49 protein-coding genes, 2 pseudogenes and 5 riboswitches (1 of these 56 running past the window's edge) are annotated in these 53,958 nt (G+C 68.9%); of the genes and pseudogenes, 28 read left to right on the top strand and 23 right to left on the bottom strand.

The features are described 5' to 3' along the window. Positions 1-1,282 carry the 5' portion of a precorrin-3B synthase gene (gene cobG / locus HMPREF2924_RS06065; protein ID WP_023094635.1) on the bottom strand. It extends 89 nt beyond the left edge of the window, so only the first 1,282 of its 1,371 coding nucleotides appear in the window; it begins with the start codon at positions 1,280-1,282; its stop codon lies off the left edge, out of view. An 89-nt stretch (positions 1,283-1,371) separates the two neighbouring features. Further along, a riboswitch (cobalamin riboswitch) is annotated at positions 1,372-1,623 on the bottom strand. Positions 1,624-1,708: 85 nt separating this feature from the next. Here cobG and cbiE point away from each other — a divergent pair. From cbiE to HMPREF2924_RS06050, 3 genes are read left to right on the top strand one after another with little or no spacing between them, the layout of a single operon-like run. Then, entirely contained in the window at positions 1,709-2,956 is a 1,248-nt protein-coding gene (gene cbiE, locus HMPREF2924_RS06060; RefSeq protein ID WP_004363319.1) for a precorrin-6y C5,15-methyltransferase (decarboxylating) subunit CbiE, read from the top strand. Beyond that, complete coding sequence (locus HMPREF2924_RS06055; protein WP_004363317.1) at positions 2,949-4,049, top strand: cobalt-precorrin-5B (C(1))-methyltransferase; 1,101 nt, start codon at positions 2,949-2,951, stop codon at positions 4,047-4,049. The genes cbiE and HMPREF2924_RS06055 overlap by 8 nt, the downstream gene beginning before the upstream one ends. Beyond that, the gene (locus HMPREF2924_RS06050) at positions 4,046-4,774 is read left to right on the top strand and encodes a cobalt-precorrin-6A reductase (protein ID WP_004363314.1); all 729 of its coding nucleotides are present in this window, start codon (positions 4,046-4,048) and stop codon (positions 4,772-4,774) included. The genes HMPREF2924_RS06055 and HMPREF2924_RS06050 overlap by 4 nt, the downstream gene beginning before the upstream one ends. 53 nt (positions 4,775-4,827) lie before the next feature. Here the strand turns inward: HMPREF2924_RS06050 and mntP are convergent, their stop codons facing one another. After that, positions 4,828-5,397 carry a manganese efflux pump MntP gene (mntP, locus tag HMPREF2924_RS06045; protein WP_003091017.1) on the bottom strand — a complete coding sequence of 190 codons (570 nt, stop codon included), beginning with the start codon at positions 5,395-5,397 and terminating at the stop codon, positions 4,828-4,830. A gap of 8 nt (positions 5,398-5,405) precedes the next feature. Further along, positions 5,406-5,572, bottom strand: a riboswitch (yybP-ykoY riboswitch). Between the two features lie 157 nt (positions 5,573-5,729). After that, a riboswitch (cobalamin riboswitch) is annotated at positions 5,730-5,935 on the top strand. A gap of 98 nt (positions 5,936-6,033) precedes the next feature. Between mntP and HMPREF2924_RS06040 the strand changes: the two genes are divergently transcribed. Genes HMPREF2924_RS06040 through HMPREF2924_RS06025 form a run of 4 tightly spaced genes read left to right on the top strand, consistent with a single transcriptional unit; the run spans position 6,034 to position 11,012 of the window. Next, the gene (locus HMPREF2924_RS06040) at positions 6,034-8,190 is read left to right on the top strand and encodes a TonB-dependent receptor (protein WP_004363311.1); all 2,157 of its coding nucleotides are present in this window, start codon (positions 6,034-6,036) and stop codon (positions 8,188-8,190) included. Between the two features lie 52 nt (positions 8,191-8,242). Then, positions 8,243-9,016, top strand: coding sequence for an ABC transporter ATP-binding protein (locus HMPREF2924_RS06035; RefSeq protein WP_003091019.1), 774 nt, complete (start codon positions 8,243-8,245; stop codon positions 9,014-9,016). Then, positions 9,013-9,984: an ABC transporter substrate-binding protein gene (locus HMPREF2924_RS06030; protein ID WP_003101423.1), complete on the top strand. Its 972-nt coding sequence runs from the start codon at positions 9,013-9,015 to the stop codon at positions 9,982-9,984. Before HMPREF2924_RS06035 ends, HMPREF2924_RS06030 begins: the two co-directional genes overlap by 4 nt. Then, on the top strand, positions 9,981-11,012 hold the full coding sequence (locus HMPREF2924_RS06025) for a FecCD family ABC transporter permease (protein WP_004363307.1): 1,032 nt from the start codon (positions 9,981-9,983) through the stop codon (positions 11,010-11,012). Before HMPREF2924_RS06030 ends, HMPREF2924_RS06025 begins: the two co-directional genes overlap by 4 nt. Here HMPREF2924_RS06025 and HMPREF2924_RS06020 read toward each other — a convergent pair whose 3' ends face one another. From HMPREF2924_RS06020 to HMPREF2924_RS06010, 3 genes are all read right to left on the bottom strand, one after another. Next, positions 11,013-11,879 (bottom strand): MBL fold metallo-hydrolase, encoded by an 867-nt coding sequence (locus HMPREF2924_RS06020; protein ID WP_003101427.1) that lies wholly within the window; start codon positions 11,877-11,879, stop codon positions 11,013-11,015. Positions 11,880-11,998: 119 nt separating this feature from the next. Beyond that, a complete protein-coding gene (locus HMPREF2924_RS06015) occupies positions 11,999-12,592 on the bottom strand; it encodes a LysE family translocator (RefSeq protein ID WP_003114018.1) in 594 nt (197 codons plus the stop codon). Between the two features lie 50 nt (positions 12,593-12,642). Then, a complete protein-coding gene (locus HMPREF2924_RS06010; RefSeq protein ID WP_004363294.1) occupies positions 12,643-13,479 on the bottom strand; it encodes an AraC family transcriptional regulator in 837 nt (278 codons plus the stop codon). Positions 13,480-13,689: 210 nt separating this feature from the next. Between HMPREF2924_RS06010 and HMPREF2924_RS06005 the strand changes: the two genes are divergently transcribed. Both HMPREF2924_RS06005 and HMPREF2924_RS06000 read left to right on the top strand, forming a co-directional pair. After that, positions 13,690-14,463 carry an SDR family oxidoreductase gene (locus tag HMPREF2924_RS06005; RefSeq protein WP_003130754.1) on the top strand — a complete coding sequence of 258 codons (774 nt, stop codon included), beginning with the start codon at positions 13,690-13,692 and terminating at the stop codon, positions 14,461-14,463. Between the two features lie 53 nt (positions 14,464-14,516). After that, the gene (locus HMPREF2924_RS06000; RefSeq protein ID WP_003091028.1) at positions 14,517-14,774 is read left to right on the top strand and encodes a hypothetical protein; all 258 of its coding nucleotides are present in this window, start codon (positions 14,517-14,519) and stop codon (positions 14,772-14,774) included. 11 nt (positions 14,775-14,785) lie between these two features. Here HMPREF2924_RS06000 and HMPREF2924_RS05995 read toward each other — a convergent pair whose 3' ends face one another. Together HMPREF2924_RS05995 and HMPREF2924_RS05990 are read right to left on the bottom strand one after the other, a co-directional pair. Next, positions 14,786-16,423, bottom strand: coding sequence for a methyl-accepting chemotaxis protein (locus HMPREF2924_RS05995; protein WP_003130752.1), 1,638 nt, complete (start codon positions 16,421-16,423; stop codon positions 14,786-14,788). Positions 16,424-16,507: 84 nt separating this feature from the next. Next, complete coding sequence (locus tag HMPREF2924_RS05990; protein ID WP_003130750.1) at positions 16,508-17,497, bottom strand: LysR family transcriptional regulator; 990 nt, start codon at positions 17,495-17,497, stop codon at positions 16,508-16,510. Between the two features lie 100 nt (positions 17,498-17,597). Between HMPREF2924_RS05990 and HMPREF2924_RS05985 the strand changes: the two genes are divergently transcribed. Genes HMPREF2924_RS05985 through HMPREF2924_RS05965 form a run of 5 tightly spaced genes read left to right on the top strand, consistent with a single transcriptional unit; the run spans position 17,598 to position 21,855 of the window. Continuing rightward, a complete protein-coding gene (locus tag HMPREF2924_RS05985) occupies positions 17,598-18,767 on the top strand; it encodes a M20 aminoacylase family protein (protein WP_003114014.1) in 1,170 nt (389 codons plus the stop codon). Between the two features lie 59 nt (positions 18,768-18,826). Beyond that, entirely contained in the window at positions 18,827-19,612 is a 786-nt protein-coding gene (locus HMPREF2924_RS05980) for an ABC transporter substrate-binding protein (RefSeq protein ID WP_003130747.1), read from the top strand. Positions 19,613-19,667: 55 nt separating this feature from the next. Further along, entirely contained in the window at positions 19,668-20,357 is a 690-nt protein-coding gene (locus tag HMPREF2924_RS05975) for an ABC transporter permease (RefSeq protein ID WP_003110298.1), read from the top strand. Beyond that, the gene (locus HMPREF2924_RS05970) at positions 20,354-21,067 is read left to right on the top strand and encodes an ABC transporter permease (RefSeq protein ID WP_003091035.1); all 714 of its coding nucleotides are present in this window, start codon (positions 20,354-20,356) and stop codon (positions 21,065-21,067) included. The genes HMPREF2924_RS05975 and HMPREF2924_RS05970 overlap by 4 nt, the downstream gene beginning before the upstream one ends. Positions 21,068-21,087: 20 nt before the next feature. Continuing rightward, the gene (locus tag HMPREF2924_RS05965; RefSeq protein WP_003091036.1) at positions 21,088-21,855 is read left to right on the top strand and encodes an ABC transporter ATP-binding protein; all 768 of its coding nucleotides are present in this window, start codon (positions 21,088-21,090) and stop codon (positions 21,853-21,855) included. A 9-nt stretch (positions 21,856-21,864) separates the two neighbouring features. Here the strand turns inward: HMPREF2924_RS05965 and HMPREF2924_RS05960 are convergent. After that, positions 21,865-22,077 (bottom strand): annotated as a pseudogene (locus HMPREF2924_RS05960) (GNAT family N-acetyltransferase); the annotation flags it as partial. Positions 22,078-22,176: 99 nt separating this feature from the next. On the opposite strand from HMPREF2924_RS05960, the gene HMPREF2924_RS05955 reads away from it, so the two are divergent. Then, entirely contained in the window at positions 22,177-23,508 is a 1,332-nt protein-coding gene (locus tag HMPREF2924_RS05955) for an esterase/lipase family protein (protein ID WP_003130745.1), read from the top strand. 50 nt (positions 23,509-23,558) lie between these two features. On the opposite strand, the gene HMPREF2924_RS05950 is transcribed toward HMPREF2924_RS05955, so the two are convergent. Both HMPREF2924_RS05950 and HMPREF2924_RS05945 read right to left on the bottom strand, forming a co-directional pair. Further along, the gene (locus tag HMPREF2924_RS05950; protein WP_023094634.1) at positions 23,559-25,067 is read right to left on the bottom strand and encodes a PA2928 family protein; all 1,509 of its coding nucleotides are present in this window, start codon (positions 25,065-25,067) and stop codon (positions 23,559-23,561) included. Between the two features lie 122 nt (positions 25,068-25,189). Beyond that, positions 25,190-25,804: a LysE family transporter gene (locus HMPREF2924_RS05945; protein ID WP_003091040.1), complete on the bottom strand. Its 615-nt coding sequence runs from the start codon at positions 25,802-25,804 to the stop codon at positions 25,190-25,192. 65 nt (positions 25,805-25,869) lie between these two features. On the opposite strand from HMPREF2924_RS05945, the gene HMPREF2924_RS05940 reads away from it, so the two are divergent. Next, positions 25,870-26,796, top strand: coding sequence for a LysR family transcriptional regulator (locus HMPREF2924_RS05940; protein ID WP_003110292.1), 927 nt, complete (start codon positions 25,870-25,872; stop codon positions 26,794-26,796). Positions 26,797-26,806: 10 nt separating this feature from the next. On the opposite strand, the gene HMPREF2924_RS05935 is transcribed toward HMPREF2924_RS05940, so the two are convergent. Then, a complete protein-coding gene (locus HMPREF2924_RS05935; protein ID WP_003091042.1) occupies positions 26,807-27,397 on the bottom strand; it encodes a TetR/AcrR family transcriptional regulator in 591 nt (196 codons plus the stop codon). A 125-nt stretch (positions 27,398-27,522) separates the two neighbouring features. On the opposite strand from HMPREF2924_RS05935, the gene HMPREF2924_RS05930 reads away from it, so the two are divergent. The 3 genes from HMPREF2924_RS05930 to cif all read left to right on the top strand — a co-directional run bounded on the left by HMPREF2924_RS05930 (position 27,523) and on the right by cif (position 30,857). After that, the gene (locus HMPREF2924_RS05930; protein ID WP_003130742.1) at positions 27,523-28,632 is read left to right on the top strand and encodes an alkene reductase; all 1,110 of its coding nucleotides are present in this window, start codon (positions 27,523-27,525) and stop codon (positions 28,630-28,632) included. 65 nt (positions 28,633-28,697) lie between these two features. Continuing rightward, positions 28,698-29,876, top strand: coding sequence for an MFS transporter (locus HMPREF2924_RS05925; RefSeq protein WP_003091044.1), 1,179 nt, complete (start codon positions 28,698-28,700; stop codon positions 29,874-29,876). Between the two features lie 21 nt (positions 29,877-29,897). Next, complete coding sequence (gene cif / locus HMPREF2924_RS05920; RefSeq protein ID WP_003110290.1) at positions 29,898-30,857, top strand: CFTR inhibitory factor Cif; 960 nt, start codon at positions 29,898-29,900, stop codon at positions 30,855-30,857. A 19-nt stretch (positions 30,858-30,876) separates the two neighbouring features. On the opposite strand, the gene HMPREF2924_RS36335 is transcribed toward cif, so the two are convergent. Then, positions 30,877-31,008 (bottom strand): hypothetical protein, encoded by a 132-nt coding sequence (locus tag HMPREF2924_RS36335; protein WP_003091046.1) that lies wholly within the window; start codon positions 31,006-31,008, stop codon positions 30,877-30,879. Positions 31,009-31,465: 457 nt separating this feature from the next. Here HMPREF2924_RS36335 and HMPREF2924_RS05910 point away from each other — a divergent pair, with 457 nt between their 5' ends. Both HMPREF2924_RS05910 and HMPREF2924_RS05905 read left to right on the top strand, forming a co-directional pair. Beyond that, positions 31,466-32,047 (top strand): cytochrome b, encoded by a 582-nt coding sequence (locus tag HMPREF2924_RS05910; RefSeq protein ID WP_003110288.1) that lies wholly within the window; start codon positions 31,466-31,468, stop codon positions 32,045-32,047. Between the two features lie 155 nt (positions 32,048-32,202). Next, positions 32,203-32,451 carry a hypothetical protein gene (locus tag HMPREF2924_RS05905; protein WP_003091048.1) on the top strand — a complete coding sequence of 83 codons (249 nt, stop codon included), beginning with the start codon at positions 32,203-32,205 and terminating at the stop codon, positions 32,449-32,451. Positions 32,452-32,506: 55 nt separating this feature from the next. Here HMPREF2924_RS05905 and HMPREF2924_RS05900 read toward each other — a convergent pair whose 3' ends face one another. Beyond that, the gene (locus HMPREF2924_RS05900; protein ID WP_009313844.1) at positions 32,507-34,036 is read right to left on the bottom strand and encodes a nucleobase:cation symporter-2 family protein; all 1,530 of its coding nucleotides are present in this window, start codon (positions 34,034-34,036) and stop codon (positions 32,507-32,509) included. 427 nt (positions 34,037-34,463) lie between these two features. On the opposite strand from HMPREF2924_RS05900, the gene paaP reads away from it, so the two are divergent. Continuing rightward, positions 34,464-36,074, top strand: coding sequence for an aminopeptidase PaaP (gene paaP, locus HMPREF2924_RS05895; RefSeq protein ID WP_003101464.1), 1,611 nt, complete (start codon positions 34,464-34,466; stop codon positions 36,072-36,074). 86 nt (positions 36,075-36,160) lie between these two features. On the opposite strand, the gene HMPREF2924_RS05890 is transcribed toward paaP, so the two are convergent. From HMPREF2924_RS05890 to HMPREF2924_RS05880, 3 genes are all read right to left on the bottom strand, one after another. Further along, positions 36,161-37,300, bottom strand: a complete 1,140-nt coding sequence (locus tag HMPREF2924_RS05890; protein ID WP_003110287.1) for a thiolase family protein — start codon at positions 37,298-37,300, stop codon at positions 36,161-36,163. Positions 37,301-37,421: 121 nt separating this feature from the next. Next, a complete protein-coding gene (locus tag HMPREF2924_RS05885) occupies positions 37,422-38,066 on the bottom strand; it encodes a vWA domain-containing protein (RefSeq protein WP_003130735.1) in 645 nt (214 codons plus the stop codon). A gap of 20 nt (positions 38,067-38,086) precedes the next feature. Then, entirely contained in the window at positions 38,087-39,100 is a 1,014-nt protein-coding gene (locus tag HMPREF2924_RS05880; RefSeq protein ID WP_003130733.1) for a magnesium chelatase ATPase subunit I, read from the bottom strand. Between the two features lie 570 nt (positions 39,101-39,670). Here HMPREF2924_RS05880 and HMPREF2924_RS05875 point away from each other — a divergent pair. After that, entirely contained in the window at positions 39,671-40,765 is a 1,095-nt protein-coding gene (locus tag HMPREF2924_RS05875; RefSeq protein ID WP_003091055.1) for a 3-deoxy-7-phosphoheptulonate synthase, read from the top strand. A gap of 28 nt (positions 40,766-40,793) precedes the next feature. Here HMPREF2924_RS05875 and cobN read toward each other — a convergent pair whose 3' ends face one another. Further along, positions 40,794-44,540, bottom strand: a complete 3,747-nt coding sequence (cobN, locus tag HMPREF2924_RS05870) for a cobaltochelatase subunit CobN (protein ID WP_003130731.1) — start codon at positions 44,538-44,540, stop codon at positions 40,794-40,796. A gap of 75 nt (positions 44,541-44,615) precedes the next feature. After that, on the bottom strand, positions 44,616-45,668 hold the full coding sequence (cobW, locus tag HMPREF2924_RS05865) for a cobalamin biosynthesis protein CobW (RefSeq protein ID WP_009313839.1): 1,053 nt from the start codon (positions 45,666-45,668) through the stop codon (positions 44,616-44,618). A gap of 120 nt (positions 45,669-45,788) precedes the next feature. Next, positions 45,789-45,980, bottom strand: a riboswitch (cobalamin riboswitch). A 58-nt stretch (positions 45,981-46,038) separates the two neighbouring features. Then, positions 46,039-46,189, top strand: a riboswitch (cobalamin riboswitch). A gap of 101 nt (positions 46,190-46,290) precedes the next feature. Between cobW and HMPREF2924_RS05860 the strand changes: the two genes are divergently transcribed. The 5 genes from HMPREF2924_RS05860 (at position 46,291) to HMPREF2924_RS05840 (ending at position 49,518) form a co-directional block, all read left to right on the top strand. Beyond that, positions 46,291-46,473, top strand: a complete 183-nt coding sequence (locus HMPREF2924_RS05860) for a CbtB domain-containing protein (protein ID WP_003091059.1) — start codon at positions 46,291-46,293, stop codon at positions 46,471-46,473. Positions 46,474-46,490: 17 nt separating this feature from the next. After that, entirely contained in the window at positions 46,491-47,192 is a 702-nt protein-coding gene (locus HMPREF2924_RS05855; protein WP_023094633.1) for a CbtA family protein, read from the top strand. A 72-nt stretch (positions 47,193-47,264) separates the two neighbouring features. After that, positions 47,265-47,693, top strand: a complete 429-nt coding sequence (locus tag HMPREF2924_RS05850; RefSeq protein ID WP_003091063.1) for a cobalamin biosynthesis protein — start codon at positions 47,265-47,267, stop codon at positions 47,691-47,693. Continuing rightward, positions 47,690-48,442: a precorrin-4 C(11)-methyltransferase gene (gene cobM, locus HMPREF2924_RS05845; RefSeq protein ID WP_003130725.1), complete on the top strand. Its 753-nt coding sequence runs from the start codon at positions 47,690-47,692 to the stop codon at positions 48,440-48,442. Before HMPREF2924_RS05850 ends, cobM begins: the two co-directional genes overlap by 4 nt. 128 nt (positions 48,443-48,570) lie before the next feature. After that, positions 48,571-49,518 (top strand): alpha/beta fold hydrolase, encoded by a 948-nt coding sequence (locus HMPREF2924_RS05840; RefSeq protein ID WP_003091085.1) that lies wholly within the window; start codon positions 48,571-48,573, stop codon positions 49,516-49,518. Between the two features lie 72 nt (positions 49,519-49,590). Here the strand turns inward: HMPREF2924_RS05840 and fabV are convergent, their stop codons facing one another. From fabV to HMPREF2924_RS35425, 5 genes and pseudogenes are all read right to left on the bottom strand, one after another. Next, positions 49,591-50,787 (bottom strand): enoyl-ACP reductase FabV, encoded by a 1,197-nt coding sequence (gene fabV / locus HMPREF2924_RS05835; protein WP_003102929.1) that lies wholly within the window; start codon positions 50,785-50,787, stop codon positions 49,591-49,593. Positions 50,788-51,204: 417 nt separating this feature from the next. Beyond that, positions 51,205-51,453, bottom strand: a complete 249-nt coding sequence (locus HMPREF2924_RS05830) for a DUF2274 domain-containing protein (RefSeq protein ID WP_003160610.1) — start codon at positions 51,451-51,453, stop codon at positions 51,205-51,207. Next, positions 51,450-52,730, bottom strand: coding sequence for a TraB/TrbI/VirB10 family type IV secretion system protein (locus HMPREF2924_RS05825; RefSeq protein WP_023124822.1), 1,281 nt, complete (start codon positions 52,728-52,730; stop codon positions 51,450-51,452). Before HMPREF2924_RS05825 ends, HMPREF2924_RS05830 begins: the two co-directional genes overlap by 4 nt. Positions 52,731-52,732: 2 nt before the next feature. Then, entirely contained in the window at positions 52,733-53,761 is a 1,029-nt protein-coding gene (gene trbG / locus HMPREF2924_RS05820; RefSeq protein WP_087920863.1) for a P-type conjugative transfer protein TrbG, read from the bottom strand. Between the two features lie 116 nt (positions 53,762-53,877). Next, a pseudogene (locus HMPREF2924_RS35425) lies at positions 53,878-53,958 on the bottom strand (conjugal transfer protein TrbF); the annotation flags it as partial.

The raw sequence follows: 53,958 nt of genomic DNA, 5'->3' as shown, positions 1-53,958 counted from the left end.
GGCCGAATCCGGGGTGGCATGGGTCGCGCCGGTACAGGTCGTAGAACCCGCCGCTGCGCGCCAGCAGGGTGAGCGGCGCGCGGTGGGCAGCGGCGCAGGACCGTTCGCAGCCGCACAGGTGCAGTTGCGGCAGGTCGCTGCGCGGGCCGAGGCGTTCGGCCAGGCGCAAGGCGTCGCCCTTGGTGTCGGCCAAGCCCCTGGCGCAGGCGCTGGAACCGCTGCAGGCGATCAGCCGCGCCAACGGCGCGTCGGGCTCGGTCAGCAGGCCGAGTCCGCGCAGGCCGAGCAGCGCCTGGTGGGCCTCGGCCTGCGCCAGGTTCGGCAGGAGCACGCCTTGCCAGGGGGTCAGGCGCAGGCTGCCGTCGCCATGGCGTTCGACCAGCTCGGCCAGGCCTTCCAGGCAAGCGCTGTCGAGCCGGCCGAGCGGCGCCGCCGCGCCGACCATCACCAGGCCCGGCTGGCGTTGCGGCTGGACGCCGAGATGACTCCACGCACGCCCCGGCGGACGCTGCCAGGCCGCCACCCGCTCGTCACGCCGCAGAGGGAAATCCAGGCGCGCCTGCAAGGCCTCCAGCAAGGGTTCTCCGGCCAGCTCCTGCAACAGGTGGCGCATCCGCGTCTGTTGCGGCTGGGCGCGTTCGAGGAACAGGTCGAGCAGCGCCAGCACCAGGGACTCGCCCCGCTCCGCCGGCAACGCCGCCAGGGGGCGGTCGCGGGCCGGGCAGCCGGCGAGTCCGAAGACCAGCGTCGCGGTCGGCGCCGCGGGCATCGGCGAGAGCCAGATGTCATGGGGATGTTCGAGCATCGCCAGGTCTTCGCCGCCGTCCAGCTGGATGGCGAACTTGGCCGACAGCGCGTGGTAGCGGCTGTCCGCCTGGAGCCGCAGCAGCAACCGCGCGGCCAGCGGGCGCACGTCCAGCGACAGGTGCGGATCGAGCCCGGCGGCCGGGCTGAGCATCAGGTTGCGCACGTCGTCGGCGCCGGCCAGGGCCCCATGCCGGGGACCGAGGCCGGCGTCCAGCAGGCGGCGGACGAGCCGCTCTTCCTCGCCGCGGCGGACGCCACGCAATTGCAGGTTGGAACGGTTGGTCGCCTCGATCACGCCGCTGGCGCAATCCCGCGCCGCGGCCGCCACGGCGCGTGCCTGGGCGGCGTCCAGGCGACCGGCATCGAGCTTGATGCGGCAGATGCCGCCGTCCAGCGCCTGGACGATACGCAGCAGGCCGGGACAGGGCGACGGACGTGGTACGGGCAGGGGCGCCGGGGTCTGGTCGTCGTTCAAAAACGCTACTCGAATCGGCGTCGCGGCGACCGCACCGCTGTCCCCCAGGGACAGACCACGGCATCGGTACACCCCGCCCGATGTTGGCACTCGCGACTGGTTTCGGCGGCAGGTCTCCTGGCTCGCAGCCCGGCGTTCCACCCGGGGGAGGAACCTCCGCTTCACGCCGCCTTCCCGGTAATCCAGTGGCGAATGGCGCGAATACAGACTGCATACAGTTGCGGGGGCAGCCACGGCTAGGCCCGGGCTTCGAAAAGACCGCAGCTCCGTGTTCCCTCTTCGGCCCTCGTTGGCCCCGCGCTAACGCGAAAGGGCCGGGCACCGACGAACGCGCTATTATGCCGCCCAGCCCGGGGCCGGGAAAACCCATTCCGTCCGGAAGCCGTCGCGGGCCCTTCACAGACGCATTTCAGGAGTATCGGAACCGTGTCATCGGCAGACTCGACGCCGCCCTGGCTGACCCTGGTGGGCATCGGCGAGGACGGTTATCCCGGCCTCGGCAAGCAGGCCCGGCGTGCCCTGCTGCAAGCCAGCCGGATCGTCGGCGCGGCGCGCCAGCTGGAACTGCTGCCGCCGTGCATCGGCGCCGCCCGCGAAACCTGGCCGACGCCGTTCTCCCTGGAACCATTGCTGGCCCGGCGCGGCCAGCCGACCTGCGTGCTGGCCAGCGGCGACCCGATGCTGTTCGGCGTCGGCGCCAGTCTCGCCCGGCAACTGCCGGCGACCGAACTGCGAGTCCTGCCGGCGCCCTCCTCCCTCTCGCTGGCCGCCGCCCGCCTCGGCTGGGCCCTGCAGGAAGTCGCCTGCCTGTCGCTGGTGGCGCGTCCGCTGGCGGCGCTGCAGGCACAGGTCCACGACGGCCGGCGCCTGCTGGTCCTCAGCAATGACGGCGACAGCCCGGCCGCCATCGCCCGCCTGTTGAACGCCCGTGGCTTCGGCGCCAGTCGCCTGAGCGTGCTGGAACACCTCGGCGGGCCGCTCGAGCGCCGTCTCGACGGCCTCGCCGGCGACTGGTCGCTGCCGCGCGCCGCCGATCTCAACCTGGTGGCGGTGGAATGCCGCGCCGGCGCCGGCGCCGTGCGCCTGCCGCTGACCCCGGGCCTGGCCGACGAGGCCTATCGCCACGACGGCCAGCTGACCAAGCGCGACGTCCGTGCCGTGACCCTGGCGCGCCTGGCGCCCTGCCCCGGCGAGCTGCTCTGGGACGTCGGCGCCGGTTGCGGCTCCATCGGCATCGAATGGATGCGCGCGCACCCCAGTTGCCGGGCGATCGCCATCGAAGCCAACGACGAGCGCCAGGAACATATCCGCCACAACCGCGACGCCCTCGGCGTACCGTCCCTGCACCTGGTCGCCGGCAGCGCCCCGGAGGCGCTGCTGGAACTGCCCGAGCCGGACGCCATCTTCATCGGCGGCGGGGTCACCGCCGAGGGCGTGCTGGAAACCTGCTGGGAGCGCCTGCGGCCCGGCGGCCGCCTGCTCGCCAACGCGGTCACCCTGCAGAGCGAACGGGTGCTGCTCGACTGGCAGCAACGCCTGGGGGGCGACCTCACCCGCCTCGGCGTCGCCCACGCGCGACCGCTGGGCGGTTTCGATACCTGGCGCCAGGCCTTGCCGATCACCCTGCTGGAATTGCGCAAACCCGCCGCCAGGAAGCCTCCCCGCGATGCGTGAGGAAACCCCCGAGCAGCCCGCGCCGTTGCGCAGCGGCTACACCACCGGCAGTTGCGCCACCGCCACCAGCCTGGCGGCGGCGCGCCTGCTGCTGGGCGGCACGACCAGCGACGCGGTGCAGATCGTCCTGCCCAAAGGCCAGCAGGTGCTGATGCGCCTGGAATTCTGCCGCGCCTGGGAAAACGGCGCGGAAGCCGGCACCCTCAAGGATGCCGGCGACGATCCCGACGTCACCCACGGCGCCCTGGTGTTCGCCCGGGTGCGCCTGGGCGCCGAGCCTGGCGTGCGCTTCCATGCCGGCCCCGGGGTCGGTACGGTGACCCGCCCGGGGCTGACCCTGGCGGTCGGCGAGCCGGCGATCAATCCGGTGCCGCGACAGATGATCGAACGCCACCTCGCCCAGCTCGCCGCCGAACGGGGCTACGCCGGCGGCTTCGAGGTCGCCATCGGCGTGGAGGGCGGCGCCGAGCTGGCGCTGAAGACCATGAACCCGCGCCTGGGCATCCTCGGCGGGCTGTCGATCCTCGGCACCAGCGGCATCGTCCGGCCGTTCTCCTGCTCGGCCTATATCGCCTCGATCCATCAGGGCATCGATGTCGCTCGCGCCAACGGCGTCCGCCACATCGCCGCCTGTACCGGCAACGCCAGCGAGGACGCCATGCGCCGGCGCTATGGGCTGCCGGAGATCGCCCTGATCGAGATGGGCGACTTCGCCGGCGCGGTGCTCAAGCACCTGCGCAAGGCACCGGTGGAAAAGCTCAGCCTGTGCGGCGGCTTCGGCAAGATCAGCAAGCTCGCCGGCGGCCACCTCGACCTGCACAGCCGCCACTCCAGCATCGACCTGCCGCAACTGGCCGGCTGGGCTGCCGCGCTCGGCGCCAGCGCCGCGCTACAGGACTGCATGCGCGCCGCCAACACCAGCCAGCAGGCGCTGGCCCAGGCACACGCCGAAGGCGTGGCCCTGGGCGATGCGGTCTGCGCCCACGCCCTGCGCTTCGCCCGCGGCATCGTGCCCACCGAGGTGGCGCTGGAAGTCTTCGCCATCGACCGCCAGGGCAACCTGGTCGGCCAGGCCTGCGAGGAGCGCCGATGAAACGCCTGTTGCTGCTCGGCGGGATCGGCGAGGCCCTGGCCCTCGCCCGCCGGCTCGGCCCGGCGCATCTCTACAGCCTCGCTGGGCTGGGCAAGGTGCCCGGCGACCTGGCCTGCCAGGTCCGGGTCGGCGGCTACGGCGGCGCCGAAGGGCTGGCGGCGTTCATCGACGAGCAGGGCTTCGACCTGCTGGTGGACGCCACCCACCCCTACGCCGCACGGATCAGCCGGAACGCCGTGCGCGCCGCGCGACTGGCCGGAGTGCCCTGCTGGGCGCTGCGCCGGCCCGGCTGGCAGGCCGGGCCCGGAGACGACTGGCGCGAGGTAGCCGACTGGCGCGAGCTGATCGCCGCCCTCGCACCCTTCCGCCGTCCGCTGTTCACCCTCGGCCGCGAACCGCTGGAGCATCTCGGCCAGGTCCCGCCGCACCAGCACTGGACCGTGCGCTGCCTGCAAGGCCAGCCGGCCGCGCCGCGCGCCGAGGTGATCGGCGCGCGCGGGCCGTTCAGCCTGGATGGCGAACGGGCGTTGTTCGAGCGCCTCGCCTGCGACGTGCTGGTGAGCAAGAACAGCGGTAGCCAGGCCACCGAGCCGAAGCTCCAGGTGGCGCGGGAAATGGGCCTGCCGGTGCTGGTCCTGGCACGTCCGGCGCTGCCGCCGGCGGACCGCGAGTTCGCCGACGGCGAGGCGCTGCTGGCGGCAATCCGCGATTGGGAAAGCGCCTGAAGCGAACGCCCACCCACTCGCCGCGACCTGTCCCGCCCCGTCTCCGGCGCCGCTCACGCCGCGCTGAGATGCTCGTAGAGAATGGTCGCGCCGACCAGGATCAGCACCACCCCGCCGACCATCTCCGCGCGCTTGCCGGTCACTGCGCCGAGCGCCCGGCCGAGCATGGTGCCGAGGGTGACCATGGTCATGGTGGCCAGGCCGATGGCGCCAGCGGCGAGGAAGATGTTGACGTCGACGAAGGCCAGGCCGACGCCCACCGCCAGCGCGTCGATGCTGGTGGCCAGCGCCGTCACCGCGAGAATCCAGAACGAATGCTGGCCGGGCTTTTCCTGTTCCGTCGCATGATCCGCGCGCAGGCCGTTGTGGATCATGTGCAGGCCGAGCAGCACCAGCAGGACGAAGGCGATCCAGTGGTCCCAGTCGGCGACGAACTGGCTGGCGGCCTGGCCAAGCAGCCAGCCGACCAGAGGGGTGATGGCCTCGATCACGCCGAAGATTATCCCGGTGCGCAGCGCCTCCGACAGGCGCGGCCGATCCAGGCTGGAGCCCTTGCCGATGGCCGCGGCGAAGGCATCGGTGGACATGGCGAAGGCGAGGAAGATCAGGGAAACGGGATTCACGCGGATACTCCAGCCGGGCATGAGTCAACGACATGACCCCGCGGCCCGGCTTCGGCGCAGGAATGTCGTTGGTCTCACCAATCCGGATGGATGCGCTGGCCATGGCGGGTTGCCAAGAATGTTGACCAGCGCGCCGTCAACGGGTGACGGCAGGCTACTCCCCAAGGAAGGCCGGCAGCATAGCAGGCCGGCGTGAAGAAAATGTGATGACCCGGGAAGCTGCGCCAGGGCGTGGGGTCCGGCGAAGAAAGACTGCACAAGCGAATTGTTATAGTATAACATTTTATTCAATCCAGATCGTTCAAGGCTTGACTGGAAACGGTGCGGATGTTCCCATCCGGCCCGTTCCAGGTGCCTCCTGCCGCCGCGCAGGAGGTGAAACGGGAAGCCGGTGCGTCACTTCGGTGATCAGTCCGGCGCTGCCCCCGCAACGGTAAGCGAGCGAAATCCTCTTCAGGCCACTGTGCTCCGGCATGGGAAGGCGAGGATTTCACGACCCTCGCAAGCCCGGAGACCGGCCTGCAACGCCCTGTTGGCACACCCGCGGTGGGCGGGAGCGAGCCGGTTGTTCGAGGCGCTGTCGCGCCTGCGATTTCCTGCGCGTTCCGTCCTGCCCGGTCATGAGATGGAACGCCCATGCCCCGCTTCAGCCGTTTGCGCACCGAGCCTTTCGCCCTCGGCCTATCCACCAGCCTGCTGCTGGTACCGCCCGCCCTCGCCGAAACCGAGGAAGCCGCCCTCGCCCTGCCCAGCCAGTTGGTCAGCGTTCGCCAGGACCCCGCCGAACTCGACCACATCGACCTCGCCACGCCGGTCAGTGCCGGTTCGCGCCTGGGCCTCAGCGCCCTGGACACCCCGGCGAGCACCAGCAGCATCAGCGGCGAGGAAGTTCGCCGGCGCAACAACCCCAGCGTCCAGGCCGCCGTCACCCGCAGCCCCGGCATCAGCTTCATCGGCACCCCAGGAGATGGCGGTACCGGCCTCTCGGCGCGCGGCTTCAGCGGCCACGCATCGGTGATGCAACTGTTCGACGGCACGCGCCTGTACACCGGCATGGGCACGGTGAACTTCCCCAGCGATCCGTGGATGGTCGAGCGCATCGACGTGATCCGCGGCCCGGCCTCGGTGCTGTACGGCGAAGGCGCCACCGGCGCGGTGATCAACGTGGTGCCGAAGAAGCCTTTCGCCGGCGAGATCCGCAACCACCTGCGCCTCGGCTACGGCTCCTACGACAACCGCCAGTTGGCCCTGGACAGCGGCGGCTCGCTGACCGACAGCCTCAGCTACCGGCTCAACCTGAACCAGCAGCAGAGCCACGGCTGGATCGACCGTGGCGACTCGCGCAACCTGGGCATCAGCGCGGCGCTGCGCTGGCAGGCCAGCGACGATCTGGCCTTCACCCTCGCCCACGACTATGGCGACCAGGAGCCGATGAACGACTTCGGCACCCCGCTGGTCGGCGGCAAGTACCACAAGCGCCTGCGCGAGAAGAACTACAACGTGCGCAACGACGTGCAGCGCTACAACGACCAGTGGACCCGCCTGACCAGCGACTGGAGCCTTTCCGACAGCGTCACCGCGAGCAACCAGCTGTACTACATCAAGGCCCGCCGTCACTGGCGCAACGCCGAAACCTACGAATGGGACGTCCCGCGCGAAGAGCTGTTGCGCAGGGACTACCTGCGCATCAGCCACGAGCAGGAGCAGATCGGCGACCGCCAGACCTTCGCCTTCCAGCACGCCCTGTTCGGCCTAGACAGCCGCACCCTGGTCGGCGCCGAGTACAACCGCATCCGCTTCCGCCTGACCAACAACTCGCCCTATACCGATGTCGGCGGCGACTACATCGACCCCTGGCACCCCGCGCCCGGCTACTTCGAAAGCCGCTCGCCCTACCGGCCGCACTCGCGCAGCCAGACCCGCACCTTCGCCCTGTTCGCCGAGAACCGCCTGCAACTCAACGAGCGCCTGTCGCTGGTGACCGGCGTGCGCCGCGACCAGAACCATATCGACCGCGACGACCTGCGCGCCGGCACCCGCAGCGACCGCAGCCTGCAGGGCGGCAACTGGCGCGCCGGGCTGGTCTTCGCGCTGACCCCGGAACTGTCGCTGTACGGCCAGTACTCCACCAGCGAAGACGGTGTGAGCAACCTGATCACCCTCAACGCGGCCCAGCAGCAAATGGACCTGACCCACTCGAAGCAGACCGAGGTCGGCCTCAAGCAACTGTTCCCGGACGGTCGCGGCGAATGGACCCTGGCCGCCTACCATATCGTCAAGAAGAAGCTGCTCAGCGCCAACCCGCTGCCGCCGCACGACGCGCAGCAGGTCGGCCAGCAGAGTTCGGACGGCCTGGAGGCCAGCCTGGAACTGAACCTGGCCCAGGACTGGCGGCTGTCAGCGAACGCCGCGCTGGTGCGTGCCGAATACGACGACTTCGACGAAACGATCGACAAGCAGACCTACTCGCGCAACGGCAACCGCCCCAGGAACGTGCCACGGCGCACCGCCAACCTCTGGCTGGACAAGTCCTTCGCCGAGACCCTGCGCGTCGGCGCCGGGCTGCGCTACGTCGACCGGCGCTACGCCGACGCCGCCAACCAGGCCAGCCTGCCCGGCTACACGGTGGTCGACGCCAACCTGGGCTGGCGGGTACGGCCGGACCTGACCCTCGGCCTTGAGCTGTACAACCTGTTCGACCGCCAGTACGCCCTGGCTGACAACAACAACGGCCAGCAATGGATCATGGGCCAGCCGCGCTCGTTCAACGTCACCGCCGACTTCAGTTTCTGAAGCCGGCACCGCGGCAATCGTCTCTGCTGAACCACCGGACCTGCGAGTAGCCATGTCGTCCCTTCACCTCGATGCCCTGCACTGGTCGCCCGACGCCTCCACCGAGTTGCTGCGCGGCGTGCACCTGGAAGTCCCGGCCGGCAGCTTCGTCGGCCTGATCGGCCCCAACGGCAGCGGCAAGACCAGCCTGCTGCGCTGCGCCTTCCGCTATGCGCGACCGCAGCGCGGCCGGGTGGTGCTCGACGGCGACGACCTCTGGCGCCAGCCGCCGCGCTGGGCCGCCCGGCGTATCGCGGTGGTGTTGCAGGAATTCCCCGAGGACTTCGGCCTCGCCGTCGAGGACGTGGTCGCCATGGGCCGCACGCCGCACAAGGGCCTGTTCGACGGCCACGGCGCGGACGACCGCCAGCGGGTCCGCCAGGCGCTGCTCCAGGTCGGTCTCGAAGGGCGTGCCGCGAGCCCCTTCGCCAGCCTCTCCGGTGGCGAGAAGCAGCGCGCCCTGCTGGCTCGCGCGCTGGTCCAGGAACCGCGCCTGCTGATCCTCGACGAACCGACCAACCACCTCGACCCGCGCTACCAGCTGGAGCTTCTGCGCCTGCTGCGCGGCCTCGGCCTGAGCACCCTGGCGAGCTTCCACGACCTCAACCTGGCGGCGGCCTTCTGCGACCGCCTCTACGTGCTCGACGGCGGGCGCATCGTCGCCCAGGGCACGCCGACCGAGGTGCTCGACGCCGACCTGCTGTGGCGGGTGTTCGGCGTCCGCGCCCTGGTCGACCGCCACCCCCTCGCCGACCACCCGCGCCTGACCTGGATTACCCAAGCATGAAGCACCCGATCCTGCACCACCTGCTGCTCGGCGCCCTGCTCGCCTGCGCCGATGCCGCGCTGGCCGAGCGCTACCCGCTCAGCGTGCGCAGTTGCGAGCGCGAAGTGACGTTCGAGCGCGCGCCGTCGCGCGCGGTCAGCCACGACATCAACCTCACCGAGATGATGGTCGCCCTCGGTCTGCAGACGCGCATGGTCGGCTATACCGGCATCAGCGGCTGGTGGAAGAATGCCGATCCCGGATTGATCGCCGCGCTCAAGCCGCTGCCCGAGCTGGTGGCGCGCTACCCCACGGCGGAAACCCTGCTCGATGTCGACGCCGACTTCTTCTTCGCCGGTTGGGGCTACGGCATGCGCGTCGGCGGCGACCTCACTCCGGCCAGCCTGGAGCCGCTGGGGGTGAAGGTCTACGAGCTGAGCGAATCCTGCGCGCAGATCGGCGAGCCGCGCCGCGCCAGCCTCGACGAGCTGTACCGCGACCTGCGCAACCTGGGACGGATCTTCGACGTCGAACCGCGCGCCGAGCGCCTGGTCGCCAGCCTCCAGGCACGCATCGAGCGCGCCCGCGCCGGCATCCCGGCGAACGCCGAGGCGCCGCGGGTGTTCCTCTACGACAGCGGCGAGGACCGCCCCTTCACCTCTGGCCGCCTGGGCATGCCGCAGGCGCTGATCGAGGCCGCCGGCGGTCGCAGCGTGACCGACGACGTGGCGGCCAGTTGGACCCAGGTCAACTGGGAAAGCGTGGTCGCCCGCGATCCGCAGGTCATCGTCATCGTCGACTACGGCGAGACCAGCGCCGCGCAGAAGCAACGCTTCCTCGAAGAGAACCCGGCGCTGCGCAGCCTGACCGCGATCCGCGAGCGACGCTTCATCGTCCTGCCCTATAACCAGGCCACGCCAGGCATCGGCAACGCCGCGGCGATAGAAACCCTGGTCGCCGGCCTCCACCCTCGGGCGCCACGTCCATGACCCTGTTCCGCAGCCCTCGCGCCTATTGCCTGTTGCTGGGCAGCCTGGTCCTGTTGCTCGGCCTGTCCTGCGTTCTCGCCCTCGGCTTCGGTCCGGCGCGACTGGACAGCGGCCTGGTCGGCCGCATCGTCCTCCAGCGCCTGTTCGGCGTGGCGGCGGAGCCCGGCGCCTGGAGCGCTGGCCAGGAGCACATCGTCTGGCTGATCCGCGCCCCGCGGGTACTGCTCGGCGCTTGCGTCGGCGCCGGCCTGGCGCTGGTGGGAGCGGCGCTGCAGGCGGTCACGCGCAATCCGCTGGCCGATCCGCACCTGCTCGGCGCCACCTCCGGCGCGACCCTCGGCGCGGTGCTGGTGGTGCTCTACATCGGCGAGGTGATCGGCCTGCTGACCCTGCCGCTGGCGGCCTTCCTCGGCGCCCTCGGCAGCATGCTGCTGGTGCTCGGCGTGGCCAGCCGCGGCGGCCGCCTGGGCAGCGACCGGCTGTTGCTGGCGGGGGTCGCGGTGTCCTTCGTGCTCCTGGCGCTGGCCAACCTGCTGCTGTTCCTCGGCGACCACCGCGCCGCCTCCTCGGTGCTGTTCTGGATGCTCGGCGGCCTCGGCCTGGCGCGCTGGTCGCTGATCTGGCTGCCGGCGCTGTGCGTGGCCGGCTGCCTGCTGGTACTGCTCGGGCTGGGCCGTGCGCTGAACGCGCTGATGGCCGGCGAACAGACCGCCGTGACCCTCGGCCTGGACGCCCGCCGCGTACGCCTGTGGGTCTTCATCTGCTGCTCGCTGCTGACCGGCGTGCTGGTCTCGGTGAGCGGCGCCATCGGCTTCGTCGGACTCATGCTGCCGCACGCCGCGCGCCTGCTGGTGGGCGCCGAGCACCGCCGGCTGCTGCCGGTGTGCGCCCTGCTCGGCGCGCTGTTCCTGGTCTGGATGGATGTCGCCGCGCGCACCCTGATCGCCCCCCAGGACCTGCCCATCGGCATCGCCACCGCGGCCATCGGCGGGCTGTTCTTCATTCTCCTGCTGCGTCGCCGCAGCTGATCAGAACAGATCCAGCGGGATCTTCAGGTAACGCACCCCGTTGCCTTCCACCGGCGGCAGGTTGCCGCCGCGCATGTTGACCTGGATCGCCGGCAGCATCAGGGTCGGCATGCCGAGGGTGGCATCGCGCTGCTGGCGCATGGCGACGAACGCCTCCTCGTCGACGCCTTCGCGGACGTGCACGTTGTGCCGGCGCTGCTCGCCGACGCTGGTTTCGCAGCGGTGCTCGTCGCGGCCGGGAGCCGTGTAGTCGTGGCACATGAACAGGCGGGTCGCGTCGGGTAGCGCGAACAGGCGCTGGATCGAGCGATACAGCTGGCGCGCGTCGCCGCCGGGGAAATCGCAGCGGGCGGTGCCGTAGTCGGGCATGAACAGGGTATCGCCGACGAAGGCGCTGTCGCCGACCAGGTAGGTCATGCACGCCGGGGTATGCCCCGGGGTATGCAGCGCGCGGCATTCCAGGGCGCCGATGCGGAACGACTCGCCGTCCTCGAACAGGTGCTCGAACTGGCGGCCGTCCACCGGGAACGCCTCGCCCAGGTTGAACAGGCCGGAGAATTTCGCCTGCACCTGGGTGATTCGTGCGCCGATGGCCAGGCACCCGCCCAGTTCGCGCTGCAGGAAGATGGCCGCCGACAGGTGGTCGGCGTGCACGTGGGTCTCCAGCAGCCATTCCACCTGCAGGTCGTGCTGGCGAACGTGGGCGATCAGGCGTTCGGCGCTGGCATGGCTGGTGCGCCCGGCGGCCGGGTCGTAGTCGAGCACCGGGTCGACGATGGCGCAGGCGCGGCTGGACGGGTCGCGCACCACATAGCTGTAGGTGGAGGTGGCCGGGTCGAAGAAGGCAGTGATGTCGGGTTTCAACATGGAGGTTCCTTGCGCGGCGTGCTGACGGCGACCGCACCATGGCTACGGATCGTCCCACCATAGCCAACCCGGGCCCGGCGTACCAACCCACAGGTTTGTCAGGAAGCTACCGGACCGCCTCAAAGCAGCAGGGCGGCCCAGGCCGAGGCCAGCAGCAACAGCGCCATGCCCTGGTTGAAGCGCTTCATCAGCGACGGCGAGCGCAGCAGCCGCGCGCTGCCGACGCCGAGCAAGGCCCAGCTGGCCAGGCACGGCAGCGAAACCAGGAAGAACAGCAACGCCAGCAGGCCGATCCGCCCGGCCTGTCCGGCGCCTTCCCCGGCGAACAGCGCCAGCGCGGCGAGGGCCATCATCCAGGCCTTGGGATTGACCAGTTGCAACGCCGCGCCGCCGAGCACGCCGAGGCGCCGCGGCGGCTCCGCGCCGTCGATGCCGCCCGCGCTGCGGAACAGGCTCCAGGCCAGGTAGCTGAGCCAGCCGACGCCAAGCCAGGCGAGCCCCTGCTGGAGCAACGGGTGGCGCCGCAGCAGCTCGCCCAGGCCGAGCCCGAGCAGCAGGATCAGCGCCGCCACCGCCGCGCAGGCGCCGAGCACGATCGGCCAGGCGGCGGCCAGGCCGTGGCGCTGGCTGTTGCTCAGGACCAGGATGTTGGTCGGTCCGGGGGTGATCGAGGCGACGACGGCGAACAGCAGGAAGGGCACGAGGGATTGCATGGACGGGCTCCTGTGGCGGGGGAGCCTTCATCCTGGCGGCGCACCGGGCCTCAGTCTGGAAGCTGGGTGCACTGCCTGCGGTAGGCCGCCGGAGTCATCCCGTAGGCGCGCCGGAACCAGCGGCCGAGATGGCTCTGGTCGGCGAAGCCGAGGGCGCTGGCGAGGTCCGCCGGTTGCCCGCCGACAGCGAGCATCTGCCGCGCCTTGGCCAGCCGCAACTGGACCAGGTAGGCGTAGGGTGGCAAGCCGTAGGCGGCCTTGAATGCACGGTTCAGGCGGAAGCGGTCGGTGCCGCAGGCGCTGGCCAGCTCGTCCAGGCCGATGTCCTGGTAGAAGTGCGCATGCAGGTAGTCGCGGGCTTTCTGCGCCACCAGCGGCAGGCGTGGATCGAATGGCTTCGCCTCGCGCCAGCCGAGGTGCACGCGCAGCCGCTCCAGCACCAGCTCCAGGGCGGTCTGCCGCAGCAGTCGCAGCTCGCGGCCATGCAGGACGCGGAAGGCCTGGGCGATGGCCAGGGTCAGGCGCGGGTCTTCGGTGAGGTTGGCGTGGAAGCCGGGGTCGCGGTCGCTGGGCGCATCGTCGAAGGTCGCCCGCAGTTCGCGCCGCAGCCAGTCCGGCTGCAGGTACAGCATCGAGTAGGTAAAGCCGCCGGCGATCGGCGCGCGACCGTCGTGGATCTCCCCCGGTTCGACCAGGAATACCTGGCCGGCGGTGCTGTCGTGTCGGCGTCGGCGGCAGTTGAATTGCTGCACGCCGATCTCGGTGTAGCCGATCAGGTAGCTGTCGTGCCAGTGCGGATCGTAGGCGTGGCCCTCGAAATGGGCGCGCAGGGTCTCGATCCCGGTCTCGGAGTCGCGGGCCAGGTCGATCCAGTCTCGGCTGCCCATCGTGCGTCAGGTCTTCCCACTCGTTGGTTTCGTCGCCGCGACTATAACGCGCCCGTCCCGGGGTTCTAGAAGATTCGTGCAGGCGGCTGCGCTCCTCCGGAGGCGGGAATTGATCGGCGTTTCTGGACAATCTATCCAGGCCGCCGCGATTACTCCGCAAGGCCGCCCTCCCTAGACTGGGTTCTCCACTCACCGCAGGAGAAACACCCCATGGTCGACCACTCCATCAAAGGCAAGACCGTCCTCATCACCGGCGGCGCCAAGAACCTGGGTGGGCTGATCGCCCGCGATCTCGCCGCCCACGGCGCGAAGGCCATCGCCATCCACTACAACAGCGCCGCGAGCAAGGCCGACGCCGACGCCACCGTCGCCGCGCTGCAGGCAGCCGGGGCCAAGGCGGTAGCGCTGCAGGGCGATCTCACCAGCGCCGCGGCCATGGAAAAGCTGTTCGCCGACGCCATCGCCGCGGTGGGCAAGCCGGACATCGCCATCAACACCGTCGGCAAGGTGTTGAAGAAGCCTTTCACCGAGATCAGCGAGGCCGAATACGACGAGATGAGCGCGGTCAATGCCAAGTCTGCGTTCTTCTTCCTGCGCGAAGCCGGCAAGCACGTCAACGACAACGGCAAGATCTGCACCCTGGTGACCTCCCTGCTTGGCGCCTATACCCCGTACTACGCCGCCTATGCCGGCACCAAGGCGCCGGTGGAGCACTTCACCCGCGCCGCCTCCAAGGAATTCGGCGCGCGCGGCATCTCGGTCACCGCGGTCGGCCCGGGTCCGATGGACACGCCCTTCTTCTATCCCGCCGAGGGCGCCGACGCGGTGGCCTACCACAAGACCGCAGCGGCGCTGTCGCCCTTCTCCAGGACCGGCCTGACCGACATCGAGGACGTGGTGCCGTTCATCCGCCACCTGGTCAGCGAAGGCTGGTGGATCACCGGCCAGACCATCCTCATCAACGGCGGCTACACCACCAAGTGACCCAGCGTCCCGGTCGCCGCCACGGCGACCGGCACCTGTCCGGGAAAGACCCCATGCACGTGACCCTGGTAATCGCCGGCGGGATCATCCTGCTCGGCCTGTTCCTGCTCTTCGGCGAACTCTGGGAGGCCGGGCCGGCGCCCGCTGCCGGCCTGTTCCTGCCGACCTGGCTGGCCGTCGCGCTGGTCAACCTGTGGGTCGGCGTCCAGCACGCCGGCTACGGCTTGCGCGAAGAACTGCCGATCCTGCTGCTGGTCTTCCTGGTCCCGGCGGCCCTGGCCGGCGTAGCGATCTGGCTGGCGCCGCGCTAGGCGGCGGCGCTTCAGACGCGGAAACGCCCGACCAGCCGCGCCAGTTCCGAGGACAGCTCGGACAGCCGGCGGCTGGCCCCGGTGCCCTGCTCCGAATGTTCCGCCGCCTGGGCGGAAAGCTCGCGCACCTCGCTGATGTTGCGGGCGATTTCGTCGATCACCCGGCTCTGCTCCTCGCAGGCCGAGGCGATCTGCGCGGCGAGGTCGTTGATCCGCCCCACCGCGTCGCCGGTGGCGGCCAGCACGCCGTCGACCCCGGCGGCGCGCTCGACGCTGTCGCGCGCCTTGAGACTGCCCGACTGCATGGCCCGCACGGCGTTCTGCACCCCGGCCTGGAGACGCTCGATGCGCGCCTGGATGTCCTTGGTCGACTCCTGGGTGCGCGCCGCCAGCGCCCGCACCTCGTCGGCCACCACGGCGAAACCTCGACCCTGCTCGCCGGCCCGCGCGGCTTCGATGGCGGCGTTGAGGGCGAGCAGGTTGGTCTGTTCGGCGATGCCCTTGATCACCGTCAGCACCGCGTCGATGCTGGCGGTTTCCTGGGCCAGTTGCTGGATGCTCTCGGAACTGCTCTCCACTTCCCGCGCCAACTGGCGGATCACCTCGATGGTCGCCTCCACCACGTTGGCGCCCTCGCGCGCCTGCCGGCGAGCGTCATCGGCCACCTGCGCGGCGCTCTGGGCGTTGCGCGCCACCTCGTGGACGGCACTGCTCATCTGCGTCGCGGCGGTGCTGACCTGGTCCACCGACGCGTGCTCGCTGTTGATCAGACGATCGTTGGCAGCGGTCATGCCGGCCAGCGAACCGGCTGAATCGGCGACCTCGCCGGTGACCCGGCCGACCTCGCGGATCAGCGGCTGCAACTTGTCGAGGAAGGCGTTGAAGGCGCTGCCGAGGCGGCCGGGCTCGTCACGCGAAGTGACTTCCAGGCGCACGCGCAAGTCGCCATCGCCGTTGGCGATCTCTTCCAGGCGTTGCAGCAGGCGCTGCAACGGACGGGTCACCAGGCCGGGGAACACCAGTACCAGCGACAGGCACACCAGCAGGCCGAACGCCACCAGCGCCACCTGCTGCCAGCGGTGGCGCTCGCCCAGCGCGGAGGACGCCTCGCCGTCGGCGGCCGCGGCCGCCTCTTCCATCTCGTCGAGCTGGTTGATCACCTCGCGCATCGCCCCGAACTGGCGATCGCTGTCACCGTAGCTGAGCTGCGCCGCGGCGCTCGGATCGCTGGCCGCCAGGCTCAGCACCCGCGCCGAGGTCGCGCTCCAGAGGGCATAGCCGCGCTCGAACTCGGCGACCTTGGCCAGTTCCGCCTCGCCCGGCTGCATCGCCGCGTACTGGCGCACCCGATCCAGGGCCTGCTGCAGGTTTTCCGCGTGATCGTTCCTCAGGCCGGCGATCTGCTCGGCGTTCAGGAGGCTATCGAGCAGGCTGCGCTCGGCGACGAAGGCCTGGTAGAGATCGCGGTCGGCGTTGAGCAGCAGGGCGATGCCGGGGAGAAAACGCTTGCCCAGGCGCTGGTTGGATTCGTTCTGCTGGGCGATGCCATGCACGCCGAGCGCGCCCACCAGCAGCAGAAGCACCGCGAGCAGGAGGATCGGCAGGGCGATTTTCCTGCGGAACGATAGGTTAGCGAACCATTGCAGCATGCCGGCATCCTCGCTCGTGGCTTTCCAGGCTATCGGTCGCAGCACGACCGATCTTGAGCGACCGTACGTCCGTGCCAGTAGGAATCAGACTAGCAGGCGCAGGGTTTCGAACAGGCGCCGGTCATCCTTCTTCGCCGAGCGGGCGTGGCGGCGGATCACCTGCAGCAGGCACTCGACGAAGCATTGCGCCGGATTGCTGAGGGCGCCGCCGCGCCGGGTGATGATGCCCAGCCGCCGTGGCTCGAAGGTTTCCCGCAGCGCCAGCGGCACCACCCGGCCGAGCAACGGCGGGGCGGCGCCGATGATCGCCGGCACCCAGGTACACATGTCGGCCTGCTCCACCAGGGTCTGCAGGATCGCCACGGAGTGCGCGCGAACGATGCGCCGCTCGTCGATCAAGGCGCCGTGGCGCCAGAACAGCTCGCGCATCAGGGTGTCGTGGCCGTCGCCGGTGTAGTTCAACGCCCAGTCCTGTTCCAGCAGTTCGTGGATCGAGCCGCAACCCGCCAGCGGATGCCCCTGGCGGACCAGCACCGCGGTGTCGTAGTCGAGCAGCTTCTCGCAGGCGAATTCCTGGGCCGCCTGGGCACCGTGCAGCGGGCCGATGGCGAAATCCATGCTGCCGTCGCGAAGCAATGGCTGGGCCACCGCCATCAGGCTTTCGAAAAGCTCCAGGCGCACCTCCGGCATGCGCTCGCGAAACGCCTGTACCGCCTCCGAGAGGAAGGTCAGCGCCACCCAAGGCGTCACCCCGATGCACAGCCGGCCGCTGGCCTGGCCACGCAGGTGGTCGAGTTCGACCTGCGCGTGCTCCAATTGCTTGAGCACCAGCCGGGCGTGGATCAGCAGCGCCTTGCCGTATTCGGTGAAGGTCAGGCCGCTGGGCGTGCGGACGAACAGCGGCAGATGCTGTTCGGTTTCCAGTTCGCGCAGCGCGCGGGTCACGGCCGCCTGGGAAATCCCCAGGGCGCGGGCGGCGGCGCGGATGCCGCCGGCGTCGGCACTGGCGACCAGGGCTTGCAACTGGTGGAGTTTCACGGGCTTACCGAGGTGACAACGAAAGGTTGTCATCATAGCCAAAGCGAGCCTCCCCGCCAGTCCCCCGCTTGCCTACCATCGGCTTCGACAACGCCCTGCCGCCCACCGGTCGGAGCCCTTGAGGAGAACAAGAAGAATGACCGAGCCTGCCGTCCTGCCCGCCATCGCGGCGCTGCGGGAAGAGATGGTTACCTTGCGCCGCCACATCCATGCCCACCCGGAGCTGGGTTTCGAGGAACGGCGAACCGCCGCGCTGGTCGCCGAATGCCTGGAGGCCTGGGGCTACCAGGTCAGCCGTGGGGTGGGTCGCACCGGCGTGGTCGGCACCCTGTGCCGCGGCGAGGGCCCCGCGCTGGGCCTGCGCGCCGACATGGACGCGCTGCCGATCCAGGAAGCCACCGGCCTGCCCTACGCCAGCCAGGTGGACGGCGTGATGCACGCCTGCGGCCACGACGGCCACACCGCGATGCTCCTCGCCGCGGCCAGGCACCTGGTCGAGTCGCCGCACTGGCGCGGCACCCTGCAACTGATCTTCCAGCCTGCCGAAGAGGGCCTCGGCGGTGCCCGCGCGATGCTCGACGACGGGCTGCTGGAGCGCTTCCCCTGCGACGCCATCTTCGCCATGCACAACGTCCCGGGATACCCCGTCGGCCACCTGGGCTTCCATCCCGGCCCCTTCATGGCCTCGGCCGACACCGTGGTCATCCGCGTGATCGGCAGCGGCGGCCACGGCGCGGTGCCGCAGCGCACCGTCGACCCGGTGGTGGTCTGCTCCGCCATCGTGCTGGCCTTGCAGAGCATCGTCTCGCGCAACGTCGATCCGCAGGACACCGCGATCGTCAGCGTCGGCGCAATCCATGCCGGGACGGTCTCCAACGTGATCCCGGCCAGCGCCGAAATGATCCTCAGCGTCCGCGCCCTGACCGCGGAAACCCGTGCCCTGCTGGAGCGCCGCATCGGCGAACTGGCCCGCGGCCAGGCCGCCAGCTTCGGCGCGCGGGCGGAGGTCGACTACCGGCATTGCCATCCGGTGCTGGTCAACCATCCCGGGCAGACCGCGTTCGCCCGCGAGGTGGCCCGCGACTGGCTGGGCGAGGAATGCCTGATCGACGGACTGCGGCCGTTCACCGCCAGCGAGGATTTCGCCTTCATCCTCGAACGCTGCCCCGGCAGCTACCTGGTGATCGGCAACGGCCAGGGCGAGAGCGGCTGCCAGTTGCACAACCCCGGCTACGACTTCAACGACGACTGCCTGGCCGTCGGCGCCAGCTACTGGGTGCGGCTGGCCGAGCGCTTCCTGGCCTGAGCCAGGGTTTTCAACGGGCGCGCGGCCTGGCGCGCGCGGATCGACAGAGGACAACCACAATGACAAGAACCCTCGGCAGCATCGCCCTCTCCCTCCTCCTCGCCGCACCGGCCGGCGCCGCCGACTGGACCGGCAAGGTCCTGCGCCTGGGCGTCGACCCGACCTACCCACCGCTCGAATACAAGCAGCCGGACGGCCGCCTGGCAGGCTTCGGCATCGAGATCGGCGAAGCCCTCTGCGCGGAGCTGCGAGCCCGCTGCGAATGGGTCGAAAGCAACTGGGACGGCATCATCCCGGCGCTGCTGTCGCGCAAGATCGACGCCATCGTCTCGTCGATGACCATCACGCCGAAACGCGCACAGCACATCGCCTTCACCGACCGCGTCTCCAACGCGCCGAGCCGCCTGGTGGTACGCCGTGGCTCGGCGCTCCTGCCCGACGCCGAGAGCCTGCGCGGCAAGCGCGTGGGGGTCGGCCAGGGCTCCAACCAGGAGGCCTACGCCAAGGCCGAATGGGCCGCCAAGGGGGTGCGGGTCGTCTCCTACCAGAACCAGGACCAGGTCTACGCCGACCTCGTCATGGGCCGCCTCGACGCCTCGCTGCAAGGCGCGGTGCAGGCCAGCTACGGCTTCCTCGGCAAGCCGGTCGGCAAGGATTTCGAACTGGCCGGAGCGGTGCTGGACGACCCTCGCTACTTCGGGGTCGGCGACGGCATCGGCCTGCGCAAGGAGGACGTGGCGCTGCGCGAGGACCTGAACAAGGCGCTGGCGACGATCCGCGCCAACGGGACCTACGCGCGAATCAATGCCCGCTACTTCGATTTCGACCTCTACGGCGCGCCCTGAACGGCGTCCGGCCGCTTTTCACCTCGACCGACAACAACAAGCAATGGAGAGTGAAATGTTCCTCGACGGCTTCGGCCCGCAGATACTCGCCGGCACCCTGGTGACCCTGAAGCTGGCGCTGGGCTCCCTGCTCGGCGCCGTGCTCATCGGCCTCCTCGGCGCCAGCGCCAAGCTCGCCGCCAACCGCCCGCTGCGCGCCCTGGCCAGCGGCTATACGACGCTGATCCGCAGCGTCCCTGACCTGGTCATCATGCTGTTGCTGTTCTTCAGCCTGCAGATCCTCCTCAACCGCGTCACCGACGCCCTCGGCATCGCCCAGGTCGACATCGACCCGTTCGCCGCCGGCTGCGTCACCCTGGCGTTCATCTATGGCGCCTACTTCACGGAAACCTTCCGCGGCGCCTTCCAGGCGGTCCCGGCCGGCCAGGTCGAAGCCGCGCAAGCCTACGGCATGGGGCGCTGGCGAGTGTTCCGCCGGGTACTCCTGCCGCAGATGCTGCGCTACGCCCTGCCGGGCATCGGCAACAACTGGCAGGTGCTGGTCAAGTCCACCGCGCTGGTCTCGATCATCGGCCTCGGCGACCTGGTCAAGGCCACCCAGGACGCCGGCAAGGGCACCCTGCAGTTCTTCCACTTCACCCTGGTCTGCGGGCTGATCTACCTGGCCATCACCGCAATCTCCAACGCCGCGCTGCTGTGGCTGGAGCGGCGCAGCTCGCTGGGCGTCAGGAGGCCACTGCCATGAACGCGGTACTCGACGAATACTGGCAGGCCTACCTGTGGACCGACGGCCTGCAACTGACCGGACTGGCGATGACCCTGTGGCTGCTGATCCTCGCCGTGGCGCTTGGCTTCCTGCTGGCCATCCCGCTGGCGGTGGCGCGAACCTGCGGCAACCCGCTGCTGCGCTACCCGGTCTGGCTCTACACCTACGTGTTCCGCGGCACCCCGCTGTACATCCAGTTGCTGTTCTTCTACACCGGCGTCTACAGCCTGAATGCCATACGCGCCCAGGACTTCCTCAACGCGTTCTTCCGCGACGGCTTCAACTGCACGGTGCTGGCCTTCGTCCTCAACACCTGCGCCTACATGACGGAAATCTTCGCCGGCGCGATCAGGAACACGCCCCACGGCGAAGTGGAAGCGGCGCGCGCCTACGGCATGGGCGGCTTCACCCTCTACCGGCGCATCGTCCTGCCCTCGGCGCTGCGCCGGGCACTGCCGTACTTCAGCAACGAAGTGATCCTGATGCTGCATTCCACCTCGGTGGCGTTCACCGCCACCGTGCCGGACCTGCTCAAGGTGGCCCGCGACGTCAATTCCGCCACCTATGCGCCGTTCCTGTCCTTCGGCATCGCCGGCGCGCTCTACGCCGGCACCGCCTTCCTGCTGATCTGGCTGTTCCGCCGCGGCGAGCTGCGCTGGCTGGCCTACCTCAGACCGCAAACCCACTGACCTCTCCCGGAGACACGCGCATGTACAGCCTGCAGGTCGAAGACATCCACAAGCGCTACGGCAGCCATGAGGTGCTCAGGGGCGTTTCGCTCAGGGCCGGCAAGGGAGACGTGATCAGCATCATCGGCTCCTCCGGCTCGGGCAAGAGCACCTTCCTGCGCTGCGTCAACTTCCTGGAAAAGCCCTGTGCCGGGCGCATCCGCGTCGGCGACGAGGAACTGCGCACCCGTCCCGGCGCCCTGGGCGAGCTGCGCGCCGCCGATCCCCGGCAGTTGCAGAGGATCCGCAGCCGGCTGGCGATGGTCTTCCAGCATTTCAACCTGTGGAGCCACCTGACGGTGCTGGAGAACGTGGTCGAGTGCCCGGTCAACGTCCTGAGAATGAACCGCGACGACGCCGTGGCCCGCGCGCGCCACTACCTGGCCAAGGTCGGCCTGGCGGAGAAGGTCGAACGGCAGTATCCCTGCGAACTCTCCGGCGGCCAGCAACAGCGCGTGGCGATCGCCCGCGCCCTGGCCATGGAGCCGCAGGTGATGCTGTTCGACGAACCGACCTCGGCGCTCGATCCGGAACTGGTCGGCGAAGTGCTGAAAGTCATGCAGCAGTTGGCCGAGGAAGGTCGCACCATGGTCCTGGTCACCCACGAGATGGCCTTCGCCCGCCAGGTTTCCAGCCATGTGATCTTCCTCCACCAGGGCGTGATCGAAGAGCAAGGGACGCCGGACCAGGTGTTCGGCGCGCCGCGCAGCGAGCGCCTGCGCCAGTTCCTCGCCGGCAACCTGAAATGAGCCCGGGGCTCAGCGCGACGGCGCGAGGAAACGCACGAAGACCAGCTCCGGATCACCTTCGTCGAGGTTGTCGATCACCCCGCTCGGCTGGAATCCCTCGCGCTCCAGCAGGCGCCGCATCGGCAGGTTGGAGCGGTTGCGGGAAGTGAACAGGCGGTCGCCGCGACAGTCGTCCCGCGCCTGCCGCAGCAAGGCGCTGGCGATGCCGCGCCGGCGGTAGTCGGGAGCGACCGCCGCATCCTAGACGTTTTCACAGGTCAGGGCACATCGCCGCGGCGCATGATCTATAGTCGCCCGGATCAGCCCCAGAGGATGCCGGACATGCCCCGTTCGATCGTCATCGTCCACGGCTGGAGCGACGATTCGAAGTCGTTCCGCCGCCTCGCCGAGCAGCTGGAAGCCTGGTTCGGCAGCGCGCCGACGCAGATCCGCCTCGCCGACTGGATCTCCCTGCAGGACGACGTCACCTACGCCGACCTCGCCGCCGCCCTGGATCGCGCCTGGACCGCCCAGGGACTGTCGCGGGCGCCGCGCACGGTGGACGTGGTGGTGCACAGCACCGGCGCCCTGGTGCTGCGCGACTGGCTGACCCGCCACTTCGACCCCGCCAGCGCGCCGGTCAAGCGCTTCCTGATGCTCGCCCCGGCCAACTTCGGCTCGCCGCTGGCGCACAAGGGACGCTCCTTCATCGGTCGCGTGCTGAAAGGCTGGAACCGCTTCGTCGGGCAGACCGGCACCCAGGTGCTGAAGGGACTGGAGCTGGGCTCGCCGTACTCCTGGCAACTCGCCGAGCGCGACCTGTTCGGCGCCGAGGCCTGGTACGGCGCCGGCCGCCTGCTCGCCACGGTACTGGTGGGCAATGTCGGCTACAGCGGCGTCGAAGCCATCGCCAACGAAGCCGGCGGCGACGGCACGGTGCGGATCGCCACGGCGAACCTCAACGCCTGCCGCCTGAGCCTCGAACTGGATGTCCGCCAGCGCGCCAGGCCCGGCTGGCGCCTGGAAGAATCGCGCGGCGAGATCGCCTTCGCCATCGTCGACGGCGAGAACCACGCCAGCGTGGCGCTGAAGGACCGCGGGCCGAAGAACCCGCGTACCCTGGAGCTGATCCGCGCCGCACTGGAGGTCGAGGACGCCGATTACCGGAGCAGCGGCGCAAGCTTCCCCTGGCAGCGCCGCATCGATCAGCTCGACCCCGGCATCGAGCGCCGCTCGCCGCGCTACCTGAACCTGGTCAGCCACGTCTGCGACGACCTCGACCAGGAGGTGCGCGACTACTTCATCCAGTTCTTCCGCAAGCTGAACAGCGACCGGCGTTTCGAGCAGCGCTTCTACGAGCAGGTCATCGCCGACGTCCATCCCTACGAGGACAACCCCGCCTACCGCTCGCTGTACCTGTCGATCGAGTCCCTCGACGACCTGCTCGCCGGCTTCGCCGTGGACACCCTGTCGCTCAGCGTGTCGGCCCAGCCGCCGTTCGATCCGCCGCGCCAGCCGGTCGGCTATACCGCGGTGGGCCCCGGCGACAGCGAAGGCCTGGCGATTCCGCTGGCGCAGGTGCCGCGCTTCCTCGCCGCCCACCGCACCCTGCTGCTGCGCATCCGCCTGACGCGCCTGGTGGACAGCGGCGTATTCGTCTTCAGGAACCCCTGAATCGGCGCCCGGCCCCCCGCTGGGCAGCCACCCAGGCCGGGCGCAGGCGATCACGGTTGGCCTTCGGGCCACTCGACCCGCTGCAATGGCGCGCCGCCGCGCCCGAGGCGATGGACGATGCCGCTGCCCCGGCGCAGATCGACCCGCACCAACCGCCCGCCTTCCTCTCCACGGCCGCTGAGAAGCAGGTTGCGGGCATCCAGGCGGAACAGCCGTTCGGGACGCTCGATGGGCAGCTCCAGGGTCCAGAGCAAGCTGCCATCGGTGGAAACCGAGCTGAGCAGCAGCTCGCTACGCTCGGCCAGGCTGCGCCGGTGCAGCACCAGCCAGTTGCCGTCGACTCGCCAGGGACGGCGCGCCAACCTGGAATCGCCGCCCGGCAGCGCCGAGGCATAGCGACGGTACAACGCCTCCTCGCGCGTCTGCTCGTCGCGCCGGCGACGGTACTCGGCATCCGCCGCCGCCTCCAGGTCGGCGACCCGTTCCCGCCAGGCATCGTGCGCGGCAATCCAGCGTCGTCGTTCCTGGCGGTAGGCGTCACGCGTCGCAAGGAACGCACGGGTACTGGGAAAACGCTCCACGCGCTCGTCGAACTCTTCCGGCGGCTGCGGCTCGGACGGCAGCGACGGATGCTGGCGCTGCCGCTCGGACGGTCGATCGAGCAGCCGCTGCGGCTCTTCGGCAGCGGCTGGATCGGGCAGCAGGCCAGCCTGCAGGAAGGCCGCGTCGAGCAGCGGACGCAGTCGGTTCTCTGCCGGCGACCGCCAATCCAGGGTGCCCAGTGACAGGCGCTGGCGTCGCGCCCGTTGGTTCGCTGCCGGCAGCGCCTCGCCACGCTCCAGCGCGCGGGCCTCGTGATCGCTGGCGAGGATCAGCAGGCGTCCGTCGGGCAGGCGCGTCAGGCCCGGCGCCTGCCAAGCGATCCCGGCACTCGCCGGCGGCGGCGGGTCGCCCTGGAAATACCGCGCGGCATCGACTTCCGGAGCTTCGCGCAGAGCCAGGCTGTCGCCGTCGAGGAACCAGACGCGGCCGTCCAGGGCGAGCATCAGCAATCCGCCCCGGCCTTCGTCGTAGCGATAGGCGTCCTTCCCCCAGGGCGCCGACTTCAACGGCAGGCCGCCAGTGCGCCGCTCCAGCTCGTCGAACGCCAGCGCAGGGGCAGCGTCGCGCCGGTCGAGTACGTAGAGTTCGTTGCGCAGGAAGAACAGGTAGCGCGACGACTGGCCCAGCAGTTCGCCGGAGCCCCAGTCGTCGCCGCGCTCGTTGTCGGCATCCAGGCGCGCGCTCCAGCGCAGGCTGCCGTCCTCGAGATCGACCACCTGGGCATAGCTGCGGCTGCTGCCGTGCACCACGCCGTTGTCCACTTCGTTGGCGCGATAGTCGTCGAGGGTGAACGCCAGGTAGGAATGGCCCTGTTCCTCGAAGACCAGTTGCGGTCCGCTGAACCCGGCCTCGTCGTACTGGCCGAGAATGAAATGGATGGCCACCGGCAAACCGACCAGCAGGCCCAGGCCGAGTACCGCCCAGAGGACGGCGAAAAGCGTCGCTCCCTTCTTCATGCAACTCCCATGCGTCCCGCGATCCTGGGACCGTCCCTCAACTGGCGACGGCATGAACGGCGCATTCTAGGGAGCCGCCGGCCTCGCTTCAAAGGCGGCAAGCGGCCATCAGTGGTCCATGCTCATGGGCTTTTCGCCCCCAGCAGGACGCCGAAACCGACCAGCAGGGCGCCGAAAAACTGGTCGATGCGCCGGCGGAAACGCAGGAGTCGGCCGCGCACCGCCGGGCTCGAGAGAAAGCAGGCGACCAGGCCGAACCAGGCCACGTGGGCGAGCGCGATGAAGGCCCCGTAGCCCAGTTGCGCCGGCAACGCGGTATGCGGATCGATCACCTGCATGAACAGGCTGACCACGAACAGGCAGGTCTTCGGATTGAGCGCATTGGTCAGGAAGCCGCTGCGCAACATCGCCCAGGACGAAACCCCGGCGCCGCCCGCCGCCTCCTCCGCCACCGTGTCCTCTCGCGCCAGCAGCATGCGCAGGCCGAGGAACACCAGGTAGGCGGCGCCCGCCAGCTTCAGCGCGGTGAACAGCGCCAGCGACTCGCGCACCAGCACGCCGACGCCGAGGATGCTGTAGCCGACATGTACCGTCACCCCCGCGCCGATGCCCAGCGCGGTGAGCAGGCCGGCGCGGCGGGAATACAGCAGGCTGTTGCGCGAGACCATGGCGAAATCGGCGCCGGGGCTGATCACCGCAAGCACGGTGATGGTCAGGAAAGCTAGCAACTCTGTCATGCCTGGAAGGCTCCAAGGTAGAATGGATGGCACAATCTACCGGTCTCCAGCGCCGAGCGAGAACGATGAATACTGACAATCATGGTGAGGAAAACTCACCATTCAGGCGCCGCCGCCTGCCCTCGCTGAACGCCCTGCGCTGCTTCGAGGCCGCCGCCCGCCTGGAGAACTTTTCCCGTGCCGCCGAGGCCCTGTGCCTGACCCACGGCGCCATCAGCCGCGCCGTGCGGACCCTGGAGGAGGAACTCGGTTGTGCGCTCTTCGAACGCCGCGGCCAGCGGGTTTTCCTCAGCGAGGCCGGCAGGCGCCTGCTCGCCGGCACCGGCCCGGCTCTCGACCTGATCGAGCGCACCGGCGAGGCCCTGCGCGCGGAGGCCGGACCCACCGCGCTGGTGCTGTCCTGCGAACCGACCTTGCTGATGCGCTGGCTGATCCCGCGGATCGCCGGATTCATGCAGGAACAGCCACGACTGTCGATCCAGCTGGTCGCCGGCGGCGGGCCGTTCGCCTTCGGCCGCGGCATCGACCTGGCGATCCGCCGCAACGACTTCCCCTGGCCGCCCGGCAGCCATGCCCACTGGCTGTTCGACGAGCAGGTCGGGCCGGTCTGCCGGGCGAGCGACGTCGAACGGCATTTCCACCTCGATGCAGGCCCGCCCGGGCTTCGCGCCGTCGCACCGCGCCTGCACACGGCGACCCGCCCGCAAGCCTGGAACACCTGGACCCGTCTCGCCGGACAGGCGCCGGCGACGACCGAAGGGCAGCGCTTCGAGCACTTCTACCTGAGCCTGCAGGCGGCCGGCGCCGGACTCGGCGTAGCCATCGGCCCCTGGCAACTGGTGCGCGACGATCTGTCCGCCGGCCTGCTGGCGGCGCCGCTGGGATTCCTCGCCGACGGCAGCAGCTATCACCTGCTGACCCCGCGACCGTTGCAGGCCGGAGAGCCCGCCACCCTGCTGCTGGAATGGCTGCGCCGCAGCGCGGCGGCCTGATGCGGCCCGCTCAGGGCCAGGCGCGCAGCGCCCGTTCGACCACCGCCAGCAGGCGCTCGCAAGGCACCCGGTCCTTGGCCTGCACGCTGAGGCCGAACAGCACGGTGGCATAGAAGGTCGCCAACTCCTCCACGTCGGTGTCCGCCGCCAGGTCGCCGTCAGCGATGCCGCGCCGCATGCGCTCACGGAACAGGCGGATCGACTCGCCGCGCTCGGCGCTCAACGCGTCCCGCACCGCCTCGCTTTCCGGGGTTCCGGTCAGCGCCGCGAGCACCACCAGGCAACCGCGCGGGAACTCGTCGGAACAGAAGCGCGCGACGGTCTCGCGGAGCAGCTCGGCCACGCCCTCGCGGGCGCTCGGCGCGCCATCGAGGACATCCCGGCGATAGCGGCCGTGCTGGCCGAGATAGTGGGCCAGGGCTTCGCGGAACAGCCCTTCCTTGCTGCCGAAGGCGGCGTACAGGCTGGGCGGCCTGATTTCCATCGCCTCGGTCAGGGCCGCCAGCGAAGCGCCTTCGTAGCCACGCACCCAGAACACGTCCATGGCTCGCTGCAGGGCGGTGTCCCTGTCGAATGCCCGTGGCCTGCCTCGCGCTGCCATCCTGACCTCCATTATTTGTATCGATCACTATAAATTTACTTGACGAGCGTTGCCGTCGCCATATTATTTAGCGACCGATACAGATATTCAAGCCATCTCCCTGCCGCCTTCGAAAGGAAAAGACCATGTCCAACCTGCTCCTCTCCCCGCTCGCCGTAGGCAACCTGACCTTGCGCAACCGCATCGTCATGGCGCCGATGACCCGCTCCCGGGCGCAACAGCCGGGCGACGTGCCGACCGCCCTGAACGCTCTCTACTATGCGCAGCGCGCCGGCGCCGGGCTGATCGTCAGCGAGGGCACGCAGATTTCCCGCCTCGGCCAGGGCTACGCCTACACCCCCGGTATCTACAGCGAGACGCAACTGGCCGGCTGGCGCCAGGTCACCGAGGCGGTGCACGCCGCCGGCGGACTGATCGCCGCGCAGCTCTGGCATGTCGGGCGCATGTCGCATCGCTCGCTGCAGGCCGGCGGCGAGGCGCCGATCGCGCCCTCGCCGATCCAGGCCAAGGCCCAGGTGTTCATCGCCGATGGCCAGGGCGGTGGATCCATGGCGCCGGCCGACGCGCCGCGGGAAATGACCCTGGAAGACATCCGCCGGGTCCGCGACGAATTCGTCCGCGCCGCACGCAACGCGCTCGACGCCGGCTTCGACCTGGTCGAGCTGCATGGCGCCAATGGCTACCTGATCGACCAGTTCCTCGCCAGCGCCAGCAACCGGCGCAGCGATGCCTACGGCGGTAGCCTGGAGAACCGCGCGCGGTTCCTGCTGGAGATCGTCGACGCGCTGGTCGCCGCGGTCGATGCCGAGCGCGTCGGCCTGCGCCTGTCGCCCTGGGGCACGATCAACGACATGCACGACGACGAGCCGGAAGCGATGACCCTTTACCTCGCCGAAGCCCTGCAGCGACGCGGCATCGCCTACCTGCACCTGGCCGAGTGGGAATGGAGCGGCGGCCCGGCCTACCCGCAAGGCTTCCGCGAGCGCCTGCGCGAACGCTTCCGCGCGCCGCTGATCGTCTGCGGCAATTACGACGCCGAGCGCGCCGAAGCGATACTCCAGGCCGGACTGGCCGACGCGGTGGCGATCGGCCGGCCGTTCATCGCCAACCCCGACCTGGTCGAGCGGATTCGTCTCGGCGCGCCGCTGGCCGAGGCCAACCAGGCGCGGTTCTACGGTGGCGACGCCGCCGGCTACACCGATTACCCGACCCTCGGCCAGTCCGCTACGGCCTGATTCCCTTCCCTCCCATGCATCGTTCCCGGGCGCGGCCACGGCTGCGCTCGCGGAGGAGTCTTGCCGTGCTATTGCCCATCCTCCTGCTGGCCGCCGCCGGCTTCACCATCCTGACCACCGAGTTCGTCATCGTCGGCCTGCTCCCGGCGCTTGCCGCAGACCTCCAGGTCAGCGTCGCCCAGGCCGGCCTGCTGGTCAGCCTGTTCGCCTTCAGCGTCGCCGCCTTCGGTCCGTTCCTCACCGCCGCGCTGGCGGGCGTCGAACGCAAGCGGCTGTTCGTCGCCTGCCTGCTGCTGTTCGCCGCGGCCAATGCTCTGGCCGCCGTGGCCGGCGATATCTGGACGATGGCCGTGGCGCGCTTCGTCCCGGCCCTGGCGCTCCCGGTGTTCTGGGCCATGGCCAGCGAAACCGCCGCGCACCTGGCCGGCCCCTCGCGCGAAGGGCGCGCCGTGGCGCTGGTGTTCTTCGGCATCGTCGCCGCCACCGTGCTCGGCATTCCCATCGGCACGCTGATCGCCGACGCCTGGGGTTGGCGCCTGGCATTCGCCGCACTCGCCGCGCTGGCCCTGGCCAAGGCGCTGCTGCTGGCCGCCTGGCTGCCGCGCATTCCCGGACGGCCGGGCGTCTCGCTGCGCAGCCAGGCGAGCGTGTTGCGCCAACCGCTGGTGCTCGGCCACCTGTTGCTGTCGCTGCTGGTCTTCACCGGCATGTTCACCCCCTACACCTACCTGGCCGACATCCTCCAGCGCCTGGCCGGCTTCAGCGGCTCGCTGGTCGGCTGGACGCTGATGGGCTTCGGCGCGGTAGGCCTGCTCGGCAACTGGCTCGGCGGGCGCCTGGTGGATCGCAGCCCACTGGGCGCAACCCTGCTGTTCGTCCTGCTGATGGCGCTGGGCATGCTCGCCCTGGTGCCGACCCTCGGCAACGCCTGGCTGCTCGCCGCCACCCTGGCGACCTGGGGCGTGGCCCAGGCAGCACTGTTCATCGTCGGCCAGGTGCGGGTGATGAAGTCCGCGCCGCGGGCCCCGGCGTTCGCCGCCTCGCTGAACATCTCCGCCTGCAACGCCGGGATCGGCATCGGCGCCCTCGCCGGCAGCCGGGTGATCGACGGCAGCGGCCTGGCGCCGCTCGGCGAGGTCGGCGCGCTGGTCTGCCTGGCGGCGATGGCCGTGGCCCTGCTGCTGATGCTGGCGCCACGCCAAGCTGCCACCGAGCCGTCCCTCGGCGGCCACATCCCTCACTGACCCCACCAAGGAAGCACAACCATGATCCTCGATAGACTCTGCCGCGGCCTCCTGGCCGGCATCGCCCTGACCTTCTCCCTCGGCGGCTTCGCCGCCGAGGAATTCCCCGTCCCGAATGGCTTCGAAAGCGCCTACCGGGAAGTCGACGGCGTGAAGCTGCACTACGTGAAAGGCGGCCAGGGGCCGCTGGTGATGCTGGTGCACGGCTTCGGCCAGACCTGGTACGAATGGCACCAATTGATGCCGGAACTGGCCAAGCGCTTCACCGTGATCGCGCCGGACCTGCCCGGCCTCGGCCAGTCCGAGCCGCCGAAGACCGGCTATAGCGGCGAACAGGTCGCCGTCTACCTGCACAAGCTGGCCCGGCAATTCAGCCCGGATCGCCCGTTCGACCTGGTGGCCCATGACATCGGTATCTGGAACACCTACCCGATGGTGGTGAAGAACCAGGCCGACATCGCCCGCCTGGTGTACATGGAAGCGCCGATCCCGGACGCGCGGATCTACCGCTTCCCGGCCTTCACCGCCCAGGGCGAGTCGCTGGTCTGGCACTTCAGTTTCTTCGCCGCCGACGACCGCCTGGCGGAAACCCTGATCGCCGGCAAGGAACGCTTCTTCCTCGAGCACTTCATCAAGTCCCATGCCAGCAACACCGAGGTGTTCAGCGAGCGCCTGCTGGACCTGTACGCCAGGTCGTACGCCAAGCCGCACAGCCTGAACGCCTCGTTCGAGTACTACCGCGCGTTGAACGAGAGCGTGCGGCAGAACGCCGAACTGGCGAAGACCCGCCTGCAGATGCCGACCATGACCCTCGCCGGCGGCGGCCACGGCGGCATGGGCACGTTCCAGCTGGAGCAGATGAAAGCCTATGCGGAGGACGTCGAAGGCCATGTCCTGCCCGGCTGCGGCCACTGGCTGCCGGAAGAGTGCGCAGCGCCGATGAATCGCCTGGTGATCGACTTCCTCAGCCGCGGTCGCTGAGTCGTCCCGGTCCGGGCGATCAGAACTGCTCGCCCGGGCAGAACAGGCAGCGCAGCAGCAGGGTCATGAGCACGACAGCGCCGGAAACCAGCAGGTAAGGCAACGGGGAGAACAGGTCGTCCTGGTCCTTGCCATCGTGCTCACTACTCATGCTCTCACCTCGAGAATCGTCATGGCGGAAAAGACGCAGGATATGCACTTGCCGTCCTTGAAAGTGCACGGCGAAGTGTTCGAAGACTATAGAAACGAAGCGATCGAGTTCAATTACATCTGTGTCAGCTTGCTGTCGGCAAAACGTCAGCGGAAAGACAACGGAATATATTTCCCGATAATGCTTGGGGGTCAGCCGCGCCCCGCCCCAGGCTCTGCCGGCGTGGCGCGAGCACTGAGGCGAAGGAAAAACCAACTTACAATGATCCCGACCCGGAATTATTCCGCCAAGTGGGCTCCGTTTCGGGAAAAAGCGACTCGCAGCACTGTTTCGGTGCAATAACGTCACATGTGAAAGTTTCGATTAAGTTTTCCGTTATCGATTATCCATAAATACGCTTGATCGCTCTCCGGACGTTTCATAGATTGCACGCCTTCACTCTCTGCGAGGCATTCCCGTGACGCATCCAGCGACCGTCTACAGCCTGTCCACCCGCCTGCTGCACTGGAGCATGGCGTTCTGTTTCATCGGCGCGATCGTGCTGGCCTATTTCGTCATCTGGGTGCTCGGCCACGACCACCCGCAGCGCCTGCCGGTACTCAACCTGCACTGGGTGCTGGGCCTGCTGGTCGGCCTGCTGCTGATCCCACGGATCGTCTCGCGGCTGCGCGGGCCGCGCCTGCCAGCGGTCCCCGGGACGCCGCTGGAGCACCGCCTGGCGCACTACGCGCACCTGTCGCTGTATGCCTTGATGCTGGTGATGCCGCTCACCGGCTACGTCGGCACCCGCCTGCCCACCGACTTCGGCCTGTTCGTGGTACCCAGCTTCAAGGACACCGCGCTGTTCGCCTGGATTTCGCAAACCTGGAACCTGAGCTGGGAGGCGTTCGAGAAGCCCTTCGACGCCGTTCACCGCGTGGTCGGCCTGTGGCTGAGCACCTCGGTGGTGCTGCTCCATGCGCTCGCCGCCGGCTACCACCAGTGGGTCCGCCGCGACGGCACCCTGGAGCGCATGCTCGGCCGTCGCCAGCGCCGCTGAGCGGGGCCCTTTGTCGGCTCTCGCGGCGGCTCGGCGACGATCTGCTATAGAGGTAGGGACACGCAGGGAAAACCTCGCCGCCCCGAGGCTCCTCCGTGGCAACCACAGGCGTCGCGCAGGTAGCCGGGTCGGCCTCCGACAGAGAGGAGCATGCCATGGCCAGCCTGCACTGCCAGCACCGCAGCTACACCATCACCGCCGACGTCGTCGAGCATCCGGGCATTCCCACGCCCTGGGCCGGCGGCTGCCACATCACCGATCCCGAAGGCCACACCAGCAAGCGCATCGCCCTGCCCGTGCGCTTCGCCTTCCTCGCCGACCTGGAAAACGCCCAGCGCGCCTCCATCGCCCACGGCAAATGGCTGGTGGACCAGCGCCTGGACCGCGGCAAGGCGCTGTTCTGAAGCGCACAACGAAAACGGCCCTCGCAAGGAGGGCCGTCGTTCATCGCGGCGCGGCTCAGGCGCTGCCGGCTTCAGCGGTTTCGCTGCGCCGTCGCGGCGGCGCGCCATGGCTGTCGTCGCCGGCCAGCGGCACTTCGTTGCCCTGGGCGTCGTACAGCTTGCCGTCGAGGAAATAGTCGCCTTCGTGCAGGGCGGCGATGTCCTGGTAGCGCAGGGTCCGCTCGCTGGCGGCGACGAACACCGACTGCTGGTCGGAGTTGCCGGCAGTGAAGTGGTTGAACGCCAGGTTGAGCAGGATCGCCATGATCGCCGAGGAACTGATGCCGGAATGGAAGATGGTGGCGAACCAACTGGGGAAGTGATCGTAGAAGGTCGGCGCGGCGATCGGGATCATACCGAAGCCGATCGAAGTGGCGACGATGATCAGGTTCATGTTGTTGCGGTAGTCCACCTTCGACAGGGTGCGGATGCCGCTGGCGGCGACCGTGCCGAACAACACGATGCCGGCGCCGCCGAGCACGGCGGTGGGCACCGCGGCGATCACCCGGCCCATCACCGGCAGCAGGCCGAGGATCACCAGGAACAACCCGCCGGTGGCGACCACGTAGCGGCTCTTGATCCCGGTCACCGCCACCAGGCCGACGTTCTGGGCGAAGGCGCTCTGGGTGAAGGAGCCGAAGATCGGCGCCAGCATGCTGGAGAACATGTCCGCGCGCAGGCCGTTGCCCAGGCGCCGTGAGTCGACCTTGGTGTCGATGATCTCGCCTACCGCGAGGATGTCCGCCGAGGTTTCCACCAGGGTCACCATGATCACGATGCACATCGAGATGATCGCGGCGACCTGGAAGGTCGGCATGCCGAAGTGGAACGGCGTGGGAAACGCCACCAGCGGGCCTTCGGTGACCTTGGAGAAGTCGGCCATGCCGAGGAACACCGCGATGACGGTGCCGATGACCATCGCCAGGAGGATCGACAGGCGCGAGATCGAGGCGCTGCCGAGCTTGCTCAGCAGCAGCACGATGACCAGGGTGATTGCCGCCAGGCCGATGTTGGCCATGCTGCCGAAGTCCGGCGCGTGGCTGTTGCCGCCCATCGCCCAGCGCGCGGCGACCGGCATCAGGGTCAGGCCGATGGTGGTGATGACGATGCCGGTCACCAGCGGCGGGAAGAATTTGGTGATGCGCGAAAAGATCGGCGTGATCAGCAACCCGATCAGCGAGGCCGCCATCACCGCGCCGAGCACTGCGGGAATGCCGCCGCTGCCACCGCTGCCGATGATCGCCACCATGGTCGCCACGCCAGCGAAGGACACCCCCTGGACCAGCGGCAACTGACAGCCGAAGAACGGCACGCCGAGGGTTTGCAGCAGGGTCGCCAGGCCGCCGGCGAACAGCGAAGCGGCGATCAGCAGGCCGATGTCGCCGGGCGCGAGGCCGGCGGCCTGGCCGAGGATCAGGGGGACCGCGACGATACCGCCATACATGGTCAGCACATGTTGCAGGCCGTAGGCCATGTTGGCGCCGACACCGAGGTTCTCGTCTTCAGGCCGTGGAACGGATGGAGTTCCGGAGGACGTCGTTTTCATGGTGCGCTGTTCTCGCTTTTATTGTTGTGCGCACACTGTAGACAATTCGATCCGAAAATATCCAGAAGAATGTATACAAAAATTCCAACAAATCTGTGACAGCGCTGCCGCCGGTCACCTCCGCTCGCGCGCTTCCCGCGCGCCAGACGGTTTCCTTCCTGCTGCACCATCCTCCCAGCCCCGACCAACGGCCATGGGCCCGCGCCGAAGGGCATTAACGATAGAAAGCCGCCCTCCATCCCGCCAGCGAGCTATCAGCAATTCTTCCGCGAAAAGTTGATGAAATTCACATTTCAGGAATTACGCCAGGACAGCCCGGAAAGCGCTCCTAGTCTGGCAGTCAGGCCGTGCCCGAGGCGACATTTCGGGCAATAGCGCCATGCCATCAACGGCTTATCGATCATCGCCTCACAAGGAACGGAGTCTCATGAGCAACAAGAACAATCTCAGATACGCACTCGGCGCCCTCGCCCTCTCGGTTTCCGCCGCATCCCTGGCGGCGCCTTCGGAAGCGCAACAGTTCACCGAGTTCTGGACCCCCGGCAAACCCAACCCGTCGATCTGCAAATCGCCGTTGCTGGTCAGCACCCCGCTTGGCCTGCCGCGCTGCCTGCAAGCCAGCAACGTGGTCAAGCGCCTGCAGAAGCTGGAAGACATCGCCAGCCTCAACGACGGCAACCGCGCCGCCGCCACGCCGGGCTACCAGGCCTCCGTCGACTACGTGAAGCAGACCCTGCAGAAAGCCGGCTACAAGGTCAGCGTGCAGCCCTTCCCGTTCACCGCCTACTACCCGAAAGGCCCGGGTAGCCTGAGCGCCACCGTGCCGCAGCCGGTCACCTACGAATGGGAGAAGGATTTCACCTACCTGTCGCAGACCGAGGCAGGCGACGTCACCGCCAAGGTGGTCCCGGTGGACCTGTCCCTCGGCGCCGGCAACACCTCCACCAGCGGTTGCGAAGCGGAAGACTTCGCCAACTTCCCGGCCGGCTCGATCGCGCTGATCCAGCGCGGCACCTGCAACTTCGAGCAGAAGGCCGAGAACGCCGCGGCCGCCGGCGCCGCCGGGGTGATCATCTTCAACCAGGGCAACACCGACGACCGCAAGGGCCTGGAGAACGTCACCGTGGGCGAGTCGTACGAGGGCGGCATCCCGGTGATCTTCGCCACCTACGACAACGGCGTGGCCTGGTCGCAGACCCCGGACCTGCAGCTGCACCTGGTGGTCGACGTGGTACGCAAGAAGACCGAGACCTACAACGTGGTCGCCGAGACCCGTCGCGGCAACCCGAACAACGTGGTGATGGTCGGCGCGCACCTCGACTCGGTGTTCGAAGGTCCCGGCATCAACGACAACGGTTCGGGCAGCGCCGCCCAACTGGAGATGGCCGTGCTGCTGGCCAAGGCGCTGCCGGTCAACAAGGTGCGCTTCGCCTGGTGGGGCGCCGAGGAAGCCGGCCTGGTGGGCTCGACCCACTACGTGCAGAACCTCGCCCCGGAAGAGAAGAAGAAGATCAAGGCCTACCTGAACTTCGACATGATCGGCTCGCCGAACTTCGGCAACTTCATCTATGACGGCGACGGTTCCGACTTCGGCCTCCAGGGTCCGCCCGGCTCGGCCGCCATCGAGCGCCTGTTCGAAGCCTACTTCCGCCTGCGCGGCCAGCAATCGGAAGGCACCGAGATCGACTTCCGCTCCGACTACGCCGAGTTCTTCAACAGCGGCATCGCTTTCGGCGGCCTGTTCACCGGCGCCGAGGGCCTGAAGACCGAAGAGCAGGCGCAGAAGTACGGCGGCACCGCCGGCAAGGCCTACGACGAGTGCTACCACAGCAAGTGCGACGGCATCGCCAACATCAACCAGGACGCCCTGGAGATCCACAGCGACGCCATGGCCTTCGTGACCAGCTGGCTGTCGCTGTCGACCAAGGTGGTCGACGACGAGATCGCCGCCGCCGGGCAGAAAGCACAATCGCGGTCGCTGCAGATGCAGAAGAGCGCCAGCCAGATCGAACGCTGGGGTCACGACTTCATCAAGTAACCGCGACTACCCTGCGCCGGGCCGCCGGCGCAGGTTCCCCATCCAGGCCCGGCTCATCCACCGGGCCTTTTTTCATTGGCGCGCGATCACTCCACCGCTTCCAGCAGGGTCGCCACGCCCTGGCCGCCGGCGATGCACTGGGTGGCGATAGCATAGCGCCCGCCGGTGCGCCGCAGCAACGCGGCGGCCTTGCCGGTGATCCGCGCGCCGGTGGCGCCCAGCGGATGACCGATGGCCAGGGCGCCGCCATCCAGGTTGATCCTGTCCATGTCCAGCCCCAGTTCGCGGATGCAGGCGATGGATTGGCTGGCGAAGGCCTCGTTGATCTCCACCAGGTCGATGTCGGCGATGCCCAGCCCGGCCCGTTGCAGGACCTTGCGCGTCGCCTGCACCGGACCCATGCCCATGATCTCCGGCGCACAACCGGCCACCGCCACCGCCTTGATCCGCGCCAGGATCGCCAGCCCGTGGCGGCGCGCGAATTCCTCGCTACAGACCAGCAGCGCGGCGCTGCCATCGGTGAGCGGCGACGAGGTGGCGGCGGTGACGCTGCCGCCGAACGCCGGCTTCAGTTGGGCCAGGCTCTCCAGGTTGGTACCCGGGCGGATGCAGCCATCCTCGGCGACCCGGCCGGCGGGGGTGTCGATGGCGACGATCTCCTCGCGCAGCAAGCCGGCCTCGCGCGCGGCGACTGCCTTGGCGTGGGAGCGTACGGCCATCTCTTCCTGCTCGACGCGGCTGACGGCGTAGCGCTCGGCGACATTCTCGGCGGTCTGCCCCATGCTCATGTATACCGCCGGATAGTCCTGCAGCAACGCGGGATTGGGCGACAGGTTGAAGCCGCCCATCGGCACCCGGGTCATCGACTCCACCCCGGCGGCGATGAAGGCCTCCCCGGCGCCCAGCAGGACTTGCCCGGCGGCGTAGTGGACAGCGCTCATGGACGAACCGCAGAAACGGTTGAGGGTCGCGCCGCCGAGGCTCTGCGGGAAGCCGGCGCGGAAACTGGCGATGCGCGCGATGTTCATGCCCTGTTCCGCCTCCGGATAGGCGCAGCCCATGACCACGTCCTCCAGCAGAACAGGGTCGAGATCGAGTTTCTCCACCAGGCCCTTGAGCACCGCGGCGGCCAGGTCATCCGGGCGGATATCGACCAGCGCGCCTTTCCTGGCGAAGTGGAACGGCGAACGGGCGTAACCGGCGATAACGACTGAAATCGGCGACATGAGGATATCTCCGTGAGATGGATTGGCTGGATCGCAGGAAGATATTACGCGCATAATATTTATTGAATGACAGTCGAAATACAATTTGACCGAAAAAGCCGCAGGGCTCGCCGAAACGCCCTCAGACTTCGTTCAATTCGCTGATATGCCGATACTCGGCCCCCAGCTCCCGGGCCAGGCGCTCGGCCTTGCCCAGGCGCAGCGGGCCGCTTTCGAGGTCGATCAGCAGACTCGGGCAGGCAGCCTCCGGCAGCGCCGGCCAGTCGCGCAGGCGGCCGTCGGTAAGCACCAGCAGACGCTGATGCTCGGCGGGTTTCTGCCGCTGTCGGCGCGCCAGCCAGCCAGCGGCCTGGTGCAGGGCGTCGAGCAGCGGCGTACCGCCGCCGGCGCCCAGCTGGCGTAGCCAGTCCTGCAACTCCCGCGAAGCCTTCTGCCCCTGCCAGAGCCATTGCGCCTGCTGCCCGGTGGCGTGCAGCACGGCCAGGCGGACGCGCTGCCGATAGGCCTCCTCGAACAGCGTCGCCAACAACCCCTTGGCCTGGGCCAGGGCGCCGTACCGGCGGGTGCTGGCGGAGGCATCGACGATCACCAGCCAGAGTTCGCCCGGGCGCCGGCTGCGCGGCTGGCGAAGCAGGTCGCGGCGCTGTCGGGGACGTCCGCGCAGCAGGGTCGGCAACCATTGGATGGCGCCCTCCGCACCCTGGCTCAGGGCGCCGCCAAGACCGCCGCGCAGGGCTCCGGGTCTGCTCCTGGCATCCGCACCCATGACCGAGCGCGGGCGGATGCTCAGGGCTTTTTTGGCCAGCGCGGCAGCTCGCGGGCGGTCCCCATGGCCACCGGCCGAGCCGGCAATTCGCCCCACTGCCCTTCGCCGTCGCCGGCGCGCTCCGGGAGCGCGGCAGGGGCCGCGGGCGGTGGCGGTGGATTGGCCGCCGATGGCGGCGGGCTCGACTGGCGACGGCGATGCAGCAGGGCGAAATGTTCCACCGCATCGATGTCCTCCGCCTCGATCCGCTCGCCGCCGCGCCAGGCCGCATGGGCGCGCGCCGCGCGCAGCCAGACCAGGTCGGCGCGCAGGCCATCGACAGCCGCCTCGAAGCAGCGTCGGGCGATGCTATCCAGCGCCGCATCGTCCAGGGGAATCCGCGCCAGTTGCCGGCGTGCCTCGGCGCAACGGCGGCGCAGGGTGTCCTGCTGGCCTTCCCAACGTTCGACGAAGGCCTGCGGGTCGGCATCGAAGGCCAGCCGGCGACGGATGATCTCTGCCCGCTCGGCCGGCGGCGGCTGGGTGTCGAGGCGCACGTTGAGGCCGAAACGGTCGAGCAGTTGCGGGCGCAGTTCGCCCTCTTCCGGGTTCATCGTGCCGATCAGCACGAAACGCGCCGGATGCCGGTGGGAAATGCCATCGCGCTCGACCAGGTTGACGCCGCTGGCGGCGACGTCGAGCAACAAATCCACCAGGTGGTCCGGCAGCAGGTTCACTTCGTCGACGTAGAGCACGCCGCCGTCGGCCTTGGCCAGCACGCCCGGGGAAAACCGCGCGCGACCTTCGCCGAGGGCGGCGTCCAGGTCGAGGCTGCCGACGATGCGCTCCTCGCTGGCGCCCAGCGGCAGGGTAACGAACTCGCCCGCCGGCAGCAGTTCGGCGACGCCCCGCGCCAGGGTCGACTTGGCCATTCCGCGCGGCCCCTCGATCAGTACCCCGCCGATCGCCGGATCGACCGCGGCCAGGCACAGCGCCAGCTTCAGTTCGTCGGCGGCGACCACGGCGGACAGGGGGTAATGCACGGTAGCGCTCATGGGGATTCCTGCGGCGGACGGACGGAAATACGGACCGCCAAGTCTATCAGGCCGGCGGCGCCGGTATCGAACCGTGAAACAGTCGTTGAACCGGCCGCCTCGCTTGCAGTAAGCTCGGGACTCGTTCACGGGAGAAACCCATGCCGCACACCCGCCATCCGCACCTGCACTCCAGCGCCTCGCGCCCTGGCCTGTCGTTGCGCGCGCGTGCGCCGCAGGCACCCCGTGCCGCGTATTTCTTCGGGTATTGGTTTAGCCACTCCGGCGCCTGATACCCCAACGGCGCCCACGGTATACGGGACGCCTACCCTGCACACGCAAACCCCCGGTCGGCTCCCCGACCGGGGGTTTTGTCTTTCCAGCCCGATTTTCCGGCCCACAAGGCCACAACCACAGACCAACGCACAGGACATCGATCATGACCGCATACCGCTACCGCACTGGCTACCCGCTCAACACCTGGCGATTTAGCGACGGCCGCCAGCCGCTCGCCAACCCACGACATTGCCGAACACCTCGATAGGGCACGACGCGCGCGGGATGCCCGCCGCCAGCCCAGGAAGCCAGACCATGAACTCATCCGTATCCGCACTGACCGCCCTTTCGCCGAACGCCCAGGCCGTCGCCCTGCCCAGCGCCACCGCCCGTACCGCCCTGGAACGCCTGCCCAGCCCGCTCGAACTCAAGGCTCGCCAGCCGTTGCCGCTGGAGCTGGCCAGCCAGGTCGCCGCCAGCCGCGACGCCATCCGCGCCATCCTCGACGGCGACGACCCACGCCTGCTGGTGGTAGTCGGTCCCTGTTCGATCCACGATCCCCGCTCCGCCCTCGAATACGCCGAACGCCTCGCCGCGCTGAGCGACGAACTCGACGGCCAGTTGCTCCTGGTGATGCGCGCCTACGTGGAAAAGCCACGCACCACGGTGGGCTGGAAGGGCCTCGCCTACGACCCGCACCTGGATGGCAGCGACGACATGGCCGCCGGCCTGGCGCTATCCCGGCAACTGATGCTGGACATGCTGCGCCTCGGCCTGCCGCTGGCCACCGAACTCCTGCAACCGCTGGCCGCCGGCTACTTCGACGACCTGCTGAGCTGGGCGGCGATCGGCGCGCGCACCAGCGAATCGCAGATCCACCGCGAGCTGGTCAGCGGCCTCGGCCTGCCGGTGGGCTTCAAGAACGGCACCGACGGCGGCGTCGGCATCGCCTGCGACGCGATCCGTTCGGCGGCCCACGGCCACCGCCATTTCGGCCTCGACCCGCACGGTCACCCGGCGCTGATCGAGACCCGCGGCAATCCGGACACCCATGTGGTGCTGCGCGGCGGCCGCCACGGTTCGAACTACGGTCCCGAGCAGGTGCAGGCCGTACGCCAGGCCCTGGAAAGCCAGGGCATCGCCACGCGGATGATGGTCGATTGCAGTCACGCCAACAGCGGCAAGAACCCGCTGAACCAGCCCGGCGTCCTCGCCAGCGTGCTGGACCAGCGCCTGGTCGGCGCCAGCGACCTGGTCGGGGTAATGCTGGAAAGCCACCTGTTCGACGGTTGCCAGGCGCTCGGCGGCGAACTGCGCTACGGCGTCTCGATCACCGACGGCTGCCTCGGCTGGGAAGGCACCGAGCGGATTCTCCGCGACGCCGCCCGGCGGCTCGCCGAGGGGCGCTGAAAGCGGCGCGAGCGGCCATGCCGCTCCGCTATTCCTCTTCGACGTCCAGCAGCAGGTTCTCCAGGGTCTCGCGATAGGCCCCCGGCTCCTGCCAGAGCCCGCGCCGCTGCGCCTCCACCAGGCGCTCGGCCATGTCGCGCAAGGCTTGCGGATTGTGCTGGCGGACGAACTCGCGGGTCTCCGCGTCGAGCAGGTAGGCGTCGGCCAGCAGCGCGTACTGGTGGTCGTCGATCAGCTCGCTGGTGGCATCGAAGGCGCACAGGTAGTCCACCGTCGCCGCCAGTTCGAAGGCACCCTTGTAGCCGTGGCGCTTCATCCCGGCGATCCACTTCGGATTCACCGCCCGCGCCCGCACCACCCGGTTGAGTTCTTCCTTGAGCGTGCGGATGCGCGGGTTGTCCGGCTGGCTGTGGTCGCCGTGGTAACTGGCCACCGGCGCGCCGCGCAGGGTTTCCACCGCCGCCAGCATGCCGCCCTGGAACTGGTAGTAGTCGTTGGAATCGAGCAGGTCGTGCTCGCGGTTGTCCTGGTTGTGCAGCACCGCCTGCAGGCGTTCCAGGCGCTGGGCGAAGCGTTCCCGCGCCGGCGTGCCGTCGTCGGCGGCACCGTAGGCGTAGCCGCCCCAGTTCAGGTAGACCTCGGCAAGGTCGGCGCGGGTCTCCCACAGCCGCTCTTCGATTGCGCCCTGCACGCCGGCGCCGTAGGCACCCGGCTTGGCGCCGAAGATCCGCCAGCCGGCCTGCCGGCGCGCCTCCGCCGGCGCCGTACCCTGCGCCTCGAGGCGCTGGCGTTCCAGGCGTACGCGAGCGGCCAGCGGGTTCAGCTCCTCCGCCTCGTCCAGCTCGGCGACCGCCTGCACCGCCGCATCGAACAGGCGGATCAGGTTGGCGAAGGCGTCGCGGAAGAACCCGGAGACCCGCAGCGTCACGTCGACCCGCGGGCGGTCCAGCAGGGAGACCGGGAGGATCTCGAAATCGGCGACGCGCTGGCTGCCGGCCTGCCAGACCGGTCGCACGCCGAGCAGGGCCAGGGCCTGGGCGATGTCGTCGCCGCCGGTGCGCATGGTCGCCGTGCCCCACACCGAGAGGCCGAGCTGGCGCAGGTGATCGCCATGTTCCTGCAGGTGACGCTCGAGCAGCAGATTGGCCGACTGGAAGCCGATGCGCCAGGCGGTCGGGGTCGGCAGGTTGCGCACGTCCACCGAGAAGAAGTTGCGTCCGGTGGGCAGCACATCGAGTCGCCCGCGACTCGGCGCGCCGCTCGGACCGGCCGGTACGAAGCGCCCTTCGAGGGCTGCCAGCAGTCCGTCGATCTCGGCCGCGCCACAGGCGTCCAGGGTCGGTGCCACCTGTTCGCACAAGCCGCGCAACACCTCGCCGCTGGCACGCCAGGCGGCAGGCGGCGATTCGCCGCCCAGGCAGCGTTCTATCCAGTGCAACGCCAGCAATTCCAGGCGTTCGCGGGTATCCCCGAGGGTACGCCAGGGCTCCCCGCCCCGCTCTTCCAGGCAGGCCGGCCGCGCGCCCTGCCAGGCCTCGCCCATGTCGCAGGCCAGCGGATCGAAGCCCAGGCCAAGGTCGTCCGCCAGGCTCTTCAGCAACCCGGCGTTGGCGCCCTTGCCATCGCCGCGCGGAACCCGCAGCAGCGCCAGCAGGGTATCCAGGCGCAATCGCCCGCTCGGCGATTCGCCGAACACATGCAGGCCGTCGCGGATCTGCGACTCCTTCAGGTCGCAGAGATAGGCGTCCAGCTGCGGCAGCCAACTGTCCGGATCGTCGCTGAGCTGCAAGCCGATCTCGCGGTCGAGACGGTTGTCGCGCAGGAGGACGAGAATCTCGCCGCGCAACTGTTCGGCGCGGCGCGGGTCGAGCAGCGAGGCATCGTAGAACTCGTCGGCCAGGCGCTCCAGGTCGCGCAACGGGCCGTAGCTCTCGGCGCGGGTCAGCGGCGGCATCAGGTGGTCGATGATCACCGCCTGGGTGCGGCGCTTGGCCTGGGCGCCCTCCCCCGGGTCGTTGACGATGAACGGATAGATGTTCGGCAGCGGACCGAGCAACGCGTCCGGCCAGCATTCGGCGGACAGGCCGACTCCCTTGCCCGGCAGCCATTCCAGGTTGCCGTGCTTGCCGACGTGCAGCAGGGCATCGGCGCGGTAGGCGTGGCGCAGCCAGAAGTAGAACGCCAGGTAGCCGTGCGGCGGCACCAGGTCGGGATCGTGGTAGATCGCTGCCGGATCGAGCTGATAGCCGCGCGCCGGCTGGATGCCGACGAAGGTCAGGCCATAGCGCAGGCCGGCGACCATCATCCGCCCGTCGCGGAACATCGGGTCCTGTTGCGGTTCGCCCCAGCGCGCCAGCACCGCCTGGCGATTGCGCTCCGGCAGGCGTGCGAAGCAGGCCAGGTAGTCGTCCAGCGCCAGGCTCTGGGCGCAGGGCCGCAGGTCGAGATGCTCCAGGTCGTTGCTGACGCCGCCGAGCAACTGGCGGATCAGCTCGGTTCCGCTGGCGGGCAGTCCGTCGACCGGGTAGCCCTGCTGGCGCAGGGCACGAAGGATGTTCAGCGCCGCCGCCGGGGTGTCCAGGCCGACGCCGTTGCCGATCCGGCCATCGCGGGTCGGGTAGTTGGCCAGCACCAGCGCCACCCGTTTTTCCGCGTTTGGCTTGCGCGCCAGCTCGGCCCAGCGCCGCGCCAGTTCGGCGACGAAATCCATGCGCTCGTCGTCGGCGAGGTAGCAGACCACGTCGCTCTCGCTGCGTTCGCTGCGCCAGGCCAGGCCCTTGAAACTGATCGGCCGGGTGACGATACGTCCGTCCAGCTCCGGCAGCGCCACGTGCATGGCCAGGTCGCGCGGCCCCAGGCCTTGCGGGTTGTCCAGCCAGAGCGGGCGGTTGTCCAGCGAGCAGATCGCCTGCAACACCGGCACGTCGCGACGGAACGGACGCAACTCGGGCGCCTCCGGATTGGACTGGGCGAAACCGGTGGTATTGACGATCAGCGCGGCGTCGCTGCGCTCCAGCCAGTCTTCCACCTGCGCCAGGCAGGCGCTTTCCTTGAGGCTGGCCAGCGCGATCGGCAACGGGTTGAGCCCCTGCGCCGCGAGGCGTTCGCAAAAGCGTGCGATGAAGGCGGTGTTGGCTGCCTGCAGGTGGGTGCGATAGAACAGCAACGCGACCACCGGACACCCGGCCTGCCAGTCGGCACGCCAGTGTTCCAGGGTCGCCTCGGCATGCCGTGGATGGAACAGCGCCACCCGCGGCAGCGCCTGCGGTTCGCGCCAGGCGTAGTCGCGGCCGAGGCACTGGCTGGCCAGGCAGCGGTAGAACTGCCCGGCGTTCTCAAGGCCGCCCTGGCGCAAGTATTGCCAGAAGCGCTCGGCCTGCTCCGCCGGCAGGTTGCCGAGGGCGCTCAGCTCCGGGTCGGGGCGGTCGTCGCCGGGCACCGGGATCAGCAGCGCGCCGCGCTCGGCCAGCGCCACCAGTTGCTCCACGCCGTAGCGCCAGTAGCCGATGCCGCCGTGCAGCGAAAGCAGGATCACCCGCGCGTGCCGCAGCACTTCGTCGACGTAGAGGTCCACCGAGGCGTGGTTCTGCAACTGCATGGGGTTGGCCAGGCGCAGGCTCGGGTAGTCGTCCGGCAGCGCACGGGCGGCCTCGGCCAGCAATGCCAGGTGCGAATCGCCGCTGCAGAGGATCACCAGCTCGGCGGGAGTCTGGGCCAGGTGGGCGATGCCGTCGTCGGGAACGAAGCCGCCAGGTTGGGTGCGCAACAGGTGCATGGACGTTCTACCGGTAGGACGCAAGAAGCTGGGGCCGGCGAATCGCCATCGCCGGCCCCGGCCGGGGATCACGGATCAGGCAAGCGCTGTGCGCAGCTGGTTGGCGATGGCGGCCTGGTCCAGCTCCTGGCCGATCACCACCAGCCGGGTACTGCGGGCTTCGTCGGCCAGCCACTTGCGGTCGAAATGCCTGTCGAAGCGCTTGCCGACGCCCTGCACCAACAGGCGCATGGGCTTGCCCGGAATGGCGGCGAACCCCTTGATGCGAAGTATGTCGTGACGCTCCACCAGTTCGCCGAGGGCCTCGAGCAGCGCAGATTCCTCCACCTCGGGGAGATCGACGTGGAAGGAGTCGAACTCGTCGTGGTCGTGGTCCTCGTGGCCTTCGTGGTCGTGGTGGGTCGGCCGGCCGTCGATGTGCAGCTCGGCCTCGGCGTTGAGGCCCAGCAAGACCGGGAGCGGCAGCTCGCCCCGGCTCGCCTCGACGATCTTCACCGCCGCCGGCAGCTCCCCGGCGATCTCCGCGCGGACCCGCGCCAGGGCCTCGGCATCGAGCTGGTCGGCCTTGTTCAGGATCACCAGGTCGGCGCTGGCCAACTGGTCCTCGAACAGTTCGTGCAGCGGCGATTCATGGTCGAGGTTGGGGTCCTGGCGGCGTTGCTGGTCCACCTGCTCGGGATGGGCGGCGAAGGTGCCGGCCGCCACCGCCGGGCTGTCGACCACGGTGATCACCGCGTCGACCGTGCAGGCGTTGCGGATTTCCGGCCACTGGAAAGCCTGCACCAGCGGCTTGGGCAGGGCCAGGCCGCTGGTCTCGATGAGGATCTGGTCAAGGTCGCCGCGGCGCGCCACCAGCTCGCGCATCACCGGGAAGAACTCTTCCTGCACGGTGCAGCACAGGCAACCGTTGGCCAGCTCGAAAACGCGGCCCTGCGCCTCTTCTTCGCTGCAACCGATGGAACATTGCTTGAGGATCTCGCCGTCGATGCCGAGTTCGCCGAACTCGTTGACGATCACCGCGATGCGCCGGCCTTCGGCGTTGTCCAGCATGTGCCGGAGCAAGGTGGTCTTGCCGGCGCCGAGGAAGCCGGTGACGATGGTGACGGGGAGTTTCGCCAGGGTTTTCATGGGCAGCCCTTGTTCAGCTCGGCGGGCATGCGGACGAGTGGCGCGGACGCAGGGGCCGCGCAACGGATTCGCCACCGGATCACCCCGCCCGGTTGTATGGAAGTCTTGTCCCCGGGCATCGCGCCACGGGATCGACGAGGCAGGTCTCCTGGCTCACGGTCTGGCGTCTCCGCCGGTTCCCCGCCTTCCCGCGTCACGCAGTGGCATTGGGGAACGATCGCCGTTCACAGTTGCGGGGGCAGCCGCGGCATCGACCGCGTTCCCTCTTAGCCCCGCCGTCGCCGGCGAGGAACCTCGAACCGGCAAGGCTACGCAGTGCGCGGGCCAGGGTCAATCGGGCCGGTTGACGCCCGGCGGTCCTTCATGCTGTCCTAGGCGGGTTGTCCCAGGTGTCTCGTGCCGGCGCGCACGAGGTGAAACGGGAAGCCGGTGACGCTCTCCGAGCCAGTCCGGCGCTGCCCCCGCAACGGTAAGCGCATCGCGCGCGAGCCCGGAGACCGGCCTGGAACCTTTCGTTTGATTCACCCGCGGTGGGCGGGCGCAAGCGTGAAGCGGGCCGTCCGGGCCTGTTCCTCGTGCGTACTCCTCTGCCACGCCCATGCCAATCCAGAGGGAACGCACCATGTCCAGCAGCACCCTGGCGCACGCCAGCTCCACCACCTCCCTGTCGAAGCGACTGAGCCTGGCCATCGGCGCCGGCCTGCTCGGCGCGCTGCTGGTCTATTTCGCCGGTTTCTCGCACATCGACGCGGTACACAACGCCGCCCACGATACCCGGCACAGCTCCGGCTTCCCCTGCCACTGAGTCGCGAGAGAACCAGAATGATCAAGCGCATCGCCCAGACCGCCGGCTTCGCCGGCCTGCTCGCCGCCCTGCTGCTGACCCTGCTGCAGATTCTCTGGGTCACCCCGCTGATCCTCGAGGCGGAGACCTACGAGAAGAGCGAGCCGGTCGCGACCCAGCCCCACGAACACGCCCCCGGCGTCGCCGCCCATGTCCACGACGAGGAGGCCTGGGAGCCGGAGGACGGCTGGCAGCGTACCCTCTCCACCACCGGCGGCAACCTGGTGGTGGCGGTCGGCTTCGCCCTGATGCTCGCCGGCCTCTTCACCCTGCGCGCGCCGGGCCAGACCTGGCAGGGCCTGCTCTGGGGCCTGGCCGGCTACGCGGTGTTCTGCCTTGCGCCGTCGCTGGGCCTGCCGCCGGAGCTGCCGGGTACCGCCGCGGCCGACCTGGTGCAACGCCAGTACTGGTGGATCGCCACCGCCGCCGCCACCGCGGTGGGCCTGGCCCTGCTGGTGTTCGGCGGCAACTGGCCGCTGAAGCTGGTCGGCGCCGTCCTGCTGGCGCTGCCGCACCTGTTCGGCGCGCCGCAGCCCGAGGTCCATGCCAGCCTGGCGCCGGAAGCCCTGGCCCAGCGTTTCGTGGTCGCCTCGCTGGTCAGCAATGCGCTGTTCTGGGCCGCCCTCGGCCTGGCCGCTGCCTGGCTGTTCCGGCGCAACCGGGGCGGCGTCGACGCCTGACCGCCTGCCACCCGCGACCCTTGCCGGTCGCGGGTCCATAGTGCCTCTCCTTCCATCTCCTCCGGTCCGCGCATGCCCCTGCCCATCCCCAGCCTGCTGATCGCCGGCATCGGCTGCCGCCGAGGCTGTAGCGCCGAGCATCTGCGCGCGCTGCTGGAGCGAACGCTGGGCGAACACGGGCGCAGCCTGGCCGACCTGGACGCCCTCGCCAGCATCGACGGCAAACGCGACGAACCCGGCCTGCGGCAACTGGCCACGCTGCTCGAACGCCCCGTGCATTTCCTCGCTCCCGCCGTCCTGCACGACTACGAGCCGCGCCTGCTCAGCCCCTCCGCCGTCGCGCTGCGCGAAACCGGCTGCTCCAGCGTCGCCGAGGCCGCCGCCCTGGCCCTGGCCGAACGCCTGGGTGGCGGTCGCGCCGATCTGCTCGGGGCGAAACGCAGCGACGATCGGGCGAGCATCGCCCTGGCACGTCTTCTCACCGAACGAGAACTCCCATGACCGTCTATTTCATCGGCGCCGGTCCCGGCGACCCCGACCTGATCACCGTCAAGGGGCAGCGCCTGATCCGCCAGTGCCCGGTGATCCTCTACGCCGGCTCGCTGGTTCCGCAAGCGCTGCTCGAGGGGCACAAGGCCGGCCAGGTGGTGAACACCGCCGAGCTGGACCTCGAACAGATCGTCGAGCTACTCGCGCAAGCCCATCGCCGCGGCCTCGACGTAGCCCGCGTGCATTCCGGCGATCCCTCCCTGTACGGCGCCATCGGCGAGCAGATCCGCCACCTGCGCGAACTCGGCATCCCCTATGAGATCGTCCCCGGAGTCACCGCCACCGCCGCCTGTGCCGCCCTGCTCGGCTGCGAGCTGACCCTGCCCGAAGTGTCCCAGACGCTGATCCTGACCCGCTACGCCGCACGCACGAAGATGCCGGAAGGCGAGAGCCTGGGCGACCTGGCGCGGCACCGGGCGACCCTGGCGATCCACCTGGGCGTCGCCCACCTGGCGAAGATCGTCGAGGAACTGCTGCCGCACTACGGCGCCGACTGCCCGGTCGCGGTGATCCACCGGGCCAGTTGGCCCGACCAGGAACAGGTTCGCGGCACCCTCGGCGACATCCTGCCCAAGGTCGCCGCCAGGAATTTCCGCCGCACCGCGCTGATCCTGGTCGGCGAGGTGCTGGCCGCCGAAGGCTTCGCCGACTCTTCGCTGTACCGCGCCGAGCATCGACATCTCTATCGACCCGGCGAATGAACCGCCGTCCTTAGGTTCGGCGCCGACCACCGGCAGCACGCCTAGACTCGTCGCAAGGCTTGCGACAGCGGGCCGGCACGGCTAGCGTTCAGCGCTGGCCCCTTTTTTCCTGAAGCCTTCGGACACCCATGAAACGATTCCTCCTCGGTCTGGTTCTGCTGCTGGCGGTCGCCGCCGGCGTCCTCTACTTCGTCCCGGCTACCCTCCTCGCCAGCGTACGCACCGTCGAGCGCGGCCTCGCCGGTCTCAGCGAGCACAGCGTACAGGTCGACAACCTGGAGATCGCCTACCTGGAAGGCGGCTCGGAAAAGAACCCGACCCTGTTGCTGATCCACGGCTTCGGCGCGGACAAGGACAACTGGCTGCGCTTCGCCCGGCCGCTGACCGAGCGCTACCATGTGGTCGCCCTCGACCTGCCCGGCTTCGGCGACAGCAGCAAGCCGCAACAGGCCAGCTACGACGTCGGCACCCAGGCCGAGCGAGTCGCCAATTTCGCCGCCGCCATCGGCGTGCGCCGCCTGCACCTGGCCGGCAACTCCATGGGCGGGCACATCGCCGCGCTCTACGCGGCGCGCCATCCGGAACAGGTGCTATCGCTGGCGCTGATCGACAACGCCGGGGTAATGCCGGCGCGCAAGAGCGAACTGTTCGAGGACCTGGAGCGCGGCGAGAATCCCCTGGTGGTGCGCCAGCCGGAAGACTTCCAGAAGCTGCTCGACTTCGTGTTCGTCCAGCAACCGCCGCTGCCGGCGCCGCTCAAGCGCTACCTCGGCGAACGCGCGGTAGCCGCGTCGGCGTTCAACGCGCAGATATTCGAACAACTGCGCCAGCGCTACATCCCGCTGGAGCCGGAACTGCCGAAGATCGAGGCACCGACCCTGCTGCTGTGGGGCGACCGCGACCGCGTGCTGGACGTCTCCAGCATCGAGGTGATGCGCCCGCTGCTGAAGCGGCCCAGCGTGGTGATCATGGAAAACTGCGGACATGTGCCGATGGTCGAACGCCCGGAGGAAACCGCGCAGCACTACCAGGCCTTCCTCGACGGCGTACGGAACGCCCAGGTGGCCGGTCGCTGAAAACGCGAACCGGCGCCTGGGCGCCGGTTCGGGGGAGCGGGAACCGTCGCGAGGACGGCTCGGATCCAGGCCTCAGGCCTGGATCAGGTTGGCGATCTGCACGTCCGGGTTGACGTCCTGCTCGTAGTCGACCCCAGCGACCTCGAAACCGAACAGGTTGAGGAACTCGCTCTTGTAGCCAGCGAAGTCGGTCAACTCGTAAAGGTTCTCGTTGGTTACCTTGTCCCACAGCTCCTCGACACGGGACTGCACTTCCGGCTGCAGTTCCTTGTAGTCGGCACGCAGGCGGCCTTCCTCGTCGAGGCGCGGCTCGGCGCCGTACAGGCTCTCCCGGTACAGGCCGTCGACCTGCTCGATGCAACCTTCGTGGGTGCCCTGCTCCTTCATCACCTTGAACAGCAGCGACAGGTACAGCGGCATCATCGGGATCGCCGAGCTGGCCTGGGTCACCACCGCCTTGAGCACCGACACGCGCGCATCGCCGCCCAGAGGGGCGAGCTTGTCGCGGATACCGAGGACCTTCTGGTCGAGATCCTTCTTGGCCGCGCCGATGGAACCGTTCCAGTAGATGTCGTGGGTGATCTTCTCGCCCAGGTAGGTGAACGCGGTGGTCTTCGCGCCGTCGGCCAGCACGTCGGCCTCCAGCAGCGCATCGATCCACATCTGCCAGTCCTCGCCGCCCATCACCGCAACGGTATCGGCGACCTCCTGGTCGCTGGCCGCCTCCAGGACGACGTCCTTGATCACTTCCTTGTCGGTGTCCAGGCCACGGAAGCTGACCGACTTGCCGATCGGCTTGAGGGTCGAGGAGAACACTTCGCCGCTCTTCGGATGGGTACGGCGCGGCGCGGCCAGGCTGTAGACCACCAGGTCGACCTTGCCGAGATCGCGCTTGATGGTCTCGATGGTCAGCCGCTTCACCTCGTCGGAGAAAGCGTCGCCATTGATGCTGCGGGCATACAGGCCTTTCTCGTGGGCGAACTTCTCGAAGGCCGCCGAGTTGTACCAGCCGGCGGTACCCGGCTTGCTCTCGCTGCCCGGACGCTCGAAGAACACCCCGAGGGTATCGGCGCCGGAACCGAACGCGGCGGTGATGCGGGCAGCCAGGCCATAGCCGGTGGAGGAACCGATGACCAGGACCTTCTTCGGTCCGTTGACGACGGGGCCCTTGGCCTCGACGTAGTCGATCTGTTGCTTGACGTTGGCCTCGCAGCCTGCCGGATGGGTAGTGACGCAGATGAAGCCACGCACGCGCGGTTTGATGATCATGAAAACCTCGGTTGCTAGATGCCGGAAAAGCACATTCAGGAGCTAGAGACGTCGCGCATTGTAAATGAGACACCTCCGCTTGGGCGGACCGAAGGCAGGAATCGTGACCAAAGGGTCACGCGTCGCAGCCCGGACATAAAAAATGTCCGCTGTCAAGCCCTTAGTGCGGGCATGCAGCGGTGCGGAAGGTCTTATGGGGGCAAGAGGTTAGGCCAGATTTCGACCGCCATGTGCTCTTGCTGCTTATCGAGCTAGGTGCCGCATAGGCGCTTCGCGGTAGTAAACGCAGGGGCGTCGTAGCGGGCAAGGTCGCGTCGTCATCATAGCCCCAACTTATCGCAAGACGCCCTCAAAAGCGAAGCGCAGCCCGTGGGCTGCGCTTCCGTCATTGGGATGCTAGCGGACTCGTCCGCAGCATCAGGGCGGTTTCGGCGGCGAAGCCTTGGCGACCGCCGCTCCCTTCCTGAATCCCCGATCCCCGGCGATGAATGCCTCCAGCATGTGCGGGATCAGCGTCGTTGCATCGACCGTTTCGCCGTAGGTCTGCGCGTGCAGCACCGCATAGCGGTCGAGGTCGGCCTTGAGGCCGGCTGGACAGGCGAAGGTCAGCTTGATGCTCTCGGTCTTGGGCAGCGGCCCGAGCCGCAGCTTCTTGGTCGTACTCATTGCGAAGCTCCCCGATTGAAGAACAGCGGCTGGTAGGGCCGCAGCACCAGATCGCGGTTGACGATGATGCGCACCGGCAGGCCCGGCCGCTCGGTCAAAGTGGGCTGGATGTTGAGGTTGCGCCGGGTCATCTCCTGCCCGACCTGATTAACGCTGTCCTGCAGGCTGTCGCGGCCGGCGATGATGACGCGATCGCCGTTACGGTTCTCCGGCGCGGCCAGTTCGGCGCCGACGCCCAGCAGCGTCGTCAGCGCCGCACCGGCGAAGACGCGATCCCAATGCCAATCGACGCCATCCTCCAGGCCGGCGTAGCCGGCCGGATCGGTGCCAGCAAGGTTGTCCAGCGTCAGCGAGGACGTGTCGGGCAGGATGATGCGGTTCCAGACAACTTGAACCCGGCTCTGCCCGTAGGCGACCTGGCTGTTGTACTTGCCGAAGATGCGCGAACCCTGCGGGACCAACAGATAGCGGCCGGTGGCGGTGTCGTACACCGGCTCCGTCACCGTGCCGATCACGTCGCCGGGCAAGTCCGACTTGATGCCTGTCACCAGCGCCGCCGCGATTACCGTCCCCGCCATTACCTGATAGGGCGAGGACGGCATTTGTAGATTGCCGGAATTACGGGTTTCCGTGGTTCCGGCTTTCTGGAACACCTCTTTCTGGTCTTGCCGGTTCTGCACTGTGGTCGGGTCGGCAGGCTGCGCCGCCGTCGAGGCCGGCCCAGCGGCCTGCGGGTCGAAGCCGGCCAAGCCAGATGACGGGCCGGCAGCCGCCACTTGCGCAGGCGCAGAAGCGGCACGCTGGTTGCTGGAGCGGAAGAACACCGACGATCCCGCTGCCGCTTCGGCTTCCTTGCGCCTCGCGTCACGCTCGGCTGCCGCCGCATCCTGGCCGGGCGGCGTGTAGCGGGCCACCGCTGGCTGCTGCGAGTTCACGATAGCCGGCCCCAGGTCGCCCGGCAGCGGCGGCCCCAACTCTGGCACCTTCGGCGGCAGCTTCGAGTAGTCGGCGGGAAGCTGGTCGAGTCCTTCGGACTTCGACACGCGATCCACGTTGTAAAGCTCGGCCGGCTCGTTGCCGCCGCGCCGGTGCGTCGGCTGCAATGACCACATCGTTGCGCCCAGTACCGCGACGCCGAGGCCACCAGTCAGCAGCGCCAGCGTGCGCCGATTGAGACGTGTCACCGGGCGCGGCTGCGCTCGCAGCGCCACATTCTCCGGCGCGACCTTCGGCGTGGCATCAGGAATCGGCACGTCCGGGATTCCGTCGTGGCTCATGGTCAGTTCCCCCGCGTGCCATCCGTACGCTCGATGCGCACCATGTCGCCCTTGTCTCCACCGAGACGCAGTTCGGCCGCGCCGAACAGCCGATCCACGATGTAGTACGGCGAGCGGAAGCGGTAGTTCACCAGTTGCCCGTCGCCCTGCGCGCCGATGACGAACAGTGGCGGCAGTTCGCCTTGGGCGATGCCCGGTGGAAACTGGATATAGACCTTCTCGCCGTCATCGAAGGCGCGCAACGGCTTCCACGGTGGATTGCTGCCGCTGATCGCGTAGCGGAAGCGGATCTTTTCCAGCGACAAGCCGGTATCGACCGGCGCGGCCGCTTGCGCGGCTTGATCCTGACGCCGCAACGCGAGCATCTGGTCCTTGGGGTACTCCCAGGACACCGACGCCATCCACGCCTTGTCGGTCGAGGTCAGCTCGATCAGGTAGGTGCGCCGGCTGGTGGTGATGACCACGTTCGTTTTAAGGCCGGAGCGGATGGGCTTCACCAGCACGTTCACGCGCAGATCGTTGCCGGCGCCGCTGGATGTGTCGCCGACGATCCAGCGCACGGTATCGCCGGCGGCGACCGTTACCAGCTCCTCACCGGGCTGGAGCGAAATCACGGTGACGCGCCCCGGCGCGGCATAGACTTGGTATAGCGCGCCGTCGGTGAAGGGCCAGACCTGAATCGCATTGACGTAGCCCTCGCGCGTTGGCGCGATGCGCGCCTCGGCGTTGGCGCGCGACACGCGCACAATTTCGTCGGCCGGTTCCGGTGCGGGCTTGGCCTCGTCCGCTTCCGGCAGTGGCTTCATCTGCGCTGGCAGCGGCAACACCTTCGGCACCGTCACTACTTCGACAGGCTTGGGCGGTTCCGGTAGCGGCTGCGCCTGCACCGGCTCATCGAGCGAGATGCGTGGCGGCGGCTTGCCTTGCGAGGCGCAGCCAGCGAGCGCAGCCACCAAGGTCAACAAGCTGACCGTGTAGAGGACTTGGCGATCCAGTCCGAAGCGCGGCGAAAACAGCGGGAAAGCCAGCATCAGCCCATCGTTCAAACGCCGGCGGTATTCGTTTTCTGGTTGGCTGCGCCCAACACGGGTTTTTCTTTCGATACTGCCGGGCTGGGGTAATAGCAGAAGACGGGTTTGCAGTGATTTCATGGTTTGGCTCCTTCGGACGCATCCAGTTCGCGGCTCCACGACAGCCCGTTGACGTAGATGCCCAGCGGGTTCTTGCG

This window comes from Pseudomonas sp. HMSC063H08, assembly GCF_001813645.1.
GTDB classification, from domain to species: Bacteria; Pseudomonadota; Gammaproteobacteria; order Pseudomonadales; family Pseudomonadaceae; genus Pseudomonas; species Pseudomonas aeruginosa.
This window is presented reverse-complemented; position numbering and strand designations above follow the sequence as displayed.

What these genes read in the sequence shown, in the direction of transcription:
- HMPREF2924_RS06055 (WP_004363317.1), top strand. Translation starts at nt 2,949, where the DNA reads ATGCGTGAGGAAACCCCCGAGCAGCCCGCGCCGTTGCGCAGCGGCTAC.
- HMPREF2924_RS06050 (WP_004363314.1), top strand. Translation starts at nt 4,046, where the DNA reads ATGAAACGCCTGTTGCTGCTCGGCGGGATCGGCGAGGCCCTGGCCCTC.
- HMPREF2924_RS06040 (WP_004363311.1), top strand. Translation starts at nt 6,034, where the DNA reads ATGCCCCGCTTCAGCCGTTTGCGCACCGAGCCTTTCGCCCTCGGCCTA.
- HMPREF2924_RS06035 (WP_003091019.1), top strand. Translation starts at nt 8,243, where the DNA reads ATGTCGTCCCTTCACCTCGATGCCCTGCACTGGTCGCCCGACGCCTCC.
- HMPREF2924_RS06030 (WP_003101423.1), top strand. Translation starts at nt 9,013, where the DNA reads ATGAAGCACCCGATCCTGCACCACCTGCTGCTCGGCGCCCTGCTCGCC.
- HMPREF2924_RS06025 (WP_004363307.1), top strand. Translation starts at nt 9,981, where the DNA reads ATGACCCTGTTCCGCAGCCCTCGCGCCTATTGCCTGTTGCTGGGCAGC.
- HMPREF2924_RS06020 (WP_003101427.1), bottom strand. Translation starts at nt 11,879, where the DNA reads ATGTTGAAACCCGACATCACTGCCTTCTTCGACCCGGCCACCTCCACC.
- HMPREF2924_RS06015 (WP_003114018.1), bottom strand. Translation starts at nt 12,592, where the DNA reads ATGCAATCCCTCGTGCCCTTCCTGCTGTTCGCCGTCGTCGCCTCGATC.
- HMPREF2924_RS06010 (WP_004363294.1), bottom strand. Translation starts at nt 13,479, where the DNA reads ATGGGCAGCCGAGACTGGATCGACCTGGCCCGCGACTCCGAGACCGGG.
- HMPREF2924_RS06005 (WP_003130754.1), top strand. Translation starts at nt 13,690, where the DNA reads ATGGTCGACCACTCCATCAAAGGCAAGACCGTCCTCATCACCGGCGGC.
- HMPREF2924_RS06000 (WP_003091028.1), top strand. Translation starts at nt 14,517, where the DNA reads ATGCACGTGACCCTGGTAATCGCCGGCGGGATCATCCTGCTCGGCCTG.
- HMPREF2924_RS05995 (WP_003130752.1), bottom strand. Translation starts at nt 16,423, where the DNA reads ATGCTGCAATGGTTCGCTAACCTATCGTTCCGCAGGAAAATCGCCCTG.
- HMPREF2924_RS05990 (WP_003130750.1), bottom strand. Translation starts at nt 17,497, where the DNA reads ATGATGACAACCTTTCGTTGTCACCTCGGTAAGCCCGTGAAACTCCAC.
- HMPREF2924_RS05985 (WP_003114014.1), top strand. Translation starts at nt 17,598, where the DNA reads ATGACCGAGCCTGCCGTCCTGCCCGCCATCGCGGCGCTGCGGGAAGAG.
- HMPREF2924_RS05980 (WP_003130747.1), top strand. Translation starts at nt 18,827, where the DNA reads ATGACAAGAACCCTCGGCAGCATCGCCCTCTCCCTCCTCCTCGCCGCA.
- HMPREF2924_RS05975 (WP_003110298.1), top strand. Translation starts at nt 19,668, where the DNA reads ATGTTCCTCGACGGCTTCGGCCCGCAGATACTCGCCGGCACCCTGGTG.
- HMPREF2924_RS05970 (WP_003091035.1), top strand. Translation starts at nt 20,354, where the DNA reads ATGAACGCGGTACTCGACGAATACTGGCAGGCCTACCTGTGGACCGAC.
- HMPREF2924_RS05965 (WP_003091036.1), top strand. Translation starts at nt 21,088, where the DNA reads ATGTACAGCCTGCAGGTCGAAGACATCCACAAGCGCTACGGCAGCCAT.
- HMPREF2924_RS05955 (WP_003130745.1), top strand. Translation starts at nt 22,177, where the DNA reads ATGCCCCGTTCGATCGTCATCGTCCACGGCTGGAGCGACGATTCGAAG.
- HMPREF2924_RS05950 (WP_023094634.1), bottom strand. Translation starts at nt 25,067, where the DNA reads ATGAAGAAGGGAGCGACGCTTTTCGCCGTCCTCTGGGCGGTACTCGGC.
- HMPREF2924_RS05945 (WP_003091040.1), bottom strand. Translation starts at nt 25,804, where the DNA reads ATGACAGAGTTGCTAGCTTTCCTGACCATCACCGTGCTTGCGGTGATC.
- HMPREF2924_RS05940 (WP_003110292.1), top strand. Translation starts at nt 25,870, where the DNA reads ATGAATACTGACAATCATGGTGAGGAAAACTCACCATTCAGGCGCCGC.
- HMPREF2924_RS05935 (WP_003091042.1), bottom strand. Translation starts at nt 27,397, where the DNA reads ATGGCAGCGCGAGGCAGGCCACGGGCATTCGACAGGGACACCGCCCTG.
- HMPREF2924_RS05930 (WP_003130742.1), top strand. Translation starts at nt 27,523, where the DNA reads ATGTCCAACCTGCTCCTCTCCCCGCTCGCCGTAGGCAACCTGACCTTG.
- cif (WP_003110290.1), top strand. Translation starts at nt 29,898, where the DNA reads ATGATCCTCGATAGACTCTGCCGCGGCCTCCTGGCCGGCATCGCCCTG.
- HMPREF2924_RS36335 (WP_003091046.1), bottom strand. Translation starts at nt 31,008, where the DNA reads ATGAGTAGTGAGCACGATGGCAAGGACCAGGACGACCTGTTCTCCCCG.
- HMPREF2924_RS05905 (WP_003091048.1), top strand. Translation starts at nt 32,203, where the DNA reads ATGGCCAGCCTGCACTGCCAGCACCGCAGCTACACCATCACCGCCGAC.
- HMPREF2924_RS05900 (WP_009313844.1), bottom strand. Translation starts at nt 34,036, where the DNA reads ATGAAAACGACGTCCTCCGGAACTCCATCCGTTCCACGGCCTGAAGAC.
- paaP (WP_003101464.1), top strand. Translation starts at nt 34,464, where the DNA reads ATGAGCAACAAGAACAATCTCAGATACGCACTCGGCGCCCTCGCCCTC.
- HMPREF2924_RS05890 (WP_003110287.1), bottom strand. Translation starts at nt 37,300, where the DNA reads ATGTCGCCGATTTCAGTCGTTATCGCCGGTTACGCCCGTTCGCCGTTC.
- HMPREF2924_RS05885 (WP_003130735.1), bottom strand. Translation starts at nt 38,066, where the DNA reads ATGGGTGCGGATGCCAGGAGCAGACCCGGAGCCCTGCGCGGCGGTCTT.
- HMPREF2924_RS05880 (WP_003130733.1), bottom strand. Translation starts at nt 39,100, where the DNA reads ATGAGCGCTACCGTGCATTACCCCCTGTCCGCCGTGGTCGCCGCCGAC.
- HMPREF2924_RS05875 (WP_003091055.1), top strand. Translation starts at nt 39,671, where the DNA reads ATGAACTCATCCGTATCCGCACTGACCGCCCTTTCGCCGAACGCCCAG.
- cobN (WP_003130731.1), bottom strand. Translation starts at nt 44,540, where the DNA reads ATGCACCTGTTGCGCACCCAACCTGGCGGCTTCGTTCCCGACGACGGC.
- cobW (WP_009313839.1), bottom strand. Translation starts at nt 45,668, where the DNA reads ATGAAAACCCTGGCGAAACTCCCCGTCACCATCGTCACCGGCTTCCTC.
- HMPREF2924_RS05860 (WP_003091059.1), top strand. Translation starts at nt 46,291, where the DNA reads ATGTCCAGCAGCACCCTGGCGCACGCCAGCTCCACCACCTCCCTGTCG.
- HMPREF2924_RS05855 (WP_023094633.1), top strand. Translation starts at nt 46,491, where the DNA reads ATGATCAAGCGCATCGCCCAGACCGCCGGCTTCGCCGGCCTGCTCGCC.
- HMPREF2924_RS05850 (WP_003091063.1), top strand. Translation starts at nt 47,265, where the DNA reads ATGCCCCTGCCCATCCCCAGCCTGCTGATCGCCGGCATCGGCTGCCGC.
- cobM (WP_003130725.1), top strand. Translation starts at nt 47,690, where the DNA reads ATGACCGTCTATTTCATCGGCGCCGGTCCCGGCGACCCCGACCTGATC.
- HMPREF2924_RS05840 (WP_003091085.1), top strand. Translation starts at nt 48,571, where the DNA reads ATGAAACGATTCCTCCTCGGTCTGGTTCTGCTGCTGGCGGTCGCCGCC.
- fabV (WP_003102929.1), bottom strand. Translation starts at nt 50,787, where the DNA reads ATGATCATCAAACCGCGCGTGCGTGGCTTCATCTGCGTCACTACCCAT.
- HMPREF2924_RS05830 (WP_003160610.1), bottom strand. Translation starts at nt 51,453, where the DNA reads ATGAGTACGACCAAGAAGCTGCGGCTCGGGCCGCTGCCCAAGACCGAG.
- HMPREF2924_RS05825 (WP_023124822.1), bottom strand. Translation starts at nt 52,730, where the DNA reads ATGAGCCACGACGGAATCCCGGACGTGCCGATTCCTGATGCCACGCCG.
- trbG (WP_087920863.1), bottom strand. Translation starts at nt 53,761, where the DNA reads ATGCTGGCTTTCCCGCTGTTTTCGCCGCGCTTCGGACTGGATCGCCAA.